At 71.1% G+C, this 54,197-nt stretch carries 55 protein-coding genes and 1 pseudogene (1 of these 56 running past the window's edge); 31 read left to right on the top strand and 25 right to left on the bottom strand.

The genetic code is table 11. From position 1 onward, the window contains the following. Window positions 1–177 carry the 5' portion of a YdcF family protein gene (locus MFF54_RS01885; protein ID WP_238300833.1) on the bottom strand. The gene continues 660 nt to the left of window position 1, outside the view, so only the first 177 of its 837 coding nucleotides appear in the window; its start codon is at window positions 175–177; its stop codon lies beyond the left edge, outside the window. Between the two features lie 7 nt (window positions 178–184). Further along, a complete protein-coding gene (locus MFF54_RS01880) occupies window positions 185–841 on the bottom strand; it encodes an RraA family protein (RefSeq protein ID WP_238300832.1) in 657 nt (218 codons plus the stop codon). A 160-nt stretch (window positions 842–1,001) separates the two neighbouring features. Between MFF54_RS01880 and MFF54_RS01875 the strand changes: the two genes are divergently transcribed. The 4 genes from MFF54_RS01875 to dprA are packed head-to-tail and all read left to right on the top strand — an operon-like array spanning window position 1,002 to window position 5,092. Then, on the top strand, window positions 1,002–1,949 hold the full coding sequence (locus MFF54_RS01875; protein WP_238300831.1) for an aspartate carbamoyltransferase catalytic subunit: 948 nt from the start codon (window positions 1,002–1,004) through the stop codon (window positions 1,947–1,949). 5 nt (window positions 1,950–1,954) lie between these two features. Further along, window positions 1,955–3,265, top strand: coding sequence for a dihydroorotase (locus tag MFF54_RS01870; protein WP_370880256.1), 1,311 nt, complete (start codon window positions 1,955–1,957; stop codon window positions 3,263–3,265). Further along, window positions 3,262–3,870: a glycerol-3-phosphate 1-O-acyltransferase PlsY gene (gene plsY, locus MFF54_RS01865; RefSeq protein WP_370880255.1), complete on the top strand. Its 609-nt coding sequence runs from the start codon at window positions 3,262–3,264 to the stop codon at window positions 3,868–3,870. Before MFF54_RS01870 ends, plsY begins: the two co-directional genes overlap by 4 nt. A gap of 55 nt (window positions 3,871–3,925) precedes the next feature. Next, complete coding sequence (dprA, locus tag MFF54_RS01860) at window positions 3,926–5,092, top strand: DNA-processing protein DprA (protein WP_238300830.1); 1,167 nt, start codon at window positions 3,926–3,928, stop codon at window positions 5,090–5,092. A 3-nt stretch (window positions 5,093–5,095) separates the two neighbouring features. Here dprA and MFF54_RS01855 read toward each other — a convergent pair whose 3' ends face one another. The 3 genes from MFF54_RS01855 to MFF54_RS01845 all read right to left on the bottom strand — a co-directional run bounded on the left by MFF54_RS01855 (window position 5,096) and on the right by MFF54_RS01845 (window position 6,738). Next, entirely contained in the window at window positions 5,096–5,239 is a 144-nt protein-coding gene (locus tag MFF54_RS01855) for a hypothetical protein (RefSeq protein ID WP_238300829.1), read from the bottom strand. A gap of 385 nt (window positions 5,240–5,624) precedes the next feature. Beyond that, window positions 5,625–6,158, bottom strand: coding sequence for a Holliday junction resolvase RuvX (gene ruvX / locus MFF54_RS01850; protein WP_238300827.1), 534 nt, complete (start codon window positions 6,156–6,158; stop codon window positions 5,625–5,627). A gap of 10 nt (window positions 6,159–6,168) precedes the next feature. Continuing rightward, window positions 6,169–6,738 (bottom strand): SMI1/KNR4 family protein, encoded by a 570-nt coding sequence (locus tag MFF54_RS01845; protein ID WP_238300825.1) that lies wholly within the window; start codon window positions 6,736–6,738, stop codon window positions 6,169–6,171. 415 nt (window positions 6,739–7,153) lie between these two features. On the opposite strand from MFF54_RS01845, the gene gatC reads away from it, so the two are divergent. The 4 genes from gatC (at window position 7,154) to gatB (ending at window position 10,911) form a co-directional block, all read left to right on the top strand. Next, window positions 7,154–7,441: an Asp-tRNA(Asn)/Glu-tRNA(Gln) amidotransferase subunit GatC gene (gene gatC / locus MFF54_RS01840; protein WP_238300823.1), complete on the top strand. Its 288-nt coding sequence runs from the start codon at window positions 7,154–7,156 to the stop codon at window positions 7,439–7,441. A 108-nt stretch (window positions 7,442–7,549) separates the two neighbouring features. Then, window positions 7,550–9,043 (top strand): Asp-tRNA(Asn)/Glu-tRNA(Gln) amidotransferase subunit GatA, encoded by a 1,494-nt coding sequence (gene gatA / locus MFF54_RS01835; RefSeq protein WP_238300821.1) that lies wholly within the window; start codon window positions 7,550–7,552, stop codon window positions 9,041–9,043. Continuing rightward, window positions 9,040–9,339 carry a hypothetical protein gene (locus tag MFF54_RS01830; protein ID WP_238300820.1) on the top strand — a complete coding sequence of 100 codons (300 nt, stop codon included), beginning with the start codon at window positions 9,040–9,042 and terminating at the stop codon, window positions 9,337–9,339. The genes gatA and MFF54_RS01830 overlap by 4 nt, the downstream gene beginning before the upstream one ends. 99 nt (window positions 9,340–9,438) lie before the next feature. Then, window positions 9,439–10,911 carry an Asp-tRNA(Asn)/Glu-tRNA(Gln) amidotransferase subunit GatB gene (gatB, locus tag MFF54_RS01825; protein ID WP_238300819.1) on the top strand — a complete coding sequence of 491 codons (1,473 nt, stop codon included), beginning with the start codon at window positions 9,439–9,441 and terminating at the stop codon, window positions 10,909–10,911. 614 nt (window positions 10,912–11,525) lie between these two features. Here gatB and MFF54_RS01820 read toward each other — a convergent pair. The 5 genes from MFF54_RS01820 to MFF54_RS01800 all read right to left on the bottom strand — a co-directional run bounded on the left by MFF54_RS01820 (window position 11,526) and on the right by MFF54_RS01800 (window position 15,578). Beyond that, the gene (locus MFF54_RS01820) at window positions 11,526–12,560 is read right to left on the bottom strand and encodes an efflux RND transporter periplasmic adaptor subunit (RefSeq protein ID WP_370880260.1); all 1,035 of its coding nucleotides are present in this window, start codon (window positions 12,558–12,560) and stop codon (window positions 11,526–11,528) included. After that, window positions 12,557–12,751, bottom strand: a complete 195-nt coding sequence (locus MFF54_RS01815) for a DUF1656 domain-containing protein (RefSeq protein WP_238300817.1) — start codon at window positions 12,749–12,751, stop codon at window positions 12,557–12,559. Before MFF54_RS01815 ends, MFF54_RS01820 begins: the two co-directional genes overlap by 4 nt. A gap of 14 nt (window positions 12,752–12,765) precedes the next feature. Continuing rightward, a complete protein-coding gene (locus tag MFF54_RS01810; RefSeq protein ID WP_238300816.1) occupies window positions 12,766–14,817 on the bottom strand; it encodes an FUSC family protein in 2,052 nt (683 codons plus the stop codon). Next, window positions 14,810–15,235, bottom strand: coding sequence for a DUF4345 domain-containing protein (locus MFF54_RS01805; protein WP_238300815.1), 426 nt, complete (start codon window positions 15,233–15,235; stop codon window positions 14,810–14,812). The genes MFF54_RS01810 and MFF54_RS01805 overlap by 8 nt, the downstream gene beginning before the upstream one ends. Window positions 15,236–15,305: 70 nt before the next feature. Then, the gene (locus MFF54_RS01800) at window positions 15,306–15,578 is read right to left on the bottom strand and encodes a hypothetical protein (protein ID WP_238300814.1); all 273 of its coding nucleotides are present in this window, start codon (window positions 15,576–15,578) and stop codon (window positions 15,306–15,308) included. Between the two features lie 322 nt (window positions 15,579–15,900). Here MFF54_RS01800 and MFF54_RS01795 point away from each other — a divergent pair, with 322 nt between their 5' ends. Next, entirely contained in the window at window positions 15,901–16,536 is a 636-nt protein-coding gene (locus MFF54_RS01795; RefSeq protein ID WP_238300813.1) for a glutathione S-transferase family protein, read from the top strand. 23 nt (window positions 16,537–16,559) lie between these two features. On the opposite strand, the gene MFF54_RS01790 is transcribed toward MFF54_RS01795, so the two are convergent. After that, window positions 16,560–17,081, bottom strand: a complete 522-nt coding sequence (locus tag MFF54_RS01790) for a DUF2147 domain-containing protein (RefSeq protein ID WP_238300811.1) — start codon at window positions 17,079–17,081, stop codon at window positions 16,560–16,562. 253 nt (window positions 17,082–17,334) lie between these two features. Here MFF54_RS01790 and ndk point away from each other — a divergent pair, with 253 nt between their 5' ends. Beyond that, on the top strand, window positions 17,335–17,757 hold the full coding sequence (gene ndk, locus MFF54_RS01785; RefSeq protein ID WP_238300809.1) for a nucleoside-diphosphate kinase: 423 nt from the start codon (window positions 17,335–17,337) through the stop codon (window positions 17,755–17,757). Window positions 17,758–17,934: 177 nt separating this feature from the next. Continuing rightward, a complete protein-coding gene (locus MFF54_RS01780; protein WP_238300807.1) occupies window positions 17,935–18,297 on the top strand; it encodes a hypothetical protein in 363 nt (120 codons plus the stop codon). 89 nt (window positions 18,298–18,386) lie between these two features. On the opposite strand, the gene purN is transcribed toward MFF54_RS01780, so the two are convergent. Then, window positions 18,387–19,043 (bottom strand): phosphoribosylglycinamide formyltransferase, encoded by a 657-nt coding sequence (purN, locus tag MFF54_RS01775; RefSeq protein WP_283206238.1) that lies wholly within the window; start codon window positions 19,041–19,043, stop codon window positions 18,387–18,389. Next, entirely contained in the window at window positions 19,040–20,107 is a 1,068-nt protein-coding gene (gene purM / locus MFF54_RS01770; protein WP_238300805.1) for a phosphoribosylformylglycinamidine cyclo-ligase, read from the bottom strand. Before purM ends, purN begins: the two co-directional genes overlap by 4 nt. Window positions 20,108–20,286: 179 nt before the next feature. On the opposite strand from purM, the gene MFF54_RS01765 reads away from it, so the two are divergent. Then, window positions 20,287–21,384 carry an AI-2E family transporter gene (locus MFF54_RS01765; RefSeq protein WP_238300804.1) on the top strand — a complete coding sequence of 366 codons (1,098 nt, stop codon included), beginning with the start codon at window positions 20,287–20,289 and terminating at the stop codon, window positions 21,382–21,384. A 40-nt stretch (window positions 21,385–21,424) separates the two neighbouring features. After that, entirely contained in the window at window positions 21,425–22,144 is a 720-nt protein-coding gene (locus MFF54_RS01760; RefSeq protein ID WP_238300802.1) for a P-loop NTPase family protein, read from the top strand. A gap of 51 nt (window positions 22,145–22,195) precedes the next feature. Here the strand turns inward: MFF54_RS01760 and MFF54_RS01755 are convergent, their stop codons facing one another. Next, complete coding sequence (locus MFF54_RS01755) at window positions 22,196–22,936, bottom strand: pyridoxamine 5'-phosphate oxidase family protein (protein WP_306423942.1); 741 nt, start codon at window positions 22,934–22,936, stop codon at window positions 22,196–22,198. A 183-nt stretch (window positions 22,937–23,119) separates the two neighbouring features. Here MFF54_RS01755 and MFF54_RS01750 point away from each other — a divergent pair, with 183 nt between their 5' ends. Continuing rightward, window positions 23,120–25,492: an RNA degradosome polyphosphate kinase gene (locus MFF54_RS01750; protein WP_238300800.1), complete on the top strand. Its 2,373-nt coding sequence runs from the start codon at window positions 23,120–23,122 to the stop codon at window positions 25,490–25,492. A 52-nt stretch (window positions 25,493–25,544) separates the two neighbouring features. Here the strand turns inward: MFF54_RS01750 and hemH are convergent, their stop codons facing one another. After that, window positions 25,545–26,633, bottom strand: coding sequence for a ferrochelatase (hemH, locus tag MFF54_RS01745; RefSeq protein WP_238300798.1), 1,089 nt, complete (start codon window positions 26,631–26,633; stop codon window positions 25,545–25,547). A 149-nt stretch (window positions 26,634–26,782) separates the two neighbouring features. On the opposite strand from hemH, the gene MFF54_RS01740 reads away from it, so the two are divergent. The 3 genes from MFF54_RS01740 to MFF54_RS01730 are packed head-to-tail and all read left to right on the top strand — an operon-like array spanning window position 26,783 to window position 30,012. Then, complete coding sequence (locus MFF54_RS01740; protein WP_238300796.1) at window positions 26,783–27,733, top strand: class I SAM-dependent methyltransferase; 951 nt, start codon at window positions 26,783–26,785, stop codon at window positions 27,731–27,733. Between the two features lie 54 nt (window positions 27,734–27,787). Further along, complete coding sequence (locus tag MFF54_RS01735; RefSeq protein ID WP_238300794.1) at window positions 27,788–29,326, top strand: bifunctional metallophosphatase/5'-nucleotidase; 1,539 nt, start codon at window positions 27,788–27,790, stop codon at window positions 29,324–29,326. Further along, a complete protein-coding gene (locus tag MFF54_RS01730) occupies window positions 29,323–30,012 on the top strand; it encodes a uracil-DNA glycosylase (protein ID WP_238300793.1) in 690 nt (229 codons plus the stop codon). Before MFF54_RS01735 ends, MFF54_RS01730 begins: the two co-directional genes overlap by 4 nt. A 156-nt stretch (window positions 30,013–30,168) precedes the next feature. Here MFF54_RS01730 and MFF54_RS01725 read toward each other — a convergent pair whose 3' ends face one another. Then, window positions 30,169–31,143 (bottom strand): polyprenyl synthetase family protein, encoded by a 975-nt coding sequence (locus MFF54_RS01725; RefSeq protein WP_238300791.1) that lies wholly within the window; start codon window positions 31,141–31,143, stop codon window positions 30,169–30,171. A gap of 21 nt (window positions 31,144–31,164) precedes the next feature. Between MFF54_RS01725 and mtgA the strand changes: the two genes are divergently transcribed. Together mtgA and MFF54_RS01715 are read left to right on the top strand one after the other, a co-directional pair. After that, on the top strand, window positions 31,165–31,953 hold the full coding sequence (gene mtgA / locus MFF54_RS01720) for a monofunctional biosynthetic peptidoglycan transglycosylase (protein WP_238300789.1): 789 nt from the start codon (window positions 31,165–31,167) through the stop codon (window positions 31,951–31,953). Between the two features lie 63 nt (window positions 31,954–32,016). Further along, window positions 32,017–32,589 carry a hypothetical protein gene (locus MFF54_RS01715; RefSeq protein ID WP_238300788.1) on the top strand — a complete coding sequence of 191 codons (573 nt, stop codon included), beginning with the start codon at window positions 32,017–32,019 and terminating at the stop codon, window positions 32,587–32,589. 241 nt (window positions 32,590–32,830) lie between these two features. Here MFF54_RS01715 and MFF54_RS01710 read toward each other — a convergent pair whose 3' ends face one another. Next, the gene (locus MFF54_RS01710) at window positions 32,831–34,069 is read right to left on the bottom strand and encodes an argininosuccinate synthase (protein WP_238300787.1); all 1,239 of its coding nucleotides are present in this window, start codon (window positions 34,067–34,069) and stop codon (window positions 32,831–32,833) included. 197 nt (window positions 34,070–34,266) lie between these two features. On the opposite strand from MFF54_RS01710, the gene MFF54_RS01705 reads away from it, so the two are divergent. The 8 genes from MFF54_RS01705 to MFF54_RS01675 all read left to right on the top strand — a co-directional run bounded on the left by MFF54_RS01705 (window position 34,267) and on the right by MFF54_RS01675 (window position 41,272). Beyond that, window positions 34,267–34,893: a 2-hydroxychromene-2-carboxylate isomerase gene (locus MFF54_RS01705; RefSeq protein ID WP_238300785.1), complete on the top strand. Its 627-nt coding sequence runs from the start codon at window positions 34,267–34,269 to the stop codon at window positions 34,891–34,893. Between the two features lie 84 nt (window positions 34,894–34,977). After that, a complete protein-coding gene (locus MFF54_RS01700) occupies window positions 34,978–35,664 on the top strand; it encodes a DsbA family protein (RefSeq protein WP_238300783.1) in 687 nt (228 codons plus the stop codon). 103 nt (window positions 35,665–35,767) lie between these two features. After that, window positions 35,768–35,896, top strand: coding sequence for a hypothetical protein (locus MFF54_RS27575; RefSeq protein ID WP_283206237.1), 129 nt, complete (start codon window positions 35,768–35,770; stop codon window positions 35,894–35,896). Between the two features lie 232 nt (window positions 35,897–36,128). Beyond that, on the top strand, window positions 36,129–36,701 hold the full coding sequence (locus MFF54_RS01695) for a F0F1 ATP synthase subunit delta (protein WP_238300782.1): 573 nt from the start codon (window positions 36,129–36,131) through the stop codon (window positions 36,699–36,701). A gap of 57 nt (window positions 36,702–36,758) precedes the next feature. Further along, window positions 36,759–38,288, top strand: a complete 1,530-nt coding sequence (atpA, locus tag MFF54_RS01690) for a F0F1 ATP synthase subunit alpha (protein WP_109953195.1) — start codon at window positions 36,759–36,761, stop codon at window positions 38,286–38,288. A gap of 73 nt (window positions 38,289–38,361) precedes the next feature. Continuing rightward, a complete protein-coding gene (locus MFF54_RS01685) occupies window positions 38,362–39,243 on the top strand; it encodes a F0F1 ATP synthase subunit gamma (RefSeq protein ID WP_238300781.1) in 882 nt (293 codons plus the stop codon). 66 nt (window positions 39,244–39,309) lie between these two features. Next, the gene (gene atpD, locus MFF54_RS01680) at window positions 39,310–40,770 is read left to right on the top strand and encodes a F0F1 ATP synthase subunit beta (protein WP_238300780.1); all 1,461 of its coding nucleotides are present in this window, start codon (window positions 39,310–39,312) and stop codon (window positions 40,768–40,770) included. Window positions 40,771–40,870: 100 nt separating this feature from the next. Further along, window positions 40,871–41,272 carry a F0F1 ATP synthase subunit epsilon gene (locus MFF54_RS01675; RefSeq protein WP_238300779.1) on the top strand — a complete coding sequence of 134 codons (402 nt, stop codon included), beginning with the start codon at window positions 40,871–40,873 and terminating at the stop codon, window positions 41,270–41,272. 85 nt (window positions 41,273–41,357) lie between these two features. Here the strand turns inward: MFF54_RS01675 and MFF54_RS01670 are convergent, their stop codons facing one another. From MFF54_RS01670 to hrpB, 6 genes are read right to left on the bottom strand one after another with little or no spacing between them, the layout of a single operon-like run. After that, window positions 41,358–42,584, bottom strand: a complete 1,227-nt coding sequence (locus tag MFF54_RS01670; protein WP_238300778.1) for a CCA tRNA nucleotidyltransferase — start codon at window positions 42,582–42,584, stop codon at window positions 41,358–41,360. Continuing rightward, on the bottom strand, window positions 42,584–42,841 hold the full coding sequence (locus MFF54_RS01665) for a DUF6111 family protein (RefSeq protein ID WP_238300777.1): 258 nt from the start codon (window positions 42,839–42,841) through the stop codon (window positions 42,584–42,586). Before MFF54_RS01665 ends, MFF54_RS01670 begins: the two co-directional genes overlap by 1 nt. A gap of 32 nt (window positions 42,842–42,873) precedes the next feature. After that, window positions 42,874–43,506: a CoA pyrophosphatase gene (locus MFF54_RS01660; protein WP_238300776.1), complete on the bottom strand. Its 633-nt coding sequence runs from the start codon at window positions 43,504–43,506 to the stop codon at window positions 42,874–42,876. Further along, window positions 43,503–44,117, bottom strand: a complete 615-nt coding sequence (locus MFF54_RS01655) for a DUF1285 domain-containing protein (RefSeq protein WP_238300775.1) — start codon at window positions 44,115–44,117, stop codon at window positions 43,503–43,505. The genes MFF54_RS01660 and MFF54_RS01655 overlap by 4 nt, the downstream gene beginning before the upstream one ends. A gap of 18 nt (window positions 44,118–44,135) precedes the next feature. Beyond that, window positions 44,136–44,555: a PaaI family thioesterase gene (locus MFF54_RS01650; protein ID WP_238300774.1), complete on the bottom strand. Its 420-nt coding sequence runs from the start codon at window positions 44,553–44,555 to the stop codon at window positions 44,136–44,138. A 27-nt stretch (window positions 44,556–44,582) separates the two neighbouring features. Continuing rightward, window positions 44,583–47,042, bottom strand: coding sequence for an ATP-dependent helicase HrpB (gene hrpB, locus MFF54_RS01645; protein ID WP_238300772.1), 2,460 nt, complete (start codon window positions 47,040–47,042; stop codon window positions 44,583–44,585). Between the two features lie 257 nt (window positions 47,043–47,299). On the opposite strand from hrpB, the gene MFF54_RS01640 reads away from it, so the two are divergent. Continuing rightward, window positions 47,300–47,584: a hypothetical protein gene (locus MFF54_RS01640; protein WP_238300770.1), complete on the top strand. Its 285-nt coding sequence runs from the start codon at window positions 47,300–47,302 to the stop codon at window positions 47,582–47,584. Window positions 47,585–47,719: 135 nt separating this feature from the next. Continuing rightward, the gene (gene mutS, locus MFF54_RS01635; RefSeq protein WP_370880254.1) at window positions 47,720–50,449 is read left to right on the top strand and encodes a DNA mismatch repair protein MutS; all 2,730 of its coding nucleotides are present in this window, start codon (window positions 47,720–47,722) and stop codon (window positions 50,447–50,449) included. Window positions 50,450–50,512: 63 nt separating this feature from the next. On the opposite strand, the gene MFF54_RS01630 is transcribed toward mutS, so the two are convergent. Together MFF54_RS01630 and MFF54_RS01625 are read right to left on the bottom strand one after the other, a co-directional pair. Next, window positions 50,513–50,965, bottom strand: a complete 453-nt coding sequence (locus MFF54_RS01630) for a response regulator (RefSeq protein WP_238300768.1) — start codon at window positions 50,963–50,965, stop codon at window positions 50,513–50,515. Between the two features lie 64 nt (window positions 50,966–51,029). Then, window positions 51,030–52,115: a PAS domain-containing protein gene (locus MFF54_RS01625; protein WP_283206239.1), complete on the bottom strand. Its 1,086-nt coding sequence runs from the start codon at window positions 52,113–52,115 to the stop codon at window positions 51,030–51,032. A 253-nt stretch (window positions 52,116–52,368) separates the two neighbouring features. Between MFF54_RS01625 and MFF54_RS01620 the strand changes: the two genes are divergently transcribed. Together MFF54_RS01620 and MFF54_RS01615 are read left to right on the top strand one after the other, a co-directional pair. Next, on the top strand, window positions 52,369–53,727 hold the full coding sequence (locus MFF54_RS01620; protein WP_238300766.1) for an AmpG family muropeptide MFS transporter: 1,359 nt from the start codon (window positions 52,369–52,371) through the stop codon (window positions 53,725–53,727). 101 nt (window positions 53,728–53,828) lie between these two features. Beyond that, window positions 53,829–54,059, top strand: a pseudogene (locus tag MFF54_RS01615) (EcsC family protein); the annotation flags it as partial. Window positions 54,060–54,197: the final 138 nt, after the last annotated feature.

Raw genomic sequence — 54,197 nt, 5'->3', positions numbered from 1 at the left:
CGCGGGAAGCGGGGAGAGGCCGCCGAGCGCCAGCCCGATCCCGGCGAAGACGACGAGGAAGCCGCCCGTCCCGCGCCAGCCGAGGCCGAAGAGCGCGGCGCCCGCGAGGACGCAGAGGATCAGGAAGTTCGACGGAGTGAACAGGAAGAAGACGAGCTTCGAGGCGGGGAAGAACATCGTCGCCTCAAAGAGTCTTGGTCTCGGCCTCGAACCGGGCGCGGGTCTCCGTGTCCGGCGGCAGCAGGCTGGCAAGCGCCGTGCCCTTCTCCGCCTCTCTGAGGAGCCAGAGGTCCAGCCGCTGCTGCTCGACGGCCTCGAGCGCGACCGCTTCGGCGATATCCGCGGGCACGACCACGGCCCCGTCCGGCCCAGCCACCACGATGTCGCCCGGATGCACCGCCGCGCCCGCGCAGGCGACGGGCTCGCCCGTTCCCGCCAGCGCGAGGCCCATGCCGCCTGGCGACCGGCCCGGATCGCGGCCCCAGGCCGGCAGGGCGAGATCGTCGGAGAGGCCCGCATCGGTGACGAGCCCGGCGACGCCGGCCCGGGCCAGGGCGGCGGCGAGGATGGAGGCGAAGGGCAGGGCGCTGCCTGCCCCGGACGCGTCGATCACCAGCACGGCGCCCTCCGGCACCTGCCCGATCGCCCGCGCGAGGTCGCCCGCGGCCTCGTCCCGGGCGGGGATCAGACGCATTGTGTAGGCCGGCCCGGCAACGGGAGTCGATGACCGGACCTCCAGGCCCGCGAAGACGTGGGCCCGCACGCCGCGGCGGACGAGCGCCCGGGTGAGGCTCGCCGGGCTCACCGCGAGCAGCGCGTCGCGCAGGGTCTGGTCGATCATGGGGAATCCTCGGGCAGGCCTACGGCGCGTTCGGCCCCGGCGAAGTGGGTCGCCGGACGGGCGCGGCAAGGACGGCCACGACGAAGGCGTGCGCGAACCGTCGTGAAGCCGCCGCCGCCCTTGCCCGGCCCGGCCCGGCGACCTATCACCGGCCCTCGACATGACCCAGGCCGCGCCCCCGAGCTTCCCCCACCGCCATCTCCTCGGCATCGAGGGGCTGACGCGCCCCGAGATCGAGGGCCTGCTCGACCGGGCGGACGCCGCCGTCGACATCTCCCGGCAGGTCGAGAAGAAGCGCACCACGCTGCGCGGCCGTACCCAGATCAACCTGTTCTTCGAGCCCTCGACCCGGACGCAGTCCTCGTTCGAGCTCGCCGGCAAGCGGCTCGGCGCCGACGTGATGAACATGTCGGTCGCCTCCTCGTCGGTGAAGAAGGGCGAGACGCTGATCGACACCGCCGCGACCCTGAACGCCATGCGGCCCGACATCATCGTGGTGCGCCATCAATCGGCGGGCGCGGTGCATCTGCTGGCCCGCAAGGTCGATTGCTCGGTGGTGAACGCGGGCGACGGCGCCCATGAGCACCCGACCCAGGCGCTCCTCGACGCGCTCACCATCCGCCGCAACAAGGGCCGGATCGAGGGGCTTCAGGTCGCGATCTGCGGCGACGTCCTGCATTCCCGCGTCGCGCGCTCGAACATCATCAGCCTGCAGGCGTTGGGCGCGCGGGTGCGGGTGATCGGCCCGACCTCGCTGCTGCCGGCCGGCATCGCGCGCTTCGGCGTCGAGGTCTTCACCAACATGCGCGAGGGTCTGAGGGGTTGCGACATCGTCATGATGCTGCGCCTCCAGCGCGAGCGCATGAACGGCTCCTTCGTGCCCTCCGTGAAGGAGTACTTCCGCTATTACGGCCTCGACGGCGACAAGCTGGCGCTGGCCAAGCCCGACGCGCTGGTGATGCATCCCGGCCCGATGAACCGCGGTGTCGAGATCGCCTCCGACATCGCTGACGGCGCCCAGTCGCTGATCCGCGAGCAGGTCGAGATGGGCGTCGCCGTGCGCATGGCGGTGCTCGAAGCCCTCGCGAGCCACCTGCCGAACGGGTGATGTCGATGTCCCTGCGTCCGCTCCTCCTCATCAACGCCCGCCTGCTCGACCCGGCCACCGGCCGGGAGACGCTCGGATCCGTCCTGGTCCGCGAGGGCCGCATCGCCGACGTGGCCCACGGCGCCGCTCCCGGTGCGCCGGAGGGCGCGGAGCGAATCGACTGCGGCGGCAACGTGCTGGCGCCCGGCCTCATCGACCTGCGCGCCTTCGTGGGCGAGCCGGGCGCCGAGCATCGCGAGACCCTGGCCTCGGCGAGCGCGGCGGCCGCTGCCGGCGGCGTCACGACGCTCGTCTGCATGCCCGACACCAACCCGGTGATCGACGGGCCGGCCATCGTCGACTTCGTGCTGCGCCGCGCGCGCGACACGGCCTGCGTCAACGTCCTGCCGGCGGCGGCCATCACGAAAGGCCTCGCGGGGCGGGAGATGACCGAGTTCGGCCTTCTGCAGGAGGCCGGTGCCGTCGCGTTCACGGACGGCCTGAAGGCGGTGACGAACGCCCAGGTCATGCGCCGGGCGCTGACCTACGCGCGCGATTTCGGCGCGCTCATCATGCAGCACGTCGAGGAGCCGGACCTCGTCGGCGAGGGCGTGATGAACGAGGGCGAGTTCGCCTCCCGCCTCGGGCTCGCGGGCATCCCGCGCGAGGCCGAGACGGTGATGCTGGAGCGCGACATCCGCCTCGTGCGGCTGACCGGCGCCCGCTACCACGCGGCGATGATCAGCTGCGCCGATTCCGTCGAGATCGTCCGGCGGGCCAAGGAGGCCGGCCTGCCCGTCACCTGCGGCGTCTCGGTCAACAACCTCGTGCTCAACGAAGGCGACATCGGTCATTACCGCACCTTCTGCCGGCTCGCGCCGCCGCTGCGCCACGAGAGCGACCGGCTGGCCGTGGTGCAGGCGCTCAAGGACGGCGTGATCGACGTGGTGGTCTCGGACCACAACCCGCAGGACGTCGAGACCAAGCGCCTGCCTTTCGCGGAGGCGGCCAACGGCGCGCTCGGCATCGAGACCCTGCTCGGCGCCGCGATGCGCCTCGTCCACACGGGGGATATCGGCCTGCCGCGCCTGATCCAGGCCCTTACCGTGGCCCCGGCCAAGATCCTCGGGCGCGAGGCCGGGCGTCTCGCCGCCGGCGCGCCCGCCGACCTCGTGCTGATCGACCCCGATCTGCCTTACGTCCTCGACAAGCGGCAGCTGAAGTCCCGCTCGAAGAACTCGCCCTTCGACGAGGCCCGCCTGCAGGGCGCGGCCGTGCTGACCCTCGTCGGTGGCCGCGTCGTGCACCGACTCCCAGAGATCGCGGTGGCGGCGTGATCGCGGCCGCCGACTTCGCGACCCCTGCGGTCGCCGCTTGCCTCGCGCTCGGCTACGCGCTGGGCTCGATCCCGTTCGGGCTGATCCTGACCAAGTTCGCCGGGCTCGGCGACGTGCGGGCGATCGGCTCGGGCAATATCGGCGCGACGAACGTGCTGCGCACCGGCCGCAAGGGGCTCGCCGCCGCGACGCTGCTCGGCGACGCCCTGAAGGGCACCGCCGCGGTGCTGATCGCCGCCCAGGTCAGCGAGACCGCGATGCTCGCGGCCGGGCTCGGCGCCTTCCTCGGCCACCTTTTCCCGGTCTGGCTCGGCTTCCGCGGCGGCAAGGGCGTGGCGACCTTCATCGGCGTGCTGCTGGGCCTCAGCCCGCTGGCGCTGCTCGCCTTCGCGGGCATCTGGCTCGGCCTCGCCTTCGCGCTCCGCTACTCCTCGCTCGCCGCGCTGGCGGCCTCCGCCGCGACCCCGCTCGTGCTCTGGGCCCTCGGCCGGCCGGCGGAGGCGCTGCTCTTCCTCCTGCTCGGCCTCCTGCTCTGGTGGAAGCACGCGCCCAACATCCGGCGGCTGATGGACGGCAGCGAGGGACGGATCGGTCAGAAGGGCTGAACGCACCGAGACTACTGTGATAGGGTTCCTAGGACCACGGTCCGGAACCCATGCCATGCAGCTCACCGACGCGCAGCGCATCGACTGGCTCCGGCTGATCCGCACCGAGGGCGTGGGCCCGCGCACCTTCCGCACCCTGATCAACCGCTACGGCGGCGCGGCCGGCGCCCTCGACGCGCTGCCGGCGCTGACCCGGCGCCAGGGGCGGCCCGTGACGCCGCCGTCGCGGGCCGAGGCCGAGGACGAGATCGCCGCCGCCACGCGCCTCGGCGCTTGGCTCGTCGCGACCGGCGAGACCGATTATCCGCGGCTGCTCCAGGTCACGGACAGCGCTCCGCCGCTCCTGGCGATCCGGGGCAGCGCCGCCGCGCTCGCCGCGCCCGCGGTCGCGATCGTCGGCTCGCGCAACGCCTCGGCACTCGGCGGCGCCTTCACCGAGCGGCTCGCCCGCGGCTTCGGCGAGGCCGGGCTGACGGTGGTCTCGGGGCTCGCCCGCGGGATCGACGCGCGCGCCCACAAGGCCTCGCTCGGCACCGGCACGGTGGCGGTGCTGGCCGGCGGCCACGACCGGATCTACCCGGCGAACCATGCCGGCCTCGTGGACGAGATCGTGGAGGCGGGCGGCGCCGTCGTCGCCGAGATGCCGATGGGCTGGGAGCCGCGGGGCCGCGATTTCCCGCGCCGCAACCGCATCATCTCGGGCCTCGCCTACGGCACGGTGGTGGTCGAGGCCGCGCGCCGCTCCGGCTCACTGATCACCGCGCGCTTCGCCCTGGAGCAGGGCCGCGAGGTCTTCGCGGTACCGGGTTCGCCGCTCGATCCGCGGGCGGAGGGCACCAACGACCTGATCCGCCAGGGCGCGACCCTGGTCGGTGAGGTCGACCATGTCCTCGCGGTCATCGCGCCGCTGGTCGGCGGCACGGTGCCGGAGGCGCGGGACGCCCCCGACCTCGCCGACCAGCCGGTCTTCTGGGACGAGATCGACCTCGACGGCCTCGTGGTGCCCGTGCCCGCCACCGGTCTCGACGCGCCTGAGCCGGAGGAGACGGCCGATCCCCGCGCCCGGCTGATCGGCGCGCTGAGCCCGAGCCCGGTCGGTACCGACGCGCTCGCCCGCGCCACCGGCCTCGGCGTGCGCACGGTGCAGACGCTGCTCCTCGAACTCGAGCTCGACGGCCGGATCGAGCGCCACGGCAGCGGCGCGGTCTCGCTGATCCGCTGACGACTACCGGACCAGCAGCTGGTACGTCACGAGATAGCGGAGCGCGCGGTCCAGGGATTCCGAGGGGTGCTTGTTCCGGAACAGGATCCGCTTCAGGTTGTGGCAGCAGGCTTGGCCGACGACCCGTCGGAGCAGACTCGTGCGCACGGCGATCCGATGCAACGCGGGTGCGCGATCGGGAATTGAACCATGGACCGCGGCGTCATGCGTGAGGAGGGCCGGAATGGCTGAACCGTGCTCGGGCAACGGAACTGAGATTCAGCGTCGGAGCCGGACACCCTACAGCGCGGGCTATCGCTCGGAGACCGCGTCGGAGCGCGCGCGGCACGCTGTCCTGAACCGCTTCTCCTACAGCGGCGGGTTCGACGGCTACGAGGGCCGCATGACGTGCCCGCCCTCGTGGCGGACGTCCGCGTTCCGCGACGATCAGGATCGCGGCGCGCGTTCCGCCGCGCGCGACGGGTCCCGGAACGGGTAAGGTTTCCGATCGATCGCTTCGGCCCCGCCGTCATGCCCCGGCGTGTCCACTCCGCTACGGGAAGACCGGAAACCGGTCGGTACCGCCATCCTCCGGCGCCGATGCCTGCATCATGTCGAGCGCGCCCTGGAGGATGTAGGCGGCGGCGAGCTTGTCCACGAGCTGCGCGCGCTTGGCCCGGGAGGCGTCCGCCTCGATCAGCGCGCGGGTGACGACCGCGGTCGAGAGGCGCTCGTCCTGGAAGAGCACCGGCAGGTCGAGGATCGGCTTCAGGTTGCGCACGAAGGCGCGGGTCGATTGCACCCGCGGCCCCTCCGAACCGTCCATGTTGAGCGGCAGGCCGAAAACGAGGCCGCCGACCTGATGTTTCAGGCAGAGGTCGCGCAGGCGGCCCGCATCCGGCGTGAACTTGACCCGACGGATCGTCTCCAGGGGCGAGGCGATGCGGCGCTGCACGTCGGAGAGCGCGAGCCCGATCGTCTTGGTGCCGAGATCGACCCCGATCAGGCGCGCGCCCGCACGGGACGCCTCGGCGAAGGCGCGCAGCTCCTCGGACCGGTTCTCTCGGCGGGCGTCCTGGTCGGGCATGGCACCGGCCTTACGGGGCTTCGTCGCCGCGCGCCAGTACTGCGGCCTCGATCCCGTCGAAGGTGGAGGGCAGGGGCGTGGCTGCCTCGCCGAGGACGGTGCGCACGCCCTCGCCCTGCAGCCGCCGGAACAGAGCGTCGAGGCTCTCGCCCCCGAAGCGCACGGTCTCGAGGTCGGGCGCCAGCAGCCAGATGTCATATTCGGGCTCGCCCGCCGAATCGTCGCCCGTCACGTCCCAGAACAGGAAGTGGCCGTCCTCGGTCTCGCCGAAGAAGCAGGCGCGCTCCAGCACCGTCGGGTCGTCGCCCTCGACCGAGAGGGCCGGCGGCGCATCGAGCAGGCCGATCGCCGCCTGGATGCTGTGGGCGATCAGCTCGGCGCGCACGACGAGATCGGCGGCCGGGTAGGGCAGGGGCGTAGCCACCCGCACGAGTTCGCCCGCGAGCCCTGCGCCGCACGCGCGGCAGAAGCTCCGGTAGGATCCGGGCAGTGGGAAGCCGAGCTCCCGCTCCGCCCGTGCGATCTCGGCCTCTTCCGAGGCGCAGCCCCGGCGCAGCTCCGCGAACACCTCAGCCCACATCCGCGCCTCTATCCCCGATCCGTCCACAGGCGTTAACCCCATCCGAGGTTCGACGTGGCGCAGACCGGCACGGTTCCGGCATAGGGTCGTTAACGTCTCGTTAACGCTCACGGAGGGCCCGCGCTTGACTGCCGCCTCGCCTCGTTCCGGCCGCCGCCTGCCGCGCAAGCACAGGCTGATGCTGCTTCTCGCGCTCCAGATCCTCGTCTTCGGCCTCGGCCAAGCGCACTTCAACCCGATGAAGCGCGGCATCGTGGTCGATGTCAGCACGACACCCAACCATGTGGTGACCTGAGCGCCCGGCACCCGCGCAGGGCCCGCCGGGGCGCGCGTTGCGGCGCCGCGAAGCCCGGTGCTATAGCCCGGCGGATTTCTTCGATCAGGCCCGCCCCTCTGGGGCGCGGAACGGGTGAGCATGTCGGTCGACGCACAGACGGTCAGGCGCATCGCGCATCTGGCGCGCATCGCGGTCTCGGAGGAGGAGGTCGCGCCGCTACAGGGCGAGCTCAACGCCATCCTGGCCTTCGTCGAACAGCTCGGCGCGGTCGACGTCTCGGGCGTCGAGCCGATGACCTCCGTCACCCCGATGGCGATGAAGAAGCGCGAGGACGTCGTCACGGACGGCGAGCGCGCGGCGGACGTGGTCGCCAACGCCCCCGAGACCGAGGACAATTACTTCCTCGTCCCGAAGGTGATCGAGTAGGCCGGGCACGGCCCGCAAGCCGGGGCATCGCCCGGCATCATGCTTGAGCGCCCGGCCGAGCCGCCGGGCAGGCCCCGCCGCCGCAGGGCGGACGTGAGGACGGAACACGTGAGCGAACTGAACGAACTCTCCCTCGCCGAGGCGCGCGACGGCCTGAAGGCCAAGCGGTTCTCCGCCCGCGAGCTGACGCAGGCCCATATCACGGCGGTCGAGCGGGCTCGCGCGCTGAACGCCTACATCCTGGAGACGCCCGAGCGCGCGCTCGCCATGGCCGACGCCTCGGACGCGAAGATCGCCGCCGGCGCGGCGCGCCCGCTCGAAGGTCTGCCGCTCGGCATCAAGGACCTGTTCTGCACCGAGGGCACCAAGACCACCGCTGGCTCGAAGATCCTGGAAAACTTCACCCCGCACTACGAGTCGGCGGTGTCGGCCAATCTCTGGCGCGACGGCGCCGTGATGCTGGGCAAGCTCAACCTCGACGAGTTCGCCATGGGCTCGTCCAACGAGACCAGCGCCTACGGCAACGTCATCTCGCCCTGGCGCCGCACAGTGGACAGGGTTGTTTCGGACGCGCCGATCGTGCCGGGCGGCTCGTCGGGCGGCTCCGCCGCGGCGGTGGCCGCGCATCTGTGCCTGGGTGCCACCGCGACCGACACCGGCGGCTCGATCCGCCAGCCCGCGGCCTTCACCGGCACGGTCGGCATCAAGCCGACCTACGGGCGCTGCTCGCGCTGGGGCACGGTGGCCTTCGCCTCCTCGCTTGATCAGGCCGGCCCGATCGCCCGCACGGTGCGCGACTGCGCGATCCTGCTCGGCTCCATGTCCGGCTCGGACGCGCGCGACACCACCTGCGCCGACCTGCCCGTGCCCGACTTCGAGGCGGCCGTGACCCGCGGCGTGAAGGGCCTGACCATCGGCATTCCCAAGGAGTACCGGGTCGACGGCATGCCGGCCGAGATCCAGCGGCTCTGGGACCAGGGCGCGGCGTGGCTGAAGGACGCTGGCGCAACGATCAAGGAAATCTCGCTGCCGCACACCCAGTACGCGCTGCCGGCCTACTACATCGTGGCCCCGGCCGAGGCCTCCTCGAACCTCGCCCGCTACGACGGCGTGCGCTACGGCCTGCGCGTGCCGGCCAACGACATCGTGGGCCTCTACGAGAAGACCCGCGCGGCGGGCTTCGGCCGGGAGGTGAAGCGCCGCATCATGATCGGCACCTACGTGCTGTCGGCGGGCTACTACGACGCCTACTACGTGCGCGCCCAGAAGATCCGTACCTTGATCAAGCGCGACTTCGAGGCGGCCTACGCGGCGGGCGTCGACGCGATCCTCACCCCCGCCACGCCCTCGGCCGCCTTCGGCATCGGCGAGAAGGCCTCGGCCGACCCGGTCGAGATGTACCTCAACGACGTCTTCACCGTGACGGTGAACATGGCCGGACTGCCGGGCATCTCGGTGCCGGCCGGTCTCGACGCGCAGGGCCTGCCGCTCGGCCTCCAGCTGATCGGCCGTCCCTTCGACGAGGAGACGCTGTTCGCGGCGAGCCAAGTGATCGAGGACGCGGCCGGCCGGGTCAGCCTGCCGAAGCCCTGGTGGGCATGACCGTCCCGTTCTATCCCTGGACGGTCTGGATCTGGGCCGGCCTCGACCCGATCCTCGTTCTGCTGGCGCTCTATCTCGGCTGGACCGCGAGCCAGTTCGGCAAGGTCTTCATCGCGGCGATCATCGCGCTCGCCGTCTCGGTGCTGGCCTCCTGGGCGATCGGCGCGGTCGGCATCCCCTGGCCCGCACCGGTGAGCCACGACGGGCCGACCTTCTTCCCCGTGCGCACGATCGCGGCGCTCCTCTGGGCGATCGTCGGCTTCGGGGCGCGCCGCGCTCTGAGGCCCCGCGCTTGACCCGCGCGGGCACCGGCCCCTAACTCACCGCCACAGCGCGAGGGGCTCCAGGCCCCCCGTTCACCCCGCGACCTCCCCCGAGGATCGGCCCGGACGACCATGAACGCACCCCTGAACCCGAAGAAGCTGATCAAGGGCGGCCTGCATGACTGGGAGGTCGTGATCGGCATGGAGATCCATGCCCAGGTCACCAGCCGCTCCAAGCTGTTCTCCGGCGCCTCGACCGCCTTCGGGGGGGAGCCCAACGCCCACGTCTCGCTGGTCGACGCGGCCATGCCCGGCATGCTGCCGGTGATCAACGCGGAATGCGTGGCGCAGGCCGTGCGCACCGGCCTCGGCCTGAAGGCGAAGATCAACCTGCGCTCGGTCTTCGACCGGAAGAATTACTTCTACCCGGACCTGCCGCAGGGCTACCAGATCTCCCAGTACAAGGATCCGATCGTCGGTGAGGGCGAGGTGCTGGTCGATCTGCCCGAAGGCGAGTCGATCACGGTCGGCATCGAGAGGCTTCATCTGGAGCAGGACGCCGGCAAGTCCCTGCACGATCAGGCGCCGAACCAGAGCTTCGTCGATCTCAACCGCTCGGGCGTCGCCCTGATGGAGATCGTCTCGCGGCCGGACCTCCGCTCGTCCGAGGAGGCCAAGGCCTACGTGACGAAGCTGCGCACCATCCTGCGCTATCTCGGCACCTGCGACGGCGACATGGAGAAGGGCAACCTGCGCGCCGACGTGAACGTCTCGGTGCGCCGCCCCGGCGAGCCGCTCGGCACCCGCTGCGAGATCAAGAACGTCAACTCGATCCGCTTCATCGGCCAGGCCATCGAGACCGAGGCGCGCCGTCAGATCGCGATCATCGAGGACGGTGGCACCATCGTGCAGGAGACCCGCCTGTTCGACCCGGGCAAGGGCGAGACCCGCTCGATGCGGTCGAAGGAGGAGGCGCACGACTACCGCTACTTCCCCGATCCCGACCTGCTGCCGCTGGAATTCGATCAGGCCTTCGTGGACGGCCTCGCGGCCGGCCTGCCGGAGCTGCCGGACGCCAAGAAGGCCCGCTTCGTGGCCGATTTCGGCCTCTCGCCCTACGATGCGGGCGTGCTGGTCGCCGAGCGGGCGTCGGCCGACTTCTACGAGGCGGTGGCCAAGGGCCGCGACGGGAAGGCCGCGGCCAACTGGGTGATCAACGAGCTGTTCGGGCGCCTGAACAAGGAGGGCTTGAGCATCGACGAGAGCCCGGTCTCGGCCGACCAGCTCGGCGCCATCATCGACCTGATCGGCGAGGGGACGATCTCCGGCAAGATCGCCAAGGACCTGTTCGAGATCGTCTGGACCGAGGGCGGCGACCCGCGCGCCGTGGTCGAGGCGCGCGGCATGAAACAGGTGACCGATACCGGCGCCATCGAGGCAGCGGTGGACCAGATCATCGCCCAGAACCCCGACAAGGTCGCGCAGGCGAAGGAGAAGCCGACGCTGCTCGGCTGGTTCGTCGGCCAGACCATGAAGGCCACCGGCGGGAAGGCCAACCCGGCCGCGGTGAACGCCCTGCTGAAGGCGAAGCTCGGGATCGAGTAAGGCCCCCCGCGGCGACGTGATTCCCCTCTCCCCGCACGCGGGGAGAGGGCAAAGCCACTGCGCCCTATCGGCGGAACTGGACATGGGTTCAGCCCGCACGCAGCCTGCTGGGCTGTCGGCGAGCGCTCGGCACCTTCGCGATGATCGACACGCTCCGGCTCTGCCGGAGAGGACCGCGCCGGAGACGGCTTGAGGTGGGGCATTTCGCGTGTTCGAAGTCGCGCCGTTCGGCCGCTTCTGCGCCCCTGGAGCCGTCCTCCGCCGGGTTGTCCGCTTGATCTGCCGCTAGGCTTCCGGCCGGACCGGTCCGGAAGTGGTCGTTACGGCGTGCCGCTGGGGTGGAGTCATCCCTGTCTCCTTCAGCTTCGCTCACGGATCATCGCGCCAGATATTCGCGCCCTGCGCGCCGTATCCGGAACGGCTGTGCTTCCCTTCCCGAAGCACCCAGAGAGACTGCGTCCGTATTCGATAGACGTCAACCGGAAAATCGCGCCTTCCGCGCGAAGTATTCGCCGTAGGCGGGCGCCTTCGCGGCGCACGCGTGCCGCACCAGGGACTTAAGGACCGGCCTGCTGCGGCGCAAAAATTCATGCTGCGCGATCGATCCGCCGGGCTCAGCGCGTCCCGGCGATCGTGCGGCTCAGATCAGCGAACCAGGCCGGACGGGTCCCGACGCCGTTGTTGACCACGACGGTCGCGGTCATGCCGGCGACCAGCGGCACGCCCTCCGGCACATGGTCGATGCGGATGCGCACCGGCACACGCTGGGCGAGGCGCACCCAGGTGTAGACCGGATCGACGTTCGGCAAGCCCTGCGTGCTCGGCGACGCGTTGGCGGTGGCGATGCCCAGCGTGATGCTCTCCACCGTGCCCTTGAGGGCCGGCTCGAAGCCCATGAGCCGCATCTCGGCCGGGTCGTTCACGTGGATGTTGGCCATCTTCGTCTCCTCGAAGTAGCCGTCGATCCAGAACGAGTCGGTATCGACCACCCGGATGTTGACCGTGCCGGTCGTCGCGTAGTCGCCCTCGCGCAGCAGCAGGTTGGTGACGCGCCCGTTGACGGGCGCCCGCACCTCCGTGCGCTTGAGGTTGATCTGCGCCTGCGAGAGCTGCGCCTTGGCGGTCTCCAGCGCGGCCTCGGCGATCTTGGCGGTGCCCGCGTATTGCTGCTTCTCCTCGACCGAGGTCGAGACCGTGGTGAGCGCCTGGCGCCGGGCGGACTGGGCGTTCTTCACCTGCAGGTCGGCCTCGCGGTTCTTCACCTCGGCCTCGGCCTGGGTCACCGCGACCTGAAAGTCGAACGGATCGATCAGGTAGAGCACGTCGCCGCGCTTCACCGTCTGGTTGTCGGAGACCTTGAGCGCCACGATCTGGCCCGAGACCTGGGGCGCGACGGCGGCCACCTGCGCGCGCACGCGCCCGTCGCGGGTCCAGGGTGCCGTGACGTAGAAGTGCCAGACCACGGCCGCCGCCGCGAGGGCCACGAGCAGGATCACGGCCGTGGCGGCGATTCGGAGGAGCTTGCGCGCCCGATCGCGGCGGGAGCCTCCCGCGTTCCGGATGGCGGGGGGCTCGGCGCTCGCCGTGCCCGGGGCAGCCCCCTGTCCGGCCCGCTCGCCGGCCTTGGGATCGTCCTCGTCGGCCATCAGAGCAGCACCACCAGCAGAGCGAGAATGCAGACGTAGATCCCGGCCTCCGCGAGCGGCGGGTTCGCCACGTAGCGGTTGAGGCGGATCCGGGTGAGCAGCGGGCGGAGAGCCGCGAGGATCGCGAAGGCGCCGAGCGCGTAGGCGACGAAGGGGGATATCAGGATCCCGCCGAACTGAAGATCCGCGTGCATCGCTCCGCCCTCTCTCAGAACGGCGCGACGGCGAGGCGCCGCAGGAAGCGGCGGTGCGGCCCGATCACCCGCGCGGCGGTCGCGAGATCCGTCGCGGCGCGCGCCGTGCTCATCCGGACATGGCCCGGCTCCGGGATGGCGGCGCGCAGGAGATCGCAGGCCGCCGCCTCGAGCCGCGCCGGATGGCCGGAGGCCAGCGCCTCGCGCGCCCGACAGATCGGCCCATGCAGACCTTCCGCGTCTCGGAGCTTCCGCATCTGGGCGTGGGCGCGGGCGGCGGCCGCTTCGATCTGGGCCAGGGCGAAGGCGTGCGTCAGCGCCACGCGCCGAACCGCGCCGCTGCCCGAGCTGTAGCCGGCGAACCGGAACAGCCGGTCGGCATTGAGGCTGGTGCGCGCCGTGGCGTCGCCCCCTTCGCCGACGAGCGCCTCGGCGAGGTCGCGCCGGGCGGAATCGAGCGCGAAGGCCCGGTGCTGCGCCTTCGAGATGGGCAGGACGAGCCGCACCGCGAGGAAGAGGATCACCGCGGCCAGGACAACCAGCAGGACGTTCAGCAGGAAGGTCTCGACATCGTAGCTCTGGGGATTGGACGGCGCCATCAGGGCGGTGAAGAACACCAGCATGATGAAGCCTACCGTGAAGGTGGGGGGATTGAGCGAGAGGAAGCAGCCGAGGAAGATCGGCGGCGCCATCGCCAGGGCGAGCAGCGGGTAGCCCTGGTACCCGTTGAGGGCCCCGTAGAGCACCAAGCCGGCGCAGAGCCCGGCGAGCGGCATGCCGATCAGCACGCCCCGGGCAAAGGCGCGCGGATCGGGCGTGACCGAGGAGAGCGCGCAGGTGGCGGCGATCTGGACCAGCGCGAACGAGCTCTGGGGGAGGCCGGCCAGGATGAACAGAAAGGCGCTGAGGCCGAAGGCGATGGCGACGCGCAACGCCGCCCGCAGGGCGACGGGGAAGTCGCGGTGGGTCGGCAGCGGCACGTCCCGCAGCGGCCGGTGGCCGTCCGAGATCGCCCGCAGGCCGTCGTCGGCGAAGGTCGCGGCGTTGACCACGTCGAGGGCGCGCTGCAGCACCATCACCTCGTCCAGCGGACGGTCGCCGTCGCGGATCGCGGCGTCAACGAGATCGCGCAGGCGCGCGTCGTGCCGATCGAGCGCCGCCGGGCCGGGCGCGGCGACGTCGCCCGCCGCGACCGCGCGGCAGATCGCCAGCGCCTCCTCCACGGCCGGGCTCCGCGTCTCGAGACGACCGGCGGCCCGCGCCACGGCGCGGCTCGCCGCCAGCATCGTGTAGAGCGCCGCGATGCAACTGCGTGCGCCCGCCGCCCGGTACGGGCCGTCGTCGAGCTCACCCGCGATGGCGCTGGCATCCGCCCGCATCGGCGCGATCGTCCTGATCATCGCGGCCGTGCGCTCGACGCCGGGATCGCCGCTGTCGAAGGCCTCGCGCGCGAAAGCCTTCACGCCCGCGAAGGCCTCGGAGAGGGGCGGACGCAGGCTGCGCCACGTGCTCGGCGAGGCGAGCGCGTCGTTGACGAAGGTGATCACCACCACCGCTACCACGATCGCGGCGAGCCGCGCCACGGCGGCGTCGAACGTGTCCTGCGGCGCATCGATATGGGCGATCGCGATGATCGCCACCGTGTAGCCCGACAGCATCGCCCCGTAGGCCCGGGTGTCCTGCAGGTACTGCGCGACGAAGACGCAGAGGCCGAGCCAGACCGTGAAGGCGACGAGCAGCATCACCCGGTCCTGACCGAACAGGGCCATGAACAGGATCGCCGCGGCGCCGCCGATCGCCGTGCCGAGCAGGCGGTAGACGGCCTTCGAGATCGCTTGGCCACGCTTGGGCTGTGCCAGGATCGCGACGCCGACCGCCGCGGTCGAGGGACTGTCGAGCTGCAGCCAGAAGGCGACGTACAGGGCCGTCGTCATGGCGATCCAGATGCGCAGGGCGAAGGCCCAGGCCGCCGGCTTCGGCAGGAGAGCGTCGATCCGGTCGATCGCCCGGTCGAGGCGCGCGGGTGGCCGGCCGGGCCGCGCAGCGGCGATGGCCGCCTCAGACATCGGTGCCCGGGTCCGGCAGTGCGGCGGCCGCGTCCCGGGCCTTCGTTCCCACCCGCATCTGCCAGAAGCAGAGCAGCGGGGTGACGACGAGTTCCACGCCAAGGGCGCCCAGCATGGTCAACGAGGGAATGCCGGTGAGGTAGAGCCCGAGCAGGCGCGCGAGCCCGCCCAGCACCACCACGAGGGTCAGGAAGCGGAAGAGCCGCCCCTTGGATTCGATGCCCGGCACGCAGGTCCAGAACAGGATGCCGATGCCGGCGAGCAGGCCCGAGAGGTAGCGGAAATGGCTGTCCGTCGAGACGCTCTCGACGCCGGGCGAGAGCCCGTTCACGCCGAACAGCACCCCGTAGAGGCCGGCGGCGAACGGGATCACCGCTCCGACCGCCACCACGCGCTGAAGCGCCTGCCGCTCGTTCATCCGACTCCGCGCTCGCCTCGTGCCCACCCGCCGATCAGAACCCGCGGGCAGGCCCCGGGTTGCCGGCTCCTCAGGCTTTGTCGTTGCCTTTCAGGCGCTTGTTGCACTTGCTCCAGTATTGCGGCCATTTGGGTCCCTGCGCGGCCTTCTGCGCGTCGGTGAGCGCGCGCCACTCGGTCCCGCACTGCTTCTGCCGGGCCCGCGCCGCGCTCTGGCCGGCGCTCGGCTCCTTCGCGGGCTTGGCGGCCTCGCTGGTCTCCTTGGGCGCCTCCCGCGCCAGGGCCGGTGCGGATACGAGAAGGGGCAGGGCGAGCGCCGCGCCGGCGAGAAGGCGGTGGAGCATCGGGACAGGTCCGGTCGTTCGAGCCGCGGGTGATCCGCGGCGGGCGCTGGGATTTCAGACCCATCCGATCGCCAGGACAAGGGTCCGGCCGCGTTCGTCCCCGTCATTCCCTGACGGATGCGGGGACCCGTCTCACCGGCCCGCGGTCGACCGCGCTTGAGCGCAGCGGAGGATCCGGGCTAGCTAGGCCGTTGCGGACGGTGCCACCACCGGCCGGCACGCCGGACTTCACATCGGATCTTGCGGACGCGCGCGTCGTCCTTAACCTCACAGGCTCGCCCGGCGTCCGCCGCCCGGCGAGAACGAGCCGGAGCCCCGACCCATGGCCGTCGCCCAGGGCAAGCCCATCGACCTCCATACCTGGAGTACGCCGAACGGCTGGAAGATCCCGATCATGCTGGAGGAGTGCGGGCTGCCCTACCGCGTGATCCCGGTGAACATCGGCAAGGGCGAGCAGATGGCGCCCGAGTTCCTGAAGATCTCGCCCAACAACAAGATCCCGGCCATCGTGGACCCGGACGGGCCGGGGGCTCAGCCGATCACGATCTTCGAGTCAGGCGCCATCCTGCAATATCTCGGGCGCAAGACCGGCTGCCTCTACCCGACGGACGAGCGGGCGCGGGTGGCGGTCGATCAGTGGCTGTTCTGGCAGGTCGGCGGCTTCGGGCCGATGCTCGGGCAGACCCACCATTTCAAGATCTACGCACCGGAGAAGATCCCCTACGCGATCGACCGGTTCGAGGCCGAGGCGCGGCGTCTCTACGGCGTGCTCGACGGACAGCTCGCGGAACGGGACTACATCGCGGGCGACTACTCCATCGCCGACATCGCCACGCTCACCTGGGCGAAGTTCCACGGCAAGCAGGGCATCGACCTCACGGGCTTCGCGAACGTGCGCCGCTGGCTCGACACGGTTCTGGCCCGTCCCGCCGTGCAGCGCGGGCTGGCCGCGATCTGACGCGACCGCCCGAGCCCACGGGCCTACTCGGCCCTGGGGGCCTTCGGCGCGGCGGGCTTGGCGGGCTTCGGCGCCTCCGGCGGTGTGATCGCGGCCTGCTGGTTCACGTCCGGCACCCGCGTCCAGGTCTGCGAGCCGCAGAGGATCTTGAGCAGGCAACCCGAGACCGAGAGCTCCTGGGCGCTCTCGCGCTCCAGGCTGACCTGATAGGTCTTGCCCTCCTCGATGTTGTAGAGCTCCCCCGAGAACTTCTCCTCGTCGGGCTTCAGGCCCTCGATGAGCTGCAGGCCGATCACCGGCCGGGCGCGCTTCTTCGGGTCGGGGTTCTTCAGATCGGTGCGTGGGGTGCCCGCATCGGTGTTCGGCACCTTCAGCCACACGACCTTGCCGCAGACGAGGCTCTGGCCGGGACCGCAGCGGTCGATGCGGATCTTGGCGCGGCCGTCGCCGGTCAGCCAGGTGCCGCTGGGATCCTTCGGCGCCTCCGCGGAGGCGGAGCCGAGGCCGGCGAGCAGGAGGGCAGCGGAGCCGAGGGCGAGGCGCATGCGGAAGTCTCCGAGGCTGGGCGCGCGGGGCGCGCCGTGGGCGGGCGGAACGTCTGCAAGCGACTACGCCGTCGCAATCGGGCGATTTTTCGGCCCTGTTGCAGCGAAGCCATGGCCGCGCTTGCGCGACAGGAGGGCGGCACGCGGGTTGAGAGGGCAGGGGTGGGCCGCTATAAGCCCGGCGGCGCAACGGCTTTTCGCCCGACGGACAAGCCGCCGAACCTCTTCCTCGAAAAATACGGACACCGCCAGCATGGCCACCGAGCGCACCTTCTCCATCCTGAAGCCCGATGCCACGCGGCGCAACCTGACCGGCGCCGTCAACGCGGTGATCGAGAAGGCGGGTCTCCGCATCGTCGGCCAGCGCCGCATCCAGATGAGCCGCCAGCAGGCGGAAAAGTTCTACGAGATCCACAAGGAGCGCCCCTTCTTCGGCGAGCTCGTGGAGTTCATGACCTCCGGTCCGGTCGTGGTGCAGGTGCTCGAGGGCGAGAACGCCGTCGCCAAGTACCGTGAGGTGATGGGCGCCACCAACCCGGCCCAGGCCGCCGAGGGCACCATCCGCAAGCTCTTCGCCGAGTCGGTCGGCGAGAACACCGTGCACGGCTCGGACAGCGCCGAGAACGCCAAGGCCGAGATCGCCCAGTTCTTCCAGGACGGCGACATCGTCGGCTGAACCGCACGCCGCGCACCGCTCAGGATCAGGCCGCCGGGTTACACCGGCGGCCTCTCTTTTTTCGGGCCGGGCGCGGCCGGTCCGAATGCCGGGCGGTGTGGCGGTGCGGCCATTGACGGCGAGTCCGGCGGGGCGTCCAAGGACACGGTCAAGCTTCACCGTCCCCGGACTGTCTCCATGATCCGCCGCCTGTCCCTCACGCTCGCCGCCGGCCTCCTGGCGCTCGGCGCCACCGCGGCCCTCGCCGGCGGCTCCTCGGCGCCCTTCGAGCAGTACCAGCCCGATCCGGCGCTGCGCACCGCGCCGAAGGCCAACCTCGAGGCCCGCGTTCGCCGCGCCTGCGCGGTCGTCCAGGCCCGGATGACCAGCGCCTCCGAGTCTTCGCTCGAGCGCCCCTGCGGCTGCTACGCCAGCCGCACCATGCGCAGCCTCGACGACGCCGAGATCGAGTCCTACCGCACCACCGGCTACTTCAACGACTCGGCCCGCGCCAAGGCGCTCGGCGCGCTCGACGCCTGCAAGCTGCAGCGGCCGGTCTGAGCTGAGATCGGGGCCAAGGGATCAGGCCAAGGGATCGGGGCTCTGCCCCGATACCCCGCCGAAGGGCCTGAAGGCCCTTCGGGATCCCCCTACAGGCTGAGAAGGGCGCCGTCCGCCTGGGCGGTCTCGTCCGTGAAGACCACGCGGTCGCCGTCCAGCCGGGCATGGCCGCCCGCCACCAGGGCGAGCGCCGCCGGGTAGAGCCGGTGCTCCTGCACGATCACCCGGGCCGCGAGGCTGTCGGCGTCGTCGCCAGCCCGCACCGGCACCGCCGCCTGGGCGACGATCGGGCCGGCATCGAGTTCCGGCACCACGTAGTGCACCGTGCAGCCGTGCAGCCGCACGCCGGCCTCCAGCGCCCGCTCGTGCGTGTGCGTGCCCTTGAACAAGGGCAGCAGCGAGGGATGGATGTTGAGCATCCGGCCCGCCCAGCCCTCGACGAAGCCGGGGGTGAAGATCCGCATGAAGCCGGCGAGACACACCAGCTCGATCCCGGCGGCGCGCAGTTCCGCGTCGAGCGCCGCGTCGAAGCTCACGCGGTCCGGATAGGCCGTGTGGTCCACCGCCTTCACGGCGATGCCGGCCTCCGCCGCGCGGGCGAGGCCGGCGGCGTCCGGCCGGTTCGACAGCACGAGCACGATCTCGGCCGGGAAGTCGCGCGCGCGCGCCGCCTCGATCAGCGAGACCATGTTCGAGCCGCGGCCCGAGATCAGGATCGCGACGCGGGTCTTGGCCACCGTGCTCACAGCGCGAGCCGACCCTCGAAGGTGACGGGCTCCGCGCCCCGCGGGGTGATCCGCCCGAGCCGGACCGGCGCCTCGCCGGCCTCGGTCAGGGCGGCGATCACCGCGTCCGCCTTGGCGGGATCGATCACCACGGCCATGCCGATGCCGCAGTTGAAGGTGCGCAGCATCTCGGCCTCGGCGACGCCGCCCTCGCGGGCGAGCCAGCCGAAGACCGCGGGCGCCTTCACGGCGTCGAGATCGACCGCGATGCCGACATCGTCCGGCAGCACGCGGGGCAGGTTGTCGGGGAAGCCGCCGCCCGTGATGTGGGCGAGAGCCTTGATGCCGTCGGTCGCCTTCAAAGCGGCGAGCAGCGGCTTCACGTAGATCCGGGTCGGCTCTAGGAGTGCCTCGCCGAGCGAGCGCCCCGTCTCGAAGGGGGCGGGGGCGTCCCAGGCCAGACCCGTGCGGGCCACGATGCGGCGCACCAGCGAGAAGCCGTTCGAGTGCACGCCCGAGGAGGGCAGGCCCAGCACGAGGTCGCCCGCCGCGATGCCCGGCTTCGGCAGCAGCGTGCCGCGCTCGGCCGCGCCCACCGCGAAGCCCGCGAGGTCGTAGTCCTGGCCGCCGTAGAGGCCCGGCATCTCGGCGGTCTCACCGCCGATCAGCGCGCAGCCCGCCTGTCGGCAGCCCTCGGCGATGCCGCGCACGATGTCGGCGCCGACGCCCGGCACGAGCTTGCCGGTGGCGTAGTAGTCGAGGAAGAACAGGGGCTCGGCGCCCTGCACCACGAGGTCGTTCACGCACATCGCCACGAGGTCGATGCCGATCGTGGCGTGGCGGTTCGTCTCGATCGCGATCTTCACCTTGGTGCCGACGCCGTCATTGGCCGCCACCAGGATCGGGTCCTTGAAGCCCGCAGCCTTCAGGTCGAACAGGCCGCCGAAGCCGCCGATCTCCGCATCCGCGCCCGGCCGGCGCGTGGCGCGCACCAGCGGCTTGATCGCATCGACCAACGCGTTGCCCGCGTCGATGTCGACGCCGGCTTGCGCGTAGGTCAGCCCATTCTCGTTCTCGGCCGTCATCGGCGCCCGTATCCTCGTCTCGGTCAGGGGCTCTTTAGCCCAAAGCGCCGCGCCGTCGAACCCGCGGGGTCCAAGAATTCCGCGGCATCCACCTCCACGCGGTCGGTACGGGGCGCAGCCTTGACCGTGCGGGACCGCGTTCCCACTCTCCGACCGGGCAGGAAGGGGGAGGGCCGGCGATGCGCGCACGGGCAGTGATCGGGCTGGCGGCGCTCGTGGCCTTGAGCCTGCTGATCTACCTCCTGCGCGACGTGATGCTGCCCTTCGTGGCCGGCATCGCCCTGGCCTACCTGCTCGACCCGCTCGCCGACCGGCTGGAGCGGCTCGGCCTCGGGCGCCTCGCCGCGAGCCTCCTCATCCTGGCGCTCTTCGTCGTGGGGCTGGTGGTGAGCCTGCTCCTCCTCGTGCCGCTCGTCGCCAACCAGATCGCCGCGCTGATCGCGAGCCTGCCCCAGATGGTAGCCCGGCTGCAGGCGATCCTGGCCGAGCGCGCCGGCCCGCTCCTCCAGCGCCTCGGCGGGGCGGACGCGATCAACGAGCTGCAATCCTCCGTCGGCACGCTCGCGAGCCAGGGCGTGACCTGGCTCCTCGCCTTCCTGAAATCCCTCTGGAGCGGCAGTCAGGCGCTGATCTCGATCGCCTCGCTCCTCGTGGTGACGCCGGTCGTGGCCTTCTACATCTTGGTCGACTGGGACCGCATGGTCGCGTCGATCGACGGCTGGGTGCCGCCCCGCCACCGCACCACCGTGCGGGGCCTCGCCGCCCAGATCGACCGGGCCATCATCGGCTTCGTGCGCGGCCAGACGCTCGTCTGCCTGATCCTCGGCACCTTCTACGCGGTCGGGCTCTGGCTGGTCGGGCTGAATTTCGGGGTGCTGATCGGCCTGATCTCGGGCTTCCTCACCTTCATCCCGTATGTCGGCACGCTCACCGGCTTCCTGCTCTCGGTCGGCGTCGCGCTGGTGCAGTTCTGGCCGGGCTCGGACTGGCTGCATATCGGGCTCACCATCGGGGTGTTCTTGGTGGGCCAGTTCCTGGAGGGCAACATCATCTCGCCCAAGCTCGTCGGCGACTCGGTCGGCCTGCACCCGGTCTGGCTGATGTTCGCACTGCTCGCCTTCGGCTCGCTCTTCGGCTTCCTCGGCCTGCTGCTGGCCGTGCCGGTCGCCGCCTCCATCGGCGTGCTGGTGCGCTTCGCCCTGCGGCAATACCTGCAGAGCCGGCTCTACCACGCCGAGGCGCCGGTGCTCATCGAGGTCGGGCGCCGGGAACCGTGAGGCACGCCATCGCCGTCCGTCCAGGTGTATAAGCGGTCCCATGCGCGACACCGCACCGCCCCGTCAGCTCACCTTCGACCTGCCGCTCGATCCCCGTTACGGCCGGGAGGACTTCCTGGTCGGCCCAGCCAACGAGGCGGCCTACGCCCTGATCGAGGCCTGGCCGGACTGGCCCGATACCGTGCTGCTGCTCACCGGTCCGGCAGGCAGCGGCAAGAGCCATCTCGCCTCGATCTGGGCGACGCGCGCCCACGCCTGGACCGTGCCGGCCGCCGGGATCGGCCGGGCGGATGTCGGCCACCTCGTCTCGAACGGCGCCCTGGTGATCGAGGACGTCGACCGCGCGGAGCGCGCCGACGAGGCCGCCCTGTTCCACCTCCTCAACCTCGCCCGCGAGCGCCGGGCGCCGGTCCTGATGACGAGCGGGCAGCCGATCGAGGCCATCGGCCTCGCCACCGCGGACCTGCGCTCGCGCCTGCGTCTGGCGCCCTCGGCGGCGATCCTCGCCCCGGACGACGCGCTCCTGCGGGCGGTGATCGTCAAACTCTTCGTGGACCGCCAGCTCGTGGTCGATCTCGGGGTGATCGACGCGCTGGCACTGCGCCTCGACCGCTCGCTCGGCCGCGCCCGCGAGGTGGTGGCGGAACTCGACCGCGACGCCCTGGGCCGCGGGCGCCGCATCACCAAGCCGCTGGCGCTCGCCGTGCTGGAGCGCATGGGCGGCGGCGAGGACGTCTCGGAAGACGTGTCGGAGGATTAGCGGCGCGTTCCGCTCGATCCTGGGAGCGCGCTTGCCGCCATCGACACAACGTCAAGGATCGCGGAAGCCCGTGGGCAGGCCGTCGATGCTGACCGCGTTCTTCTCGGCCCGGTAGGCGCGCAGCCCCTCCTCACCCTTGGCCTCGGCCCAGCGGTCGAGAACGGACCGCTCGCCGACATGGTCGAAGAGCGGCACCGCGAAGCCGCAGCTCGTCTGTACGAGATCGATATCGAGACAGACGATCTGGCGGGCCCCGGGCGGTTCTGCGCCCCCGTATAAGCGATCGAGAAAAGCCGCGTAGGCAGGCGTTCCCCGCAACGCGATGCGACCCTTTCCGTAGAGGCGCAGGATCATCGGGGTGCCGTCGAACGCGCACAGCATGAGGGTCAGCGCACCGTCGGCCTTCACGTGGGCAGCCGTTTCGCTGCCGCTCCCAGTTAGATCCAGATACGCGACCTCGTTGGGGCCGAGCACGTGAAGATGATCGGTCGAGCGCGGCGAGATATTGACCCGCGAACCCGACGCCGCGGAGCCGGTAAAGAATATCTTTTGCGACGCTATAAAATTCTTGAGCGTGTCGCCGATCTCCCGAAACTGCTTTGCCATCAGAACCTCACAGGCGCATCTAACCCCGAGGATGGATCGGCGGGATTGCAGAACCCAGATACTTCGGTCGCGTCGTTTTGAGAAGGAGGCGACCGCGACCGACACGGTGTCGCGTTCTGCCCTGGACAGGGTCCATGGGCCGCCGTCGGAGCTTTCTTCGGAAGCGGCTGGGACGGTGACGTCCACTCAAAGCGTTCGCCAATCGGAAGCGGATTGGCGCGCGCCCCTCGGCATCCATCCGAAGGGACGGGCGAACCGCGGTCCGATCAGGACCACGGCGCAAAGCCGTCATCGAACCGTCATGCGACTGTGCCGATTCCCTGCTAGAGGGCGCGGCGCCGCAGAGTTGGAGGACACGTGTTGCCGGAGATGGAGCCGAGAGTCGGAACTCGCGAGAACGAGCAGGCGCACGAGGAGACGGGGGCCGAGCGGCCGGCCGCCCCGCGCCGGGCAGCGCCGTCCCGGCGCGCGACCGCGGCACGCCCTGTCCCGGCCGAGGCCACGCCCGCGACCGCCGAGAGCGGCGACGAGTGGCCGGTCGCCAGCGACATCTCCGAGGCCCCGACCCATGTCGGGGAGCCGGCCCGCGAAACGGTGCTGGAAGCCGGCCGCACGCTCCGCCACTCGCCCGAGCGCTTTGTGAACCGCGAGCTCTCCTGGCTGCAGTTCAACCGCCGGGTGCTAGAGGAGGCCTCCAACACCGGCCACCCGCTCTTGGAGCAGCTGCGCTTCCTCTCGATCTCGGCCAACAACCTCGACGAATTCTTCATGGTCCGCGTCGCCGGTCTGCACGATCAGGTCCGGGCCGGGCTGACGCTGCCCTCGCAGGACGGCCTCACCCCGTCTGAGCAGCTCGCCCGGATCTCGGCCGAGGTCTCGCGGCTGGCCGAGGACCAGCAGACCCGCTGGCGGGAGCTGCGGGCGGAGCTGCTCGGTGTCGACATCGCGCTCGTCGAGCCTGGCGATCTGATCGCCCAGCACAAGGCCTTCCTGGAGGAGTACTTCCTCAACCACGTCCTGCCGGTGCTGACGCCGCTCGCCATCGACCCGGCGCATCCCTTCCCGTTCATCCCGAATCTCGGCTCGACCATCGCCCTGATGCTGGTGCGGCCGAAGGACGGGCGGACGCTGCGCGCGCTGATCCGCATGCCGGGCGTGCTCGACCGCTTCGTGCGCCTGCCCGCCGTCGAGGGCGATCCGGCCGTCCGCTTCATCGCGATTGAGCAGGTGATCGTGATGTTCACCGGCCGGCTCTTCCCCGGCTACCACGTCCGGGGCCAGGGCGCCTTCCGGGTGGTGCGCGACTCCGATCTGGAGATCGAGGAGGAGGCCGAGGACCTCGTCCTGCACTTCGAGACCGCGCTCAAGCAGCGCCGTCGCGGCGTCGTGATCCGGCTCGAGGTCGAGGCCGGGATGCCGGAGGACCTGCGCAGTTTCGTCGCCGACGAGCTGGAGATCTCGCCCGACGCGATCTTCCTCGTCGAGGGGATGCTGGCGCTCAACGAACTCTCGCAGATCGTCTCGATCGACCGGCCCGACCTGAAGTTCAAACCCTACAACCCGCGCTTTCCCGAGCGCATCCGGGAATCGGGCGGCGACGTCTTCGCGGCGATCCGGCAGAAGGATTTCTGCGTCCACCACCCCTACGAATCCTTCGACTCGGTGGTGCAGTTCCTGGCCCAGGCCGCCCGCGACCCGAACGTGGTCGCGATCAAGCAGACTCTCTACCGCACGTCCTCGAACTCGCCGATCGTGGCCGCGCTCGCGGAAGCCGCCGAAGCCGGCAAGTCGGTGACGGCGCTCGTCGAGCTGAAGGCCCGCTTCGACGAGGAGGCCAACATCCGCTGGGCCCGCAACCTCGAGAAGGCCGGCGCCCAGGTTGTCTTCGGCTTCGTCGAGCTGAAGACGCACGCCAAGCTCTCGATGGTGGTGCGCCGCGAGGGCGAGCGCCTCGTCACCTACTGCCACATCGGCACGGGCAACTATCATCCGATCACGGCGCGCATCTACACCGACCTCTCGTTCTTCACGGCCGACCCCGCCATCGCCCGGGACGTTTCCCGCATCTTCAACTTCATCACGGGCTACGCCGAGCCGGCCGAACTCGAGCGCATGGCGGTCTCGCCGCTGACGCTGAAGCCGCGGCTGCTCGAGCACATCGAGGCCGAGATCGCCCACGCCAAGGCCGGGCGCCCGGCCGCGATCTGGATCAAGTGCAACTCGCTGGTGGACGGGCAGATCATCGACGCACTCTACGACGCCTCGGAGGCCGGGGTGCAGATCGACTGCGTGGTGCGGGGCATCTGCTGCCTGCGACCCGGCGTGCCGGGGCTCTCCGAGACGATCCGGGTCAAGTCGATCGTCGGGCGCTTCCTGGAGCACGGGCGCATCTACGCCTTCGGGAACGGCGTCGGGCTGCCCCACCCGAAGGCGACCGTCTACATCTCGTCGGCCGACCTGATGAGCCGCAATCTCGACCGCCGGGTCGAGGCGCTCCTGCCGATCACCAACCCGACCGTGCACCAGCAGGTGCTCGACCAGATCATGCTGGCGAACCTTCTCGACAACCGGCAGAGTTGGCGGGTTCTGGCCTCGGGCGCCAGCGAGCGGGTCCAGCCCGCCGAAGGCGAGGAGCCGTTCAACGCCCACAAGTACTTCATGACGAACCCGAGCCTCTCGGGCCGCGGCAAAGCCTCGAAGAAGTCGAGCCCGCGGGCGCTGAGCCGGCGGGCACGGGGGTAGCTCCCGCGCTCTCCCTCCCCCCTCCGCGGGGGAGGGAGAATGCGGGAAGAACCTAATCCACCCAGCCGCGCAGCTCGCGCCGCACCACGTGCTCGATGACCTCCATGCCGAGATCGCCGTCGTTCAGGCAGGGGATGTAGGCGAACTTCTGGCCGCCGTTCTCCTCGAAATAGTGGCGGTTCTCGCCGTCGAGCTCCTCTAGCGTCTCCAGGCAGTCGGCGGTGAAGCCCGGCGCCACGATCGCCATGCGCTTCACGCCGGACTTGGCGAGCGCCTGCACGGTCTCGTCGGTGTAGGGCTTCAGCCACTCCTCGTTGCCGAAGCGCGACTGGAAGGTCGTGCGCATCTTGTCCGGCCCGTAGCCCAGGGCCTCGCGGATCAGGCGGCCCGTCTTCACGCACTGGCAATGGTAGGGGTCGCCCTTGAGCAGATAGCTCTTCGGCACGCCGTGGAACGAGGTGAGGATCACCTCCGGCTCGAAATCGAGCTTGGCCAGCCCCTCGCGGATCGAGCGGGCGACCGCGTCGATATAGACCGGGTCGTCATGGTAGGGGGGCGAGACCCGGACCGTCGGCTGCCAGCGCATCTGCATCAGGGCCTTGAAAGCCTGATCGCAGGCGGTCGCCGAGGTCGCGGCGGCGTATTGCGGATAGAGCGGCACCAGCAGGATGCGGTCACAGCCCTGGTCGAGCAGCGCCTGGATGCGCAATGACACCTCCGGCTTGCCGTAGCGCATCGCCCAATCGACCACGACCGAGTCGCCGAGCGCCGCCTGAAGCCGGTCGCGCTGGCCGCGGGTAATCGTCTTGAGCGGGCCCTCGTCGAGCTCCTTGTTCCAGACGCTTGCGTAGTCGCGGCCCTTCGGACCCGGGCGCTTCGACAGAATCACGAGGTTGAGGAGCGGCCACCAGATCAGCCGCGGCACCTCGATGACGCGGCGGTCCGAGAGGAACTCCTTCAGGTAGCGGCGCATCGGCCAGTAGGTCGTGCCCTCGGGCGTGCCGAGATTCATCAGCAGCACGCCGACCCGGCCCCAGCGCACGGGTGGATGCTCGGCGGGCAGCGTGCCGGCACTGACGGAGGCCTGCGGCGCCAGGGGCTGGCGGGCCGCCAGCGTTGCGGGTTCGACGCGTTCGTTCATCACCTGAGCTTTCCGGTCCGCGGCGGCGCCCCGCCCGGCGCGCTTGGGGCTGCCGGGGGCGGGACTTCTGACGACGCCGCGATTGTCTCGACGGGCTTATCTATCTAGAGCACGAAGCGGGTTTGCGAAGATCGGACACAGGGCGCGACATGCCGTCTCCCCGCTACTTCCTCAGGCACTTCGTGCCGTTCACCGGCTACCCCTATACGGGCGCGCCCGCGGCGTGCAATCTGTGCGGATGCGCGGATTCCGTGGTGGTGGCCGAGAGCGACCGGCGCCTCAAGGTGCTGCGCTCGATCAGTTGCACCCAGTGCGGTCTGATCCGCACTGATCCGATGCCGACGCCCGCGGAACTGGCCGAGTACTACGCCACCGCCTACCGGGCGGATTACCAGCTCGCCTTCGCGGGCGGCCCACCGCCCCACCACGTCAAGCGCTCTGGCCGCGAGGCCGCCTTCCGGGCCGACCTCCTGGCGCCGAAGCTCGTGCCGGGCGCCCGGCTCCTCGATTTCGGCTCGGGCTCGGGCGAGTTCCTGGCCGCGGCCCGGGCCAAGGGCTGCGACGTGATCGGCGTCGAGCCGGGGCGCGACTACGCCGCCTTCGCCCGCAAGACCTACGGCGTCGAGGTTCTGGACGAGGCGGACGACGCGACCTTCGCACCCGGCAGCTTCGACGTGATCAGCACTCACCACGTGCTGGAGCACCTGCGCGATCCGGCCGAGGTGATGGAGCGCCTCGCCCGCTGGCTGAAGCCGGACGGACGGCTCTACGCCGCGGTGCCCAACATGGCCGCCACCGGCAAGCCGCCGCATGAGCGCTTCCACTTCGCCCACGTGCACGGCTACGTGCGCGAGACCTTCGACCTGCTCGCCCGCCGCGCGGGACTCGTGCCCGACGAGGCCTACTGGCGCGAGGACACCACGGTCGTCTACCGCAAGACCGACGCGCCGGCAGGCCGGCTCGCGGTGCCGGGTCTGGCGCAGCGCCTCGCGGCGGATCTGCGCCCGATGGCGCCGGGCGCCTATCTCGCCTCCGGCGCCTGGATCTGGCCGATGGTCCGCCGCAACGCCAAGGCGGTCCGCGACACGTTCAGCCGGTGAGGGGTCGTCCGGCACGTCATCGGCGCGTCGGAGCGGCGCGCTAGGCGAGGGGTCATGCGCGAACCGAGCCGCCGCCAGACCTTCGGACTCGGACTCGGCGCCGGACTTGGCGCCGGGCTCGGCACCGCCCTGCCGGCCGCCGCGGCCGAGGCGCCGGCCGATCGCCCGACCCTCACCCTACTCCTCGTCAACGACATCTACCTGATGGGCGAGGTCGAGGGCCGCGGCGGCTTCGCGCGGCTCAACGCGGTGGTGAAGGCCGAGCGGGCGCGCGGCGTGCCGGTCCTCTACGCGCATGCCGGCGACACGCTCTCGCCCTCCCTGATGTCGGGCTTCGACCGGGGCGCGCACATCATGGCGCTGCTGGCCCTCGCCCCGCCCGACGTGTTCGTACCGGGCAACCACGAGTTCGATTTCGGGCCGGCGGTGTTCCAGGAGCGGATCCACGACGCGGCGTTCCGGACGCTCGCGGCGAACCTCCGCGACGGCGAGGGGAAGCCTCTGCCGGACGTCGCGGACCGCTTCGTCACCGATCTCGGCGGCGTGCGGGTCGGCGTCACCGGCATCGCGCTGAGGAGCACGCCCGAGAAGTCGCAGAGCGGCACGCTCCGCTTCGGTCCGGAGGCGGAGACGCTCGCCGAGCAGGCGCGGCTGCTGCGCGCGGAGGGCGCCGAGATCGTCGTGGCGGTTGTCCACACCGATCGGGCGACCGACATGGCGATGCTGGCAGCGGGCCACGCCGACATCATCCTGTCGGGCCACGACCACGACCTGTTCCTGCGCTACGACGGCCAGCGCGTGCTCGCCGAATCGAGCGTTGACGCGCATTTCGTCACCGCGATCGACCTGCGCTGCACCCACGAGGGGGAGGGGGCCGAGCGGCGGCTGCGCTGGCGCCCGAGCTTCCGCATCCACGACACGCGGGACGTCGCGCCCGATCCCGAGACGCTGGCGCTGGTGCGCGGCTTCGAGGCCGACCTCTCGCGCGAGCTCGACGTGGCCGTAGGGCGGACCGGCCTGCCCCTCGACAGTCGGGTCGCCAGCGTGCGCGCCCGGGAGGCGAGCTTCGGCGACCTCGTGGCCGACGCGCTGCGGGCCTCGACCGGCGCCGAGGTCGCGCTGATGAACGGCGGCGGTATCCGCGGCAACCGGCTCTACCCGGCCGGCACGGAGCTCACCCGGCGCGACATCCTGCAGGAACTGCCCTTCGGCAACACGGTCGTGCTGGTCGCGATCACGGGCGCCGCCCTGCTGGCGCTCCTCGAGAACGGGCTCGCCGATTACGGTCGGCCGGCGGGCCGCCTCGTGCAGGTCTCCGGCCTCGTGGTGCGGCTCGATCCGGAACGGCCGCCGGGCTCGCGCGTCCTCTCCGTCTCGGTCGACGGCGCGCCGCTCGATCCAGCGCGGATCTATACGGTGGCAGCGAACAACTTCCTCTACGACGGCGGCAACGGCTACGGGGCGCTCCGCGCCGGGCGCACCCTGATTGGGACCACCGACGGCAAGCTCGTGGCAAACGAAGTGATCACGTATCTCCGCCGCAACAGCCCCATCGCGATCCGCGCGGGCGAGCGCTTGGTGGTAGCACAATGAGCCAGACGCCCGTCGCCGACGCACTGGCCGCCTTCCGCGCATCCGGCTCGCCCTGGACCGCGCTGCCCTTCTTCCGGGAGGGCGCGGCCGAGGCGGTCGCGGCGCGGGTCGATGCCCGCATCGCGGAGGGCGCGCGGGTTCTGCCGGAGCCGCGCAACATCTTCGCCGCGCTCGCGCTCACCCCGCCGGAGGCCGTGAAGGTGGTGATCCTCGGCCAGGATCCCTACCCGACCCCGGGCGACGCCAACGGGCTCGCCTTCTCGTATGTCGGCGCGGGGCGGCTGCCGGCCTCCCTGAAGGTGATCCTGGCCGAGGTCGATCCCGCGAAACCCCGCTCCGGCGACCTGACGCCCTGGGCGCGGCAGGGCGTGCTGCTCCTCAACAGCGCGCTGACCGTCGAGGCCGGCAAGGCCGGGGCGCATCTGCGCTACGGCTGGGCCCGGCTCACCGACGAGGCGGTGGAGGCGGTCTCGGCCAGGCCAGAGCCTGCCGTCTTCCTGCTCTGGGGCGCCCAGGCCCGCGCCCGCGCGGCGCTGATCGATCGGAACCGCCACGCCGTCATCGAGAGTGGGCATCCGTCGCCGCTGAACCGGGCGCGGGACTTCCCCGGCTCGAAGCCTTTCGAGACGGCGAACGCGTGGCTGGAGGCGCGGGGGCTCGCGCCGATCAATTGGCGGCTGGGCTGAGCGAACTATTTCCCAACCCGGCCGGCAACAGGTTTCTTAAATCGCACTTCGGTCGGCTCAGCGCGCATCCCTCCCCCTTCTGCGGGGGAGGGAGAGCGCGCGGGGACGGCACCCGTTGCGTCCATGCATTCCGGCCTCGACCGAGCCCGGCGCCCGTCAGGCCTTGCGCGCCACCGTGAAGCGGGCCGCGTCGCGCAGAACCTGCGCCCGGTCGCCCCAGCGCGCCACCGCCTCGTCGCAGACGCCGACCAGCCGGTCGCACTCGGCCCGCGCGCCGTCGAGGCCGAGACGGTCGACGAGCGTCGCCTTGCCGGCATCCTTGTCCTTGCCGGTTGCCTTGCCCATCGCCTCGGGCGAGGCCTCGCGGTCGAGGATGTCGTCGGCGATCTGGAAGGCCTGGCCGAGCGCCACGCCGTAGCGGAGGAGTGCCGCGCGCTCGTCGGCGCTCGCCCCGCCCACGATGGCGCCGGCCTCGACCGAGAAGGCCAGGATCGCGCCGGTCTTCATCGCCTGCATGCGCAGGGTGTCGTCCACGTCGAGGGACACGGTGCCGAAGCGGCCCTCCGCCGAGAGGTCGAGGAGCTGGCCGCCCACCATGCCGCCGAGGCCCGAGGCCTTGGCGAGGCCGAGCACGAGGTCGGCGCGCACGCGGGCGTCCGCCTGCCATTGCGGGTCGGCGGTGATCTCGAAGGCCAGCGTCTGGAGCGCGTCGCCGACCAGGATCGCGGTCGCCTCGTCGTAGGCCTTGTGCACAGTCGGCTTGCCGCGGCGCATGTCGTCGTTGTCCATCGCCGGCATGTCGTCGTGGACGAGGGAGTAGCAGTGCACGAGCTCGACGCCCGCGCCCGCCGCCATGGCCCCGGCCTCGGGGCCGCCGAGCATGCGGGCGGTCTCGATCGTCAGGAACGGGCGCAGGCGCTTGCCGCCGCCGAGCACCGCGTGGCGCATCGCCTCCATCAGCCGCGGGGGCCGCGCGATCTCGCCGGGGCGGACCTCGCCGTCGAGAAGATCCACCATGAAGCGCTCGACCTCGCCCGCCACCGTGGCAAGCTTGTGGGTAAACACGTCCGGGGTCGCGGCCAGCTTGACCGATTCGGGGATCGCCTGCGTTGAGGAGGGGAACGAGGTCATGGTCACGGGGCCTTGGGGAGGATGAGACGCAGCGCTGTGCGGGCGGAGGAGACCAGAGTCGAGGCCCGCCCGCCGGCGGCGATTGCGGAGGAGCAGCCGCTGCGACGCCGTTCGGGCATCTCTGAGCGCAGGGCCGGTCCCGGGCGCCTGCGCCGGCTCGTCGGGCTGGTCCTGCTCGTCCCGGCCATCGGGCTCGTCCTCGTGCTCGCGCTGGGGCTCGTCTATAGCGCGGTGACGCCGCCCTCAACCCTGATGCTCGGCCGTTGGCTGACGCTGCAGCCGGTAGCCCGCGAGGCCGTGCCGCTCTCAGGGATCTCGCCGAACCTCGTCCAGGCGGTGCTCACCTCCGAGGACCAGCGCTTCTGCCTGCATCACGGCGTCGATCTCGGCGCGCTCCGCGACGTGGTCGAGGACGAGGACGGCCCGAGCCGCGGCGCCTCCACCATCGCGATGCAGACGGTGAAGAACGTCTTCCTCTGGCCGGGGCGCTCCTACATCCGCAAGGCCCTGGAGATTCCGCTCGCGGCGGCCTTCGACGCGCTCTGGGGCAAGCGGCGCATGCTGGAGATCTACCTCAACGTCGCCGAGTGGGGCGACGGGATCTACGGCGCGCAGGCCGCGTCGCGGCACTGGTTCGGCAAGGATGCCCGCAACCTGACGCGCCAGGAGGCGGCCCTGCTCGCCGCCGCGCTGCCGAACCCGATCCAGCGCAGCGCCGGCAAGCCCTCGCGAAGCGTCCGGGCCATCGCGGCCCGGATCCAGGCCCGCATGGGACAGGTCGAGGGACTGATGGGCTGCGTGCGTGGGTGAGCCTCCGCGGGGCGCGACAGGGCCGGGAAATCGGGTATGGAGGCTCGAGCCGAGGAGAACCCGATGCCCGAGACCGAGATCACCCTGGAGCGGATCGCCTTGATCCGCCGCCTCGTGGTGGCCTGGAACCCGGAGGCGCACGGCGCGCCGATGATCCACCCGGACGCGCCCTACGGCAGCACCGACCGGGACGGCGACATCGCCAACGTCACGGGCGACGACGAGGGGGCGGAGGAGGAGCACCGCGCGGTCGGCGCCGCGCTCGCGGCCTTCGTGCGGCACGCGACCCTGAAGCCCGGCCGCTTCACCTACCACAACCCATTGGTGAAGCTCGATCCCGCCCGCACCGGCGACGTTTTCCGCGACGCGGGCGGCGACGCGCCGGAGCAGATCACCTTCGACGTCGAGGCGGCGCATCTCGCGCTGATCCCGCACCTCGCGGTCCTCTGGGACGAGGCGCAGGGCGTTCCGCGGGTCGACCCGGCGGCGCCCTACGGGGATGCGGATCTCGGGGGCTCGATGGCCCGGATCCTGGGGGGTGCGGCAGAGGACCCGGCCCGCCTGCACCACGCGATGCAGCCGGCCCTGCAGATCTTCCTGCGCTACGCCGACATCGCGCCGGGGGATTACGCGTAGCACGCGGCCCCTGTGCCCGGCATGCGGCTGCCGATCTCGCAAGACAGCCGATTGCCGCTCACGCCGTTATCCCGGGACCGCTCAGCGGAGCCCGGGATCCATGAACACCGAAGCAGCAGATCCTGAGACTGCGGTGGGCATGGATTCCGGGCTCGCCTTCGGCGCCCCGGAATGACGGCGCGGTTGTCGCCGAGGGGCCGACCAGGACGATCGAGACCGTCCCGGCCGACCGCCGCGTGCCTCAGCTCTCGCGCTTCTTCCGCTGGGCCAGGGTGCGCAGCCGCAGGGCGTTGAGCTTGATGAAGCCCGCCGCGTCCCGGTGATCGTAGGCGACCGCGCCCTCCTCGAAGGTGACGAGGTCCTGGTCGTAGAGCGAGTTCGGGCTTGTCCGGCCAATCACGTGCACGCCGCCCTTGTAGAGCTTCAGCCGCACCGTGCCGGTTACCTTCTCCTGGCTCTTGTCGATGAGGGCCTGGAGCATCTCGCGCTCGGGGCTGAACCAGAAGCCGTTGTAGATCAGCTCCGCGTATTGCGGCATCAGCTGGTCCTTGAGGTGCGCGGCGCCGCGGTCGAGCGTGATCGACTCGATGGCGCGGTGGGCCGGCAGCAGGATGGTGCCGCCGGGCGTCTCGTACATGCCGCGGCTCTTCATGCCGACGAAGCGGTTCTCGACGAGGTCGAGGCGGCCGATGCCGTTGGCGCGGCCGAGCTCATTTAGCTTGGCGAGCAGGCTCGCGGGCGAGAGTTTCTCACCGTCGATCGAGACTGCGTCGCCCCGCTCGAAGCCGATGGTGATCACCGTCGGCTGGTCCGGCGCCTCCTCCGGCGAGAGGGTGCGCGAGTAGACATAGTCGGGCACCTCGACGGCCGGATCCTCCAGCACCTTGCCCTCGGAGGAGGCGTGCAGGAGGTTGGCGTCGACCGAGAACGGGCTCTCGCCGCGCTTGTCCTTCGCGATCGGGATCTGGTGCTGCTCGGCAAACGCGATCAGCTGCTCACGCGAGCGGAGATCCCACTCGCGCCAGGGGGCGATGACGGTGACATCGGGCTTCAGCGCGTAGTAGCCGAGTTCGAACCGGACCTGGTCGTTGCCCTTGCCGGTGGCGCCGTGGCAGACCGCGTCGGCCCCGACTTTCTCGGCGATCTCGATCTGCTTCTTGGCGATCAACGGACGGGCGATCGAGGTGCCGAGGAGGTAGACGCCCTCGTAGACGGCATTCGCGCGGAACATCGGGAAGACGTAGTCGCGGACGAACTCCTCGCGCAGATCCTCGATGTAGATGTTCTCGGGCCGGATGCCGAGGAGCTCAGCCTTCCTGCGGGCCGGCTCCAGCTCCTCGCCCTGGCCGAGATCGGCCGTGAAGGTGACGACCTCGCAGCCGTAGGTGGTCTGCAGCCACTTCAGGATGATCGAGGTGTCGAGGCCGCCGGAATAGGCCAGCACGACCTTCTTCACGGGCTTCTGGTCGGGAGCGGACATCGTGGGGTTCCGGAGCAGGAGGGCAGGGGTCGCGGGCGGCTTATCGCGCGCACCATCGGGCTGCAACCGGCGTGCCGGCCGGGGCGTTCGACCTGCAACGCTGCCGCCCCATCTCAGGGTTGAAGCGCCGCACTGCTGCGGGACCGCGACGGCTCGGCGCTTGCTTTGATGTTCCTCCGTTCGGAGACGCGTTCCCCATGGCCCGCCAGCCGACCATCGAGTTCTGGTACGAGTTCGCCTCGACCTACTCCTATCTCGCCGCCATGCGCATCGAGGCGGCGGCGCGCGAGGCGGGGGTCGCGGTGCGCTGGCGCCCCTTCCTGCTCGGGCCGATCTTCGCCGCGCAGGGCTGGACCACCTCGCCCTTCAACCTGTTCCCGGCCAAGGGCCGCAACATGTGGCGCGACCTCCAGCGCGAGGCCGCCCGCCTCGGACTGCCCGCCGTGACGCGCCCCGATCCGTTCCCGCAGAACAGCCTCTCGGCGACCCGCGCGGCGATCCTCGGCCAGGGCGAGGCGTGGCTGGTCCCCTTCACGCAGGCCGTCTACCGGGCGAGCTTCGCGGAAGGGCGCTCGATCGCCGAGCCGGCGGCGGTGATCGCGATCCTCGATTCGCTGGGACTCGACGGTACCCAGCTCCTGAAGGCCGCGAGCGCCGAGGCCAACAAGACTCGCCTGCGCGTCGCGGGCGAGGAGGCGCGCTCGCGCGGCATCTACGGCGCGCCGAGCTTCCTCACCGAGGACGGAGAGCTGTTCTGGGGCAACGACCGGCTGGAGCAGGCGCTGGCCTGGGCGATCGGCGATCGGCCGCCGGGGGTGCGCTGACGGCCCAGGTTCTGCCGGGAAGCTTCTCTATCTCCGGGTGGCGCCGCCAGAAGCGCGGCGCCCGGAGAGACGGAAAACGACCCGATGCCCCTGACACGCCGCCGCCTCCTCGCGGTCTCCGCCGGCGCAATCCTCGCGCCTGTCGCCGGGCTCGCCCAGTCCTACGGCCAGCGCGTCGCGGTCGAGAACGACGAGGGCAAGGCCATTGCGAACGCGATCCTGCCGGGCGAGATCACCGGCCAGATCCCGGCTCTGCGCGGCGTCACCTATGCGGGGCCGAAGGAGGCCGAGACCGCGCTCTACGAGTTCTTCGACTTCAATTGCCCCTGGTGCCGGAAGGCCGCCGCCGACGTCGTCTCGCTCCAGGGCAGCGACGCGGCCCTGCGGATCGGGCTCGTGCACAACCCGATCCTGTCGCCGCAATCGGCCCAAGCCGCCAAGGTGATGCTCGCGGTCCAGCGCCGCCTCGGCTCGGCCGCCGCCTGGGACCTCTACCGCGCGCTGCTCGGACGGCCCGGCCGGATCGACGGCCCGGCGGCGCTCGCGGTCGCGGGTGGCCTCGGCGTGCCGGCCGCCGAGATCGAGGCGGTCGCCGACAGCGAGGAGGTTCGGCTGGCCCTGAAGAGCCACATGCGCATGGCCGCCGATCTCGGCCTCTACGCCACGCCCTCCTACGTCCTCGGAAACGCCGGAGTCCTTGGCCATCCCGGTGCCCGCTCGCTGGCACGGATGATCGCCAGCACACGGCGCTGCGACAAGCTCGCCTGCTGAACCGGGCTCGCGCGCCAAGTCAGCCTCTGGAAAGGATCGGCGCTCATCCTGCGGATGCCCGGACCCGGCTCGGCGGGAGGGTGCCTAAGCTTGTGGACAAACGATGCACGCCCTCACCGCCCAGCTCCTCGTCATGGTCGCCGCCGTCATCGCCGGCGTGCTCGTGGCCGAGATGATCGAGTCCCCGGTCCGTAGCTGGGCGAGCCGCCTCGCAGCCGGCCGGCGCCGCTGAGTCGGAACAGCGATCCGGCTCAGCCCGATCCACCGCGTCGCCCTCGGTCTGCCGCGCGCCCTTCGCCTTGCGTGCCACCATGTTGCCATGCTAGGCGGTCGCCGCGCCGGGCAGGGGTCTCTATGCCCCCGGTTTCCCGGGACAATCCCATTTCCTACGGCCGTCCTCTCCGAGCCCGATGCGGGCACGGATCCGGGACGAAACCGCGGGCAAGGCAAAGAGAGAGCGGCGGGTGGCGCAGAACGGTTCCGATGCAGGTCCCCTCGTCGCGGGCATGGCAGGCCGCTACGCCTCCGCCCTGTTCGATCTGGCCCGGGACGAGCGCCAGATCGATGAGGTCGCTGCCGGTCTTGACCGGTTCGACGCCCTGCTCAAGGAGAGCGCGGATCTCCGCCGCCTCGTGAAGAGCCCGGTCTTCACCGCCGAGCAGCAGGCCGCCGCGATCGCCGCCGTGATCGAGAAGGCCGGCGTCACGGGGCTCGCCGCGAACTTCATCCGCCTCACGGCCGCGAACCGCCGCCTGTTCGCCCTGCCCGGGATGATCACCGCCTTCCGCGCCCTGGTGCAGGGATCGAAGGGCATCGTTCGCGCCGAGGTGCGCGTGGCGGAGAAGCCCTCCGACGCGGTTCTCGAGGAGATCACGGCCAGCTTGCGCGACATCGCCAAGTCCGAGGTCGCGGTCGACCTCCACGTCGACCCGAGCCTGATCGGCGGCCTCGTCGTGAAGATGGGCTCGCGCATGGTCGACGCCTCGCTCCGCACCAAGCTCAACGGCATCCGCCTCGCGATGCGCGAAGCCCGGTAAAGCCGGCGCACCGCATCCGACACCGACACTGAACAGATCCAGACAAGAGGCCCGACGATGGACATCCGCGCCGCCGAGATCTCCGCGATCCTGAAAGAGCAGATCAAGAACTTCGGCGAAGAGGCCGAGGTCTCCGAGGTCGGGCAGGTCCTGTCCGTCGGCGACGGCATCGCCCGCGCCTACGGCCTCGACAACGTCCAGGCCGGCGAGATGGTCGAGTTCGAGTCGGGCGTCCGCGGCATGGCCCTCAACCTCGAGCAGGACAACGTCGGCATCGTGATCTTCGGCTCCGACCGTGAGATCAAGGAAGGCCAGACCGTCAAGCGCACCGGCGCCATCGTGGACGTGCCGGTCGGCAAGGGCCTTCTCGGCCGCGTCGTGGACGCGCTCGGCAACCCGATCGACGGCAAGGGTCCGATCCAGTCGACCGAGCGCCGCCGCGTCGACGTGAAGGCTCCGGGCATTATCCCGCGCAAGTCCGTGCACGAGCCGATGGCCACCGGCCTCAAGGCGATCGACGCCCTCATCCCGGTCGGCCGCGGCCAGCGCGAGCTGATCATCGGCGACCGCCAGACCGGCAAGACCGCGATCGCCCTCGACACGATCCTGAACCAGAAGCCCGCGCACCAGGGCACGGACGAGAAGGCCAAGCTCTTCTGCATCTACGTGGCGGTCGGCCAGAAGCGCTCCACCGTCGCGCAGTTCGTGAAGGTACTGGAGGACCAGGGCGCCCTGGAGTACTCCATCGTCATCGCCGCCACCGCCTCGGACGCCGCGCCGATGCAGTTCATCGCGCCCTTCGCCGGCTGCGCCATGGGCGAGTACTTCCGCGACAACGGCATGCACGCCGTGATCGTGTACGACGACCTCTCCAAGCAGGCGGTGGCCTATCGCCAGATGTCGCTGCTGCTGCGCCGCCCGCCGGGCCGCGAGGCCTATCCGGGCGACGTGTTCTACCTCCACTCGCGCCTGCTCGAGCGCGCCGCCAAGATGGGCGATGCCGCCGGCAACGGCTCGCTGACCGCTCTGCCGGTCATCGAGACCCAGGCCAACGACGTCTCGGCCTACATCCCGACCAACGTGATCTCGATCACCGACGGCCAGATCTTCCTTGAGACCGACCTGTTCTACCAGGGCATCCGCCCGGCGGTGAACGTCGGCCTCTCGGTCTCGCGGGTGGGCTCCTCGGCCCAGACGAAGGCGATGAAGAAGGTCGCCGGCAAGATCAAGGGCGAGCTCGCACAGTATCGCGAGATGGCCGCCTTCGCGCAGTTCGGCTCGGACCTCGACGCCTCGACCCAGCAGCTCCTGAACCGCGGCTCGCGGCTCACCGAGCTCCTGAAGCAGCCGCAATTCTCGCCGCTGAAGATGGAGGAGCAGGTCGCGGTGATCTACGCGGGCGTCAACGGCTACCTCGACAAGCTGCCGGTGGCCAAGGTCCGTCCCTTCGAGGACGCGCTGCTCTCCACGCTTCGCTCGAAGCACCAGGACCTGCTCGACGCGATCGGCACCTCGAAGGACCTCTCGGACGACAACGCGGCGAAGCTCAAGAGCGTCGTCGAGGGCGTCGCCAAGAGCGTCGCGTAAGCGCACGGCATCAACTGCGGGGGCGCCGTTCGGCGCCTCCGCCTCTGGCCCTTGAGACCACCGGACCGCTTCGATGCCGAGTTTGAAGGACCTGCGGAACCGCATCACCTCGGTGAAGGCGACGCAGAAGATCACCAAGGCCATGCAGATGGTCGCCGCCGCCAAGCTGCGGCGCGCCCAGATGGCCGCCGAGAACGGCCGCCCCTACGCCGAGAAGATGGCGGCGGTGCTCGGCAACCTCGCGGGTAGCCTCGTGGACGGCGTCGGCGCCCCGCGTCTGCTCTCCGGCACGGGCCAGGACCGGGTCCACCTGCTCGTGGTCTGCACCGGCGACCGGGGACTCGCGGGCGCCTTCAACTCCTCGATCGCGCGTCTCGCCCGCGACCACGCCAACCGGCTGATGGCGGAAGGCAAGACCGTCAAGATCATGACGGTCGGCAAGAAGGGCCTCGACGTCCTGCGCCGCCAGTTCCGCGACCAGATCGTCGCCTCGCGCGACATCCGCGGAAACAAGCCGGTCGATTACGAGTTCGCCTCCGAGATCGCCGAGGACATCCTGCGCCGCTTCGAAGCCGGTGAGTTCGACGTCGCAACCCTGTTCTACGCCGAGTTCCGTTCGGTGATCTCGCAGATCCCGACCGCGCAGAAGATCATCCCGGCCGAACTGCCGCAGGCGCAGACCAAGGGTCCCGGCACGGATGCGGCCCTCGAGTTCGAGCCCGACGAGGAGTCGATCCTCGACGCGCTGCTGCCGAAGAACCTGACGGTGCAGATCTTCCGCGCGCTCCTCGAGAACGCGGCCTCCGAGCAGGGTGCCCGCATGAGCGCCATGGACTCCGCCACGCGCAACGCGGGCGAGATGATCAAGAAGCAGACGCTGGTCTACAACCGCACGCGTCAGGCCATGATCACCAAGGAACTCATCGAGATCATCTCGGGCGCCGAGGCGCTCTGATCCTGAAACGAATCCCGAGCGCGCAGAGCGCGCTCCGTCCGCCACGGAATTGAAGGGTCCGCACACATGGCCAGCACCGCTCTCCCCGGCACCGGCTCAAACAAGGTCGGCAAGATCACCCAGGTCATCGGCCCGGTCGTCGACGTGCAGTTCGACGGCCACCTACCGGAGATTCTGAACGCCCTCGAGACCAAGAACAACGGCGCCCGCCTCGTGCTCGAGGTGGCCCAGCAGCTCGGCGAGAACACCGTCCGCTGTATCGCGATGGACACCTCCGAGGGCCTGACCCGCGGCCAGGAGTGCACCGATACCGGCGAGCCCATCAAGGTGCCGGTCGGCATGAACACGCTCGGCCGCATCATGAACGTCATCGGCGAGCCGATTGACGAGGCGGGCCCGGTCGTCACCGACACCTACCGCGCCATCCACCAGCCGGCCCCCCCCTACGCCGACCAATCGACCGAGGCGCAGATCCTCGTCACCGGCATCAAGGTGGTGGACCTGCTCGCCCCCTACGCCAAGGGCGGCAAGATCGGCCTGTTCGGCGGCGCCGGCGTCGGCAAGACCGTGCTGATCATGGAGCTGATCAACAACATCGCGAAGGTGCACTCGGGCTACTCGGTCTTCGCCGGCGTGGGCGAGCGCACCCGTGAGGGCAACGATCTCTATCACGAGATGATCGAGTCCAACGTCAACAAGAACCCGAAGGAGAACAACGGCTCGGCCGAGGGCTCCAAGTGCGCTCTGGTCTACGGCCAGATGAACGAGTCGCCCGGTGCCCGCTCGCGCGTCGCCCTCACCGGCCTGACCATCGCGGAGCAGTTCCGCGACGAGGGCCAGGACGTGCTCTTCTTCGTCGACAACATCTTCCGCTTCACTCAGGCGGGCTCCGAGGTGTCGGCGCTTCTCGGCCGCATCCCCTCGGCGGTGGGCTATCAGCCGACGCTGGCCACCGACATGGGCGCCCTGCAGGAGCGCATCACCACCACCACCAAGGGCTCGATCACCTCGGTGCAGGCGATCTACGTGCCGGCCGACGACCTGACCGACCCGGCGCCCGCCGCCTCGTTCGCCCACCTCGACGCCACGACCGTGCTGTCGCGCTCGATCGCCGAGAAGGGCATCTACCCGGCGGTGGACCCGCTCGACTCGACCTCGCGCATGCTCTCGCCGACCATCCTCGGCGAGGAGCACTACACCGTCGCTCGCCGTGTCCAGCAGACCCTGCAGCGCTACAAGGCGCTCCAGGACATCATCGCGATCCTGGGCATGGACGAGCTGTCCGAGGAGGATAAGCTGACGGTGGCCCGCGCCCGCAAGATCGAGCGCTTCTTCTCGCAGCCCTTCTCGGTGGCCGAGGTCTTCACGGGCTCGCCCGGCAAGCAGGTCGCCCTCGAGGACACCATCAAGGGCTTCAAGGGCCTGGTGAACGGCGACTACGACGACCTGCCCGAGGCCGCCTTCTACATGGTCGGCACCATCGAGGAGGCCCAGGAGAAGGCCAAGAAGCTGAAGGCCGCGGCGTAAGGCAACCCCGCCCCTCCCGCTCTCAGGGGAGGGGCGCTCTATCGGCTCCGGCCCGCACGCGGGCCGGGCAAGCCTCTCGGATCCGGGAACAGTTCAGGCGATGGCCACCTTCCACTTTGATTTCGTCGGCCCCGAGCGGTCGCTGTATTCCGGCGAGGTCGAGTCGGTGCAGCTGCCCGGCTCGGAAGGTGAGATGACGGTGCTTCCCGGCCACGCGCCGGTGCTGACCACCCTGCGGGTCGGCGTCATCGTCGTCACCGAGTCTCAGGGCAACGGCAAGCGCATCTACGTGCGCGGCGGCTTCGCCGATGTCGGCCCGACCAGCGTCACGGTGCTGGCCGAGCGGGCCGCCCCGATCGAGGAGCTGACGCCTGAGTCGATTGATCGCGACATCGAGGCGGCTCAGCTCGCCCACGACGCGACCGAGGACCAGCAGAAGCGCCAGGATCTGAACGCGCAGATCGTGCAGCTTCAGGAGACGAAGGCGCTCCTGCGGCTCTGATCCTGCCGGACCGGACGGTTCCGGACTCCACAGCCCGCCGCGACACTCTTCGGAGACCGTCGCGGCGGGCTTTTTCGTGTCCAGGCTACGCGCTCGTCCCGTCGAGGGCGTGGGCGATCAGCGCCTCGCGGCTCTCCGGATCGAGCGGACAGCCCAGCGCGAGCCATCGGACCCGGGCGCGGGCGAGCGCCTGTCCGACCGCGCGGCCCGGCACGAGACCGCGGGCGACGAGGTCGGCACCGGCGACCGGCAGGACGAGGGGCGGCCCGTCGCGCAGGGCCGCCAGGATCGCGCCGGTCTCCCGGGGGAGGGCGGGGCGCGGCTCGCCCGCCAGCACCGCGAGCGCACCTGAGGCGGCATCGACCCCGTAGACGGCCGCGAGTGCCCGGATCTCCGGCTCGGCGAGCGCGTCCCGGCTGCGGGCGGCGGCGAGCGCGGCGGCGTAGCGGTCGAGTTCCTGATGCTCGGCCTTCGACAGGCGCAGACGCTCGCGCAGCCGTTCCGCATCCTCGCGGGTCAGCACCGCCAGCGCGGCGAGCGGTGCCGGGCGTCCGGCCGCGAGCGACCGGTCCAGGCGGCCGCGCTCGCCGACGCCGCCGAGGATGCGCGCGAGCAGGCCGGTCTCGCTCAAGACGGCGATCATGGCGGGCGCGCCGGGCGCGGCCAGCAGCTTCAGGAACTCGGCCCGCACCCGCTCGCGCGACAGCCGGTCGAGGCTGTCGCGCGCCGCGATGCAGGCCGCGAGCGCAGGCGCGTCCGGCGTGCCGTGCCCGAAGCGGGCGTGGAAGCGGAAGAAGCGCAGGATGCGCAGCGCGTCCTCGCGGATCCGCGTCGCCGGATCGCCGATGAAGCGGACACGGCCCGCCGCGAGATCCGCGACGCCGCCCGTGGTGTCGTGCAGGCGCCCCTCCGCGTCGAGGGAGAGCGCGTTGACGGTGAAGTCGCGCCGCGCGGCGTCCTGCGCGAAGTCGCCGCCGAAGCGCACCACCGCGTGGCGCCCGTCGGTCTCGACGTCCTCGCGCAGCGTCGTCACCTCGATCGGCTCGCCGGCGGCGATCAGCGTGACGGTGCCGTGCTCGATCCCGGTCGGCACGGCCTTCAGCCCTGCGGCGCGGGCGCGCGCCATCACGGCCTCGGGCAGGAGGGTGGTCGCCAGATCGATGTCGGCGGCGTCGCGGCCCAGCAGCGCGTCGCGCACGCAGCCGCCGACGAGGCGCGTCTCCGCGTCCGGGCCACTCAGGGCGGCGAGCGCGGCGCGCACGCTCGGCCGGGCGCGCAGACGCGCGAGACCCTGTCGGTCGAGATGCTGCATCAGCGGAACTGCCCCGGCACGAGCCGCCCGTTCTCCATGTGGGCCGGCACGTAGCCGCCGGTGCTGCGCGCGGAGAACAGCCCCGTATAGACCAGGGAGGCGATCACCAGGGCGAGGCCCGCGAAGGCCAGGCGCAGGCTCTGGCCGTCCCAGTGCACCCGGCGCAGCGGGTTGCGGCCCGTCGCCAGCAGGTAGGTGCAGAAGAGCGCGAAGGGGATCAGGAAGATCCCGAATTCTTCGATGAGACGGCGCAGCATGGATGTCAGAACAGCGAAGGATCGGGACTCTGCTACCGCGCGAGCCGTTCGCGCAAGTTGTGCAGGATACCGGCGGTGACGCCCCAGATCAGGCGCTCGCCGAAGGGGAGGGCGTAGAAGTACCGGAGGCGCCCCTGCCATTCCTTGGAGCGCAACTGGTAGCGCGCCGCCTCCATCAGGAAGGCGAGCGGCACCTCGAAAACGTCCGCGACCTCCTCCGGGTTCGGCCGGAGACCGGCCTCCGGATCGACCAGTCCGATCACCGGGGTGACGAGGAAGCCGGTGCCCGAGAGGTAGGGGTCGAGATAGCCGAGCGGGCGCACCGCCTCCGGCGCCAGCCCGATCTCCTCGAAGGCCTCGCGCAGCGCGGCGTCGTGGGGCGTCTCATTGGGCTCGATCTTACCGCCCGGCAGGGCGATCTGGCCGGAATGGTCGCGCAGATGCGCGGCGCGCTGGGTGAGGACGAGGAACAGGCCCCCGGCGCGGGCCACGACGGGCACCAGCACGGCGGCGCGGCGGTGGGGCGGCGGCGGGACCACGGCGCTGCCGTCCGGGTCGAGGCTGTGATCGCCGCGCGGGTTGGAGGTCGGATCGTCGGGGCCCGGCGCGCTCTGGGACAGACGCTCGGCGCAGAGGGCGAGGAAGCCGGCGCGGTCGAGGCTCACGCGGCCTCGTCCGGCGCGATGCGGTGGAAGGCGCCGCCGGCCTCGAGGCCGAGCCAGGGGCGGCCGTCGAGGACGCGGCTCTCGGCCATCTCGACGAGGTCGTAGGTCAGCGCCCGGCTGACCAGGGCCCAGAGGTCGCCGCGGACCAGCAGGTACGGCTTGAGGGCCCCGCCCTCAGCCTGCTCGAAGCGCAGCGGGTGATCGGGCCCGACGGCCACGAGGTCGTCGACATTCGTGCGAAAGCTGATGCGGCGGTCACCGCCCGTGCCGTCGACAGCCATCTCGACGGCACAGAAGGGCGCATCCTCGACCGTGATGCCGACGCTCTCGACAGGGGTCACGAGCCGGATCGCGCCGTCGGGCTCCGCCCGCAGGATGGAGGCGAAGAGCCGGACCATCTTCTCGCGGCGGATCGGGCTGCCGTTATGAAACCACGTGCCGTCCGCGGCGATGCGGATGTCGATGGGACCGCAATAGGGTGGATTCCAGAGATGGACCGGGGCTGGCCCGCGCTGCGGAAGCCCCGCGAGGGCAGCGCCGAGCCGGGCGAGCGTCGGGTCGCTGGCGGGATCCGGGGTCGTGTCGCGGGCTGTGTCGGGCGAGGCGGCCATGCGGATCAGATAGCGCGCTCAAGCGCCCTCGGCATCGGGCCGCCGCCGCAGGATCTTCCAGACGCCGGAGGCGTAGGCGACGCGACGCGCGCCGACCAGCAGATCGGTGCGCAGGAAGACCATCGAGCCGGTGCGCCGCAGCACCTCGGGCCGGGCCTCGATCCAGTCGCCGAGGCGCGCCGCGTCGAGGAACTGCATCTCCATCTGCACGGTGACGCAGTTGGCGCCGTCGGCCGACGCCATGGCCGTCTCGCCGAGCGCCCGGTCGGCGAAGCTCATCAGCATGCCGCCATGCACGACCCGGATCAGGTTGGCGTGCTTCTCCGAGGCACGGAACGCGTAGGCGCCGTCCGCGCGGCGGAAGACCGGTCCGACATGGGCGATGAAGCCGAAATCGCAGATCGGCTCCCAGCCGGGCGGCACATCTAGATCGGTCATGGAGGTACCTTAGCCTTACGGGACGCCTCATGTCCCGCGCGGCTTCGCGCGCCGGGTCGGCGCCTCCGCGAGGGGATCGTCCGGCCAGGGGTGGCGCGGGTAGCGCCCGCGCATCTCGGTGCGGACGGAAGCCCAGGAGCCGCGCCAGAAACCCGGCAGGTCGCGGGTGATCTGGATCGGACGCTGGGCCGGCGAGAGCAGGTGGAGCACCAGGGGCCGCCCGCCCGCGGCGGGGTGCCGGTCGAGGCCGAACAGCTCCTGCACGCGGACAGCGAGCACCGGGCCGCCCTCCGCCTCGTAATCGACCGGGATGCGGGAGCCCGTCGGGACCTCGACATGCGTCGGAGCCGCGTTCTCCATGCGGGCGCGCAGGGACCAGTCGAGCAGGCCGTGGAGCGCGCGCGCGAGATCGTCCGCCGTGATCGCGTCGAGGCTCGTTCGTCCGACGATCTCCGGAGCGAGCCAATCGACCGCCGTATCGGCGAGCACCGCGTCGGAGAGGTCCGGCCAGGGCTCGCCCTCCGCCGCGCGGAGGAAGCGGGCGCGGGCGAGCCATTGCCGCAGGGCCGGTGTCCACGGCAGGCGGTCGAGGCCGAGCCCGCAGACGCCGCGGGCCAGGATGATGGCGGCCTCGCGATCGCCCGGTACCGGCAAAGTGCGCTCGCCGAGCGTCACGGCTCCGAGCCGGCGCAGCGCGCGGGCGCGAAGGGCGCGGGCCTGCGGGTCGAAGCTGACCTGCGTCACGGCCTCGATGCGCCCGGCGAACGCCGTCTCGATCGCCTCCGGGGCGATGGCGGCGGCGGCGAGAATGCGGGCGTTGCCGGCAGCGCCAGCGAGGTCGGCGACGACGATGAACGGCTCACGCGCGAGCGCCGCGGCGGGGTCGAGGCGTCCGGCCCGGCCGTTCGCCATCACGAACTCGCCGTCGCGCCCGCGTCCCTTCGCGACCCGATCCGGATAGGCGAGCACGAGGAGAGAGCCCGAATCGGCATGTTCGGCGGAGGCGGTCCCGCCCGCGAGCTTCGCCCAGCCGGCGCTGAGCCGGCGCATGTCGGCGGCGCGCTGCCCGCGGTCGCGGCGGAAGCGATCGAGCCGCTCGGCAAGATCGACCGCGTCGCCGCCGAGGCCTCGCTCGACCAGCACCGCGGCGAGATCCGCGGCAGTGCCCGCCTGTCCCCGCTCGGCCGCGCTCACCACCATCCGGGCAAGGCGCGGCGGCAGAGGCAGGGCGCGCAGCGCCCGTCCGGCCCCGGTGAGGCGTCCGTCGGCGTCGAGGGCGTCGAGGTCGAGGAGCATCGCGCGCGCCTCGCGAAGCGCGGGTGCGGGCGGCGTGTCGAGGAAGGCGAGGGCGGTCGGATCGGTCACGCCCCAGGCGGCGCAGTCGAGCACGAGGCCGGCCAGATCCGCGGCCAGGATCTCGGGACGGCCGAACGGATCGAGCGCGCCGGTCGCGGCCTCGGACCAGAGCCGCCAGCACACGCCCGGCTCCGTGCGGCCGGCGCGGCCCCGGCGCTGGTCGACGGAGGCGCGCGAGGCCCGCGCGGTGACGAGGCGGGTCAGCCCGAGGCCCGGCTCGTAATGCGGCACCCGGGCGAGCCCGGAATCGACCACGATGCGCACGCCCTCGATGGTCAGCGAGGTCTCGGCGATGGAGGTGGCCAGCACCACCTTGCGGCGACCCGATGGGGCGGGCGAGACGGCGCGATCCTGCTCGGCCGGCGTCAACGCCCCGTAGAGCGGCGCCACATCGACCTCCGGCCCGACGCGGCCTTCCAGCGCCTCTGCCACGCGCCGGATCTCCGCCTGCCCGGGCAGGAAGGCGAGCACCGAGCCGGGATCGGCCCGCAGCGCCCGCAGGATCAGATCGGTCATCGCCGCCTCGACGCGCTGGTTCGGGTCGCGCTCGACGTAGCGGGTCTCGATCGGATAGGCGCGGCCCTCGGATTCGATCACCGGCGCGTCGCCGAGGAGGCGCGCCACCCGCGCCCCGTCGAGAGTCGCCGACATCACCAGCACCCGGAGATCCTCACGCAGCGCCCCCTGGGCGTCGAGGGCGAGGGCGAGGCCGAGGTCGGCATCGAGGGAGCGCTCGTGGAACTCGTCGAACAGCACCGCGCCGACCCGCGCAAGTTCCGGGTCGTCGAGGATCATCCGGGTGAACACCCCCTCGGTCACCACCTCGATCCGGGTGCGGGCGGAGATCTTCGAGCCGAGGCGGACGCGCAGGCCCACCGTGTCGCCGACGCGCTCGCCGAGCGTCGTGGCCATGCGCTCGGCGGCCGCGCGTGCGGCCAGGCGGCGCGGCTCCAAGAGCACGATGCGCCGGTCGCCGAGCCAGGGCGCGTCGAGCAGGTCGAGCGGCACGCGGGTGGTCTTGCCGGCGCCGGGCGGGGCGACGAGAACGATACCGGTGCGCGTCGTCAGCGCGTCGCGCAGGCGCGGCAGGACGGCGTCGATCGGCAGGACGGGCGGGACGGCTGCTGGCATCGTCGCGGTGATGGCGTGCCCGCTGCGGCAAGGCAATCCGCGGCAGCCCAGAGACGATCCACTGTCCAGCAGCCGAGACACGGTTAGGACTCGGCCAAGACATAGCTCGAGATTCGATCGCACACGTTCAGAACCCGATAATCTTCCGGGCAGACGGCCTTCGGAAGCGAGGAATTTTTCCGTATCGGCCGGGAACCGCAACGATAGGAACGGCTTGACGGCTCGACGCGCGCAGCCTGCGCGACGTGGAGACGAACATGACGCGCATTGCCCTGACCCTGGCGACCGGCCTTCTGCTCGGCGGCCTGGCCTCGCTGCCCGCCTCGGCGGCCCCGCTCTCGGTTCCGGCGGGCGTCACCGCTTCCGACAGCGTCGACACGGTCGCGTACCGCCATCATCGCTACCGCCACCACTCGACCCGGGCCGAGCGCCGCGCGCGCCGCATGAACACCATGCGGTACGGCAACCCGAACGCCCGCAACCCGGAGCGCCCCGGCTACAAGCAGCAGCTCGGCAACACCACGGGCGGTCCGCGCTACTGATCCGAAGCTCCTCCTGCGAGAGGCCCGGGGCTGTCGCGCGAGCGGCGGCCCCTTTCCGTTTTTCTGGCCGCGCTTCTCCCCAGGGATGCGGCGACCCGCGCCTGATTCGACCGCCCGGCTCTGGTAGAACGGGGCATGGTCCGCAGCACCGCCGCCCGAAAGATCGCCAGCACCCCGGAGGCGGCGCCCGCACCGGACGTCTCCGGCGCCACGCCGATGATGGCGCAGTACATCGAGATCAAGGCCGCCAATCCCGACTGCCTGCTGTTCTACCGGATGGGCGACTTCTACGAGCTGTTCTTCGCCGATGCGGAGACGGCCTCGCGGGCACTCGGCATCGTGCTGACGAAGCGGGGCAAGCACGGCGGCGCCGACATCCCGATGTGCGGCGTGCCGGTGGAGCGGGCCGACGACTATCTCAGCCGCCTCATCGCGCTCGGCCACCGCGTCGCGGTCTGCGAGCAGACGGAGGATCCGGCCGAGGCCAAGCGCCGGGGCCCGAAATCGGTGGTGCGGCGCGAGGTGGTGCGGCTGGTCACGCCCGGCACCATCACGGAGGATCGGCTCCTCGACCCGGCCCGGGCGAACCTCCTGCTCGCCATCGGGCGGCGCAAGCTCTCGGAGACCGCCCACGCCTACGGGCTTGCGGCTGTCGACATCTCCACCGGCCGTTTTTCCTTGAGCGAGGTGACGGGCCAGGAGCTCTCCGGCGCGATCAGCCGGCACGACCCGCGGGAGATCGTGCTGTCGGAAGCGCTTCATGCCGATCCGGCCCTCGCGCGCATCTGGCAGGAGACTCGCGCGGCCGTCGTTCCGCTGCCGCAGGGCGAGCTGGAACCGGCGGCGGCCGAGCGGCGCATCCGCGAGCAGTACGGCGTCTCGACGCTGGAAGGCTTCGGCCAGTTCAGCCGGGCCGAGATCGCGGCGGCCGGCGCCGTGCTCCTCTATATCGCCCGGACCCAACTCGCGGCGCGTCCGCCCCTCCAGGTACCGACCCGCGAGGCCGATGGGGCGACGCTGAGCATCGACGCGGCGACGCGGGCCAATCTTGAGCTGACCCGCACGCTCTCCGGCGAGCGCCAGGGCAGCCTGCTCGACGCCATCGACCGCACCGTGACGGCGAACGGCGCGCGGCTGCTCGCCGAGCATCTCGCGGGACCGCTCACCGATCTCGCGGCCATCGCGCGCCGGCAGGAGGCTGTCGCCCGCCTCGCCGACGAGCCGGCTCTGCGTGGGGCCTTGCGCGACACGCTCGCCCGCGCGCCCGACATCGCCCGTGCCCTATCACGCACCGGCCTCGGCCGGGCCGGTCCCCGCGACCTCGCGGCGATCCGCGACGGGCTCGATGTCGCCGCCGCGCTCGGCGCCCGACTCGCGGCGGAGCCCGATCTACCCGACGCCCTGGCGCGGCTCGGGCGGCGGCTCGCCCGGATCGACGCGGACCTCGTCGAGACCCTGCGGGCCGCGCTCGCGGACGAGCTGCCGCTCAACCGCCGCGACGGCAATTTCGTGCGCGCCGGCTACCACCCGGAGATCGACGAGGCGCGGGCGCTCGGCCAGGATTCGCGCAAGGTCATCGCCGCGCTGCAGGCCCGCTACGCCGAGGAGACGGGCTGCCGGACGCTGCGGATCAAGCACAACAACATGCTCGGCTACTTCATCGAGGTGCCGCAATCGATCGGTGAGGCCTGCCTCAAGGGACTGATGCAGGACTTCGTGCACCGCCAGACCATGGTGGACGCGATGCGCTTCACCAGCGTCGAGCTCGGCGAACTCGAATCGAAGATCTCCGGCGCCTCCGACCGGGTGCTGGCACTGGAGAGCGCGGTGTTCGAGGAGCTGGCGGGCCGCGTGCTGACGCAGGGCGAGGCCGTCGCCGAGACCGCGGAGGCGCTCGCCCGGCTCGACGTGGCGGCGAGCCACGCGGAGCTCGCGATCGAGCGCGACTGGCGGCGCCCGGTCGTGGACGATTCCCTGAGCTTCGTCGTGAGGGCGGGGCGCCACCCGGTGGTCGAGGCCGCGTTGCGGCGGGCGGGCGAGGCCTTCATCGCCAACGATTGCGACCTCTCGGGCGACACACGTGGGCGGATCCGCCTGATCACCGGCCCCAACATGGGCGGCAAGTCGACCTTCCTGCGCCAGAACGCACTCATCGCGGTGCTCGCGCAGATCGGCAGCTTCGTGCCGGCGGCCGAGGCCCATATCGGCCGGGTCGACCGGCTGTTCTCCCGCGTCGGCGCGGCCGACGACTTGGCGCGCGGCCACTCGACCTTCATGGTCGAGATGGTCGAGACCGCCGCCATCCTGAACCAGGCGACGCGGCGCTCGCTGGTGATTCTCGACGAGATCGGGCGCGGCACCGCGACCTTCGATGGGCTCTCGATCGCCTGGGCCTGCCTGGAACACCTGCACGAGACGAATGCCTGCCGGGCGCTCTTCGCCACGCATTTCCATGAGCTGACCGCGCTCGGCCAGCGGCTCGCCCGGCTCGACAACGCGACCCTCAAGGTGGCCGAACACCGGGGCGAGGTCGTGTTTCTGCACGAGGTGGTGCCGGGCGTGGCCGAGCGCAGCTACGGCCTGCAGGTCGCACGCCTCGCGGGGCTCCCGGCAGCCGTGGTGGCGCGGGCCGGCGCGATCCTCAAGGGCCTGGAGAAGGCCGAGCGCGAGCGGCCGGGCCGCCCCCGGATCGACGATCTGCCGCTCTTCGCCAACCTCGCTCCGCCGCCCCCGCCGCCCGAGCCCGAACCCGCCGCGGACGACGCGTTGGGTCTACTCCTCGACGCGATCGATCCGGACGCGCTTACTCCGCGCGAGGCCCTCGACGCGCTCTATCGGCTGAAGCGCGCTCGCACCGAGGGCTGAGACAGCCTCACCTGGACCCGCGCGACCGCACCGAGCGTGCGGCAGCGCCGGTCAGCGCGCCGCTCAGCGCGCGGCCGCGCAAGCCGGGGAGGGACTGAAGCCGTCGGGGCAGTGAGCCTGGGGCCGACCCGCACGGCATCCGGCCACATAGGCCAGCGTGCTCGCCACCACGCGCTCGGAATAGGGCTTGGCGATCACCCCGAACGCTCCCGCGAAATCGTCCGGGATGCGCTTGGCGTTGGCCGTCATGAACACGACCGTGGTACGCGGATCGGCGGCAAGCGCCCGGGCCACCTCGACCCCGGTCGGCCCATCGACCAGATGAATGTCGACGAGTGCCACGTCCGGTGCGGTGGCGCGGCCGACCGCGATGGCCTCGCTCGAGTTGCAGGCGACACCGACCGTGATGTGACCGAGATCGTCAAGCAGACACTCGAGTTCGAGCGCGATCAGCGCTTCGTCCTCGACGACGAGGATGCGGAGAGGGTGGCCTGATGGCGCAGCGTCAGCCGTCATGGAACCTCGCTCGCCTCCTGCTCGGTCGAAGGGTCCGCCAACCTGCGCGAAGATCCGCCGCATCTCAAGCAACCGCCTGTAGCGGAACCCGGATCTCCACACGGGTACCGGGCACGCCCTCGGCCCAGACGATCGACCCGCGCAGTTGACGCACTACCATGTCAACGAGCGTGCGACCGAAGCCCGCCGGGTTCGAGGGCGCGGCAGCGAGCCCGACTCCATCATCTGCGATCACCAGGACCAGCGTGTCCCCCTCCCGGTGACCGTCGAGGGTGAGACGCCCGCTCCGCCCATCCGGAAAGGCGTGGCGCACCGCGTTCGTGGTAAGCTCGTGGATCATCAGGGAAAGCGGCGCGGCCATTGCGGCCGCCACGGCGATCGGCTCGACCCGTGCCTCGATCCGCGTCCGCTCCGGGTCGAGCCCGGCTTCGAGATCGGACAGGAAGTCGCTGGTGAAGTCGCTGAGGTTGAAGTGGGCGACATCGCCATCCGAGTAGAGCATCCGGTGCGCCGTCGAGAGGGCGCCGATCCGCTCGGCCATGTTCTGCAGGGCTTCGCGGGCCTCGCCCTCCGGTGTCCGGCGGGCCTTCAGCAGCATGAGCGAGGAGATCACCTGGAGGTTGTTCTTCACCCGGTGGTCGACCTCGTGCAGCAGCGCGGTCTTCTGGGCCAGGGCGTGCTCGAGATCCGCCGTCCGCTCGCCGACCTGCCGCTCCAGCTCGTCGTTTGTGCCGCGCATCGCCGATTCGGCGCGGCGCTTGTCGGTCATGTCGGCCTGGGCTGCGAAGAAGTATGCGATCCGGCCGACCGCGTCGCGGATAGGGCTGATCGTCATGCCGTTCCAGAAGGGCGTGCCGTCCTTGCGGTAGTTGAGCACCTCGAGGGCGACCGGCTCGCCGACAGCGATCGCGGCGCGCATGCGCGCGACCTCCTGCTGATCCGTCTCCGGGCCCTGCAGCAGGCGGCAGTTGCGGCCGATCAGCTCCTCGCGCGTGTACCCCGTCAGGGCCAGAAAGGCGCTGTTGACCCAGAGGATCGGGTTATCCTGAGCGCGCGCGTCCGTCACGATCATCGGCGTCGGGCTTGCATCGAAGGCGAGCGCGAACGTCGCCGGAGCGACCGCGGGTGGATAGGCGCTCTCGTGCGTCATGCTGCAACCGTCCGTGACGCCCGTCGCGGCCGCGCGCGCTTCCGTCAAGCGGAAGCGATCGTCCCCCCGGCCGTGCATCTCAAGGACCAGTTTTCGGCAAAGCCGTTAACGAAAGGTCGAGCATGATTTCCCCGTCATGTCGATCGAGTCGGCCGGCGACACGGATTTCACCCGCTCTCGCAGGTCGGCCACGGTTCTGCGGGACAAGGCACATGACTGTGAGGAGTTCCATTCCATGTCAGGCGGAACGGCGATGCGCACAGGAATGAAGGCCGCGCGCGAACCCAGGACCGGCAAGCCGCGCCTGCGCCTGCGCGATGTGCTGGACGATGCACGCATCGCCCTGATGCTGGCGCTGGGTTTCGCCTGCGGCCTGCCGATCCTGCTGGTCTTCTCCACGCTGTCGGCTTGGCTCGCCACAGCCGGAATCCAGCGCACCAGCATCGGGCTGCTCTCCTACGTCTCCTTCGCCTACTCGCTCAAATTCCTCTGGGCCCCGGTGATCGACCGGGCCGACCTGCCGTTTCTCTCCCGCCGGCTCGGGCGGCGGCGCTCCTGGATGGTGCTCTCGCAGGTGGCGGTGGCGATCGGTCTTCTCGGCATGAGCCAGGGCGATCCGGCAGCCTCGCTCAGCTTCATGGTGATCTGCGCCCTCGTGACCGCCTTTGCTTCGGCGACGCAGGACATCGTGGTCGATTCCTGGCGCATCGACGCCGCGCCGACCGAGCGGCAGGGCGTGATGCTGGCCGCCTATCAGCTCGGTTACGCCATCGCCCGAGCCTTCGCGGGAGCGGGCGCCCTCTACATCGCGCAGGGCGCGAGCTGGAGCCTCGCCTACGGGGCGATGGCGGGACTGATGCTGATCGGGCTGACAGCGGCCTTCCTGGCCCCGCGCCAGGATCCGGTGACCGTCGAGGGCGAGCGCCGCTCGTTCGGGACGACGCTGCGGGTCGCCGTGGTCGACCCCTTCTCCGACCTCGTCCGCCGCAAGGGAGCGCGGCTGGTGCTGATCCTGGCGCTGATCATGCTCTACCGCCTGCCCGACATCATCTCGGGCGTGATGGCTCAGCCCTTCTATATCGAGCAGGGCTTCACGCTGACCGAGATCGCCAACGTCACGAAGGTCTACGGGGTGATCGTCGGCGTGGTGGGAGCGCTCGCCGGCGGCTGGGCGGTGATCCGCTTCGGGCTGCAGGCCTCGCTTCTGTTCGGCGGCATCGTGGCGGCGGCCTCGAACCTGATGTTCTCCTGGCTCGCGGTCTCGGGCCACGACACGATGCTGTTCGTGCTGAGCATCTCGATCGACAATTTCGCGGGCAACTTCGCGGGCACCGCACTCATCGCCTACATGTCGAGCCTCGCCTCGCCGGCCTTCGTGGCGACGCAGTACGCGCTGCTCTCCTCTCTCTACGCACTGCCCGGCAAGTTCGTGGGTGGCTTCTCGGGCTTCATGGTCGACGCGATGGGCTACCCGGTCTTCTTCGCGGCATCGGCCGGCATCGGCATCCCGGTGGCGCTGCTCTGCCTCGCCCTGATCGCGCTGAAGGAGGGCGCGGCGGAGCCGGAGCCCGTACCGGTGCCGGAGGACGAGGCGGTCGTCGCCAAGGCGTGAGCGGCCCGATCGCGGAACCAAGCCGGAGGCGCGGCGCTTGCTCTGGGCTACGCGTATGCGGCGGCTCTGGCGCCGTCGCTGTGAGATCTGGGGACAGGACCGTGAGCGACCTCATTCTCGCCGACGAGACCGCACCGGCCACGATTGCGGCGGGCCGCGACCTCAGCCCGGAGGATCTGGCAGCGCTCCGCCGGGCCGTGCGGGCGCTGGAGCAGCCGGGCCTCGCCGCCCGGCTCTCGGCGGCGGCCGGCGCCCCGCTCGAGATGATCGGCCGCTCGCTGCCCGCTCCCGTCACAGAAGTCGTCGGGCGCAGCACCGAGGCGGCGATGCGGGGCGGCGAGAATGAGGTCGCTCACGGTCCTGTCCCCAGATCTCACAGCGACGGCGCCAGAGCCGCCGCATACGCGTAGCCCAGAGCAAGCGCCGCGCCTCCGGCTTGGTTCCGCGATCGGGCCGCTCACGCCTTGGCG

Origin of the sequence: Methylobacterium gregans, assembly GCF_022179245.1 — a bacterium.
Classification (GTDB): Bacteria; Pseudomonadota; Alphaproteobacteria; order Rhizobiales; family Beijerinckiaceae; genus Methylobacterium; species Methylobacterium gregans.
This window is presented reverse-complemented; position numbering and strand designations above follow the sequence as displayed.

Excerpts from the sequence above, each read along its gene's own strand:
- dprA (WP_238300830.1), top strand. The coding sequence starts at position 3,926 with ATGCAGCTCACCGACGCGCAGCGCATCGACTGGCTCCGGCTGATCCGC.
- MFF54_RS01725 (WP_238300791.1), bottom strand. The coding sequence starts at position 31,143 with ATGACCTCGTTCCCCTCCTCAACGCAGGCGATCCCCGAATCGGTCAAG.
- MFF54_RS01640 (WP_238300770.1), top strand. The coding sequence starts at position 47,300 with ATGACGCGCATTGCCCTGACCCTGGCGACCGGCCTTCTGCTCGGCGGC.
- MFF54_RS01655 (WP_238300775.1), bottom strand. The coding sequence starts at position 44,117 with ATGGCCGCCTCGCCCGACACAGCCCGCGACACGACCCCGGATCCCGCC.
- gatC (WP_238300823.1), top strand. The coding sequence starts at position 7,154 with ATGTCGGTCGACGCACAGACGGTCAGGCGCATCGCGCATCTGGCGCGC.
- MFF54_RS01870 (WP_370880256.1), top strand. The coding sequence starts at position 1,955 with ATGTCCCTGCGTCCGCTCCTCCTCATCAACGCCCGCCTGCTCGACCCG.
- MFF54_RS01705 (WP_238300785.1), top strand. The coding sequence starts at position 34,267 with ATGGCCCGCCAGCCGACCATCGAGTTCTGGTACGAGTTCGCCTCGACC.
- ruvX (WP_238300827.1), bottom strand. The coding sequence starts at position 6,158 with ATGCCCGACCAGGACGCCCGCCGAGAGAACCGGTCCGAGGAGCTGCGC.
- MFF54_RS01780 (WP_238300807.1), top strand. The coding sequence starts at position 17,935 with ATGATCCGCCGCCTGTCCCTCACGCTCGCCGCCGGCCTCCTGGCGCTC.
- MFF54_RS01730 (WP_238300793.1), top strand. The coding sequence starts at position 29,323 with ATGAGCCAGACGCCCGTCGCCGACGCACTGGCCGCCTTCCGCGCATCC.
- MFF54_RS01750 (WP_238300800.1), top strand. The coding sequence starts at position 23,120 with ATGGAGCCGAGAGTCGGAACTCGCGAGAACGAGCAGGCGCACGAGGAG.
- MFF54_RS01805 (WP_238300815.1), bottom strand. The coding sequence starts at position 15,235 with ATGAACGAGCGGCAGGCGCTTCAGCGCGTGGTGGCGGTCGGAGCGGTG.
- MFF54_RS01810 (WP_238300816.1), bottom strand. The coding sequence starts at position 14,817 with ATGTCTGAGGCGGCCATCGCCGCTGCGCGGCCCGGCCGGCCACCCGCG.
- MFF54_RS01830 (WP_238300820.1), top strand. The coding sequence starts at position 9,040 with ATGACCGTCCCGTTCTATCCCTGGACGGTCTGGATCTGGGCCGGCCTC.
- MFF54_RS01760 (WP_238300802.1), top strand. The coding sequence starts at position 21,425 with ATGCGCGACACCGCACCGCCCCGTCAGCTCACCTTCGACCTGCCGCTC.
- MFF54_RS01715 (WP_238300788.1), top strand. The coding sequence starts at position 32,017 with ATGCCCGAGACCGAGATCACCCTGGAGCGGATCGCCTTGATCCGCCGC.
- atpD (WP_238300780.1), top strand. The coding sequence starts at position 39,310 with ATGGCCAGCACCGCTCTCCCCGGCACCGGCTCAAACAAGGTCGGCAAG.
- MFF54_RS01665 (WP_238300777.1), bottom strand. The coding sequence starts at position 42,841 with ATGCTGCGCCGTCTCATCGAAGAATTCGGGATCTTCCTGATCCCCTTC.
- atpA (WP_109953195.1), top strand. The coding sequence starts at position 36,759 with ATGGACATCCGCGCCGCCGAGATCTCCGCGATCCTGAAAGAGCAGATC.
- MFF54_RS01790 (WP_238300811.1), bottom strand. The coding sequence starts at position 17,081 with ATGCGCCTCGCCCTCGGCTCCGCTGCCCTCCTGCTCGCCGGCCTCGGC.
- MFF54_RS01795 (WP_238300813.1), top strand. The coding sequence starts at position 15,901 with ATGGCCGTCGCCCAGGGCAAGCCCATCGACCTCCATACCTGGAGTACG.
- mtgA (WP_238300789.1), top strand. The coding sequence starts at position 31,165 with ATGAGACGCAGCGCTGTGCGGGCGGAGGAGACCAGAGTCGAGGCCCGC.
- MFF54_RS01800 (WP_238300814.1), bottom strand. The coding sequence starts at position 15,578 with ATGCTCCACCGCCTTCTCGCCGGCGCGGCGCTCGCCCTGCCCCTTCTC.
- MFF54_RS01740 (WP_238300796.1), top strand. The coding sequence starts at position 26,783 with ATGCCGTCTCCCCGCTACTTCCTCAGGCACTTCGTGCCGTTCACCGGC.
- MFF54_RS01815 (WP_238300817.1), bottom strand. The coding sequence starts at position 12,751 with ATGCACGCGGATCTTCAGTTCGGCGGGATCCTGATATCCCCCTTCGTC.
- MFF54_RS01670 (WP_238300778.1), bottom strand. The coding sequence starts at position 42,584 with ATGCAGCATCTCGACCGACAGGGTCTCGCGCGTCTGCGCGCCCGGCCG.
- MFF54_RS01875 (WP_238300831.1), top strand. The coding sequence starts at position 1,002 with ATGACCCAGGCCGCGCCCCCGAGCTTCCCCCACCGCCATCTCCTCGGC.
- MFF54_RS01625 (WP_283206239.1), bottom strand. The coding sequence starts at position 52,115 with ATGACGCACGAGAGCGCCTATCCACCCGCGGTCGCTCCGGCGACGTTC.
- MFF54_RS01700 (WP_238300783.1), top strand. The coding sequence starts at position 34,978 with ATGCCCCTGACACGCCGCCGCCTCCTCGCGGTCTCCGCCGGCGCAATC.
- MFF54_RS01845 (WP_238300825.1), bottom strand. The coding sequence starts at position 6,738 with ATGTGGGCTGAGGTGTTCGCGGAGCTGCGCCGGGGCTGCGCCTCGGAA.
- MFF54_RS01880 (WP_238300832.1), bottom strand. The coding sequence starts at position 841 with ATGATCGACCAGACCCTGCGCGACGCGCTGCTCGCGGTGAGCCCGGCG.
- MFF54_RS01650 (WP_238300774.1), bottom strand. The coding sequence starts at position 44,555 with ATGACCGATCTAGATGTGCCGCCCGGCTGGGAGCCGATCTGCGATTTC.
- gatB (WP_238300819.1), top strand. The coding sequence starts at position 9,439 with ATGAACGCACCCCTGAACCCGAAGAAGCTGATCAAGGGCGGCCTGCAT.
- MFF54_RS01685 (WP_238300781.1), top strand. The coding sequence starts at position 38,362 with ATGCCGAGTTTGAAGGACCTGCGGAACCGCATCACCTCGGTGAAGGCG.
- hrpB (WP_238300772.1), bottom strand. The coding sequence starts at position 47,042 with ATGCCAGCAGCCGTCCCGCCCGTCCTGCCGATCGACGCCGTCCTGCCG.
- MFF54_RS01710 (WP_238300787.1), bottom strand. The coding sequence starts at position 34,069 with ATGTCCGCTCCCGACCAGAAGCCCGTGAAGAAGGTCGTGCTGGCCTAT.
- mutS (WP_370880254.1), top strand. The coding sequence starts at position 47,720 with ATGGTCCGCAGCACCGCCGCCCGAAAGATCGCCAGCACCCCGGAGGCG.
- MFF54_RS01735 (WP_238300794.1), top strand. The coding sequence starts at position 27,788 with ATGCGCGAACCGAGCCGCCGCCAGACCTTCGGACTCGGACTCGGCGCC.
- MFF54_RS27575 (WP_283206237.1), top strand. The coding sequence starts at position 35,768 with ATGCACGCCCTCACCGCCCAGCTCCTCGTCATGGTCGCCGCCGTCATC.
- MFF54_RS01620 (WP_238300766.1), top strand. The coding sequence starts at position 52,369 with ATGCGCACAGGAATGAAGGCCGCGCGCGAACCCAGGACCGGCAAGCCG.
- MFF54_RS01675 (WP_238300779.1), top strand. The coding sequence starts at position 40,871 with ATGGCCACCTTCCACTTTGATTTCGTCGGCCCCGAGCGGTCGCTGTAT.
- purM (WP_238300805.1), bottom strand. The coding sequence starts at position 20,107 with ATGACGGCCGAGAACGAGAATGGGCTGACCTACGCGCAAGCCGGCGTC.
- MFF54_RS01630 (WP_238300768.1), bottom strand. The coding sequence starts at position 50,965 with ATGACGGCTGACGCTGCGCCATCAGGCCACCCTCTCCGCATCCTCGTC.
- hemH (WP_238300798.1), bottom strand. The coding sequence starts at position 26,633 with ATGAACGAACGCGTCGAACCCGCAACGCTGGCGGCCCGCCAGCCCCTG.
- MFF54_RS01765 (WP_238300804.1), top strand. The coding sequence starts at position 20,287 with ATGCGCGCACGGGCAGTGATCGGGCTGGCGGCGCTCGTGGCCTTGAGC.
- ndk (WP_238300809.1), top strand. The coding sequence starts at position 17,335 with ATGGCCACCGAGCGCACCTTCTCCATCCTGAAGCCCGATGCCACGCGG.